At 55.1% G+C, this 55619-nt stretch carries 58 protein-coding genes; 22 read left to right on the top strand and 36 right to left on the bottom strand.

The window, feature by feature from the left end; all coding sequences use genetic code 11:
* Positions 1-299: 299 nt before the first annotated feature.
* The 17 genes from der to trmJ form a co-directional block, all read right to left on the bottom strand.
* Positions 300-1718, bottom strand: coding sequence for a ribosome biogenesis GTPase Der (gene der, locus ACKC9G_RS08935; protein WP_411404601.1), 1419 nt, complete (start codon positions 1716-1718; stop codon positions 300-302).
* A 77-nt stretch (positions 1719-1795) separates the two neighbouring features.
* Positions 1796-2938 (bottom strand): outer membrane protein assembly factor BamB, encoded by a 1143-nt coding sequence (gene bamB, locus ACKC9G_RS08940; protein ID WP_411404602.1) that lies wholly within the window; start codon positions 2936-2938, stop codon positions 1796-1798.
* Position 2939: 1 nt separating this feature from the next.
* The gene (locus ACKC9G_RS08945) at positions 2940-3602 is read right to left on the bottom strand and encodes a YfgM family protein (protein ID WP_411404603.1); all 663 of its coding nucleotides are present in this window, start codon (positions 3600-3602) and stop codon (positions 2940-2942) included.
* 16 nt (positions 3603-3618) lie between these two features.
* The gene (gene hisS, locus ACKC9G_RS08950; RefSeq protein WP_411405029.1) at positions 3619-4854 is read right to left on the bottom strand and encodes a histidine--tRNA ligase; all 1236 of its coding nucleotides are present in this window, start codon (positions 4852-4854) and stop codon (positions 3619-3621) included.
* A 52-nt stretch (positions 4855-4906) separates the two neighbouring features.
* Complete coding sequence (locus ACKC9G_RS08955) at positions 4907-5992, bottom strand: RodZ domain-containing protein (protein ID WP_411404604.1); 1086 nt, start codon at positions 5990-5992, stop codon at positions 4907-4909.
* Positions 5989-6744: a type IV pilus biogenesis/stability protein PilW gene (gene pilW, locus ACKC9G_RS08960; protein WP_411404605.1), complete on the bottom strand. Its 756-nt coding sequence runs from the start codon at positions 6742-6744 to the stop codon at positions 5989-5991. The genes ACKC9G_RS08955 and pilW overlap by 4 nt, the downstream gene beginning before the upstream one ends.
* Before the next feature lie 64 nt (positions 6745-6808).
* The gene (rlmN, locus tag ACKC9G_RS08965) at positions 6809-7945 is read right to left on the bottom strand and encodes a 23S rRNA (adenine(2503)-C(2))-methyltransferase RlmN (RefSeq protein ID WP_411404606.1); all 1137 of its coding nucleotides are present in this window, start codon (positions 7943-7945) and stop codon (positions 6809-6811) included.
* Between the two features lie 47 nt (positions 7946-7992).
* Complete coding sequence (gene ndk, locus ACKC9G_RS08970; RefSeq protein ID WP_411404607.1) at positions 7993-8400, bottom strand: nucleoside-diphosphate kinase; 408 nt, start codon at positions 8398-8400, stop codon at positions 7993-7995.
* 128 nt (positions 8401-8528) lie between these two features.
* On the bottom strand, positions 8529-8723 hold the full coding sequence (gene iscX / locus ACKC9G_RS08975) for a Fe-S cluster assembly protein IscX (RefSeq protein WP_411404608.1): 195 nt from the start codon (positions 8721-8723) through the stop codon (positions 8529-8531).
* Positions 8724-8733: 10 nt separating this feature from the next.
* Entirely contained in the window at positions 8734-9072 is a 339-nt protein-coding gene (gene fdx / locus ACKC9G_RS08980) for an ISC system 2Fe-2S type ferredoxin (protein ID WP_411404609.1), read from the bottom strand.
* Between the two features lie 8 nt (positions 9073-9080).
* A complete protein-coding gene (hscA, locus tag ACKC9G_RS08985) occupies positions 9081-10940 on the bottom strand; it encodes a Fe-S protein assembly chaperone HscA (RefSeq protein WP_411404610.1) in 1860 nt (619 codons plus the stop codon).
* A gap of 20 nt (positions 10941-10960) precedes the next feature.
* Positions 10961-11527 (bottom strand): Fe-S protein assembly co-chaperone HscB, encoded by a 567-nt coding sequence (gene hscB, locus ACKC9G_RS08990; RefSeq protein ID WP_411404611.1) that lies wholly within the window; start codon positions 11525-11527, stop codon positions 10961-10963.
* Positions 11503-11826, bottom strand: a complete 324-nt coding sequence (gene iscA / locus ACKC9G_RS08995; protein ID WP_411404612.1) for an iron-sulfur cluster assembly protein IscA — start codon at positions 11824-11826, stop codon at positions 11503-11505. The genes hscB and iscA overlap by 25 nt, the downstream gene beginning before the upstream one ends.
* A 54-nt stretch (positions 11827-11880) precedes the next feature.
* Complete coding sequence (iscU, locus tag ACKC9G_RS09000) at positions 11881-12261, bottom strand: Fe-S cluster assembly scaffold IscU (RefSeq protein WP_411404613.1); 381 nt, start codon at positions 12259-12261, stop codon at positions 11881-11883.
* Between the two features lie 43 nt (positions 12262-12304).
* Entirely contained in the window at positions 12305-13519 is a 1215-nt protein-coding gene (locus ACKC9G_RS09005; protein WP_411404614.1) for an IscS subfamily cysteine desulfurase, read from the bottom strand.
* 51 nt (positions 13520-13570) lie between these two features.
* Entirely contained in the window at positions 13571-14050 is a 480-nt protein-coding gene (gene iscR / locus ACKC9G_RS09010; protein WP_411404615.1) for a Fe-S cluster assembly transcriptional regulator IscR, read from the bottom strand.
* 155 nt (positions 14051-14205) lie between these two features.
* The gene (gene trmJ, locus ACKC9G_RS09015; protein ID WP_411404616.1) at positions 14206-14955 is read right to left on the bottom strand and encodes a tRNA (cytosine(32)/uridine(32)-2'-O)-methyltransferase TrmJ; all 750 of its coding nucleotides are present in this window, start codon (positions 14953-14955) and stop codon (positions 14206-14208) included.
* Positions 14956-15153: 198 nt separating this feature from the next.
* Between trmJ and ACKC9G_RS09020 the strand changes: the two genes are divergently transcribed.
* Positions 15154-15963 (top strand): inositol monophosphatase family protein, encoded by an 810-nt coding sequence (locus ACKC9G_RS09020; RefSeq protein WP_411404617.1) that lies wholly within the window; start codon positions 15154-15156, stop codon positions 15961-15963.
* A 122-nt stretch (positions 15964-16085) separates the two neighbouring features.
* Here ACKC9G_RS09020 and secB read toward each other — a convergent pair whose 3' ends face one another.
* The 3 genes from secB to ACKC9G_RS09035 are packed head-to-tail and all read right to left on the bottom strand — an operon-like array spanning position 16086 to position 17299.
* The gene (secB, locus tag ACKC9G_RS09025; protein ID WP_411404618.1) at positions 16086-16547 is read right to left on the bottom strand and encodes a protein-export chaperone SecB; all 462 of its coding nucleotides are present in this window, start codon (positions 16545-16547) and stop codon (positions 16086-16088) included.
* A 48-nt stretch (positions 16548-16595) separates the two neighbouring features.
* Positions 16596-16853: a glutaredoxin 3 gene (gene grxC, locus ACKC9G_RS09030; protein WP_411404619.1), complete on the bottom strand. Its 258-nt coding sequence runs from the start codon at positions 16851-16853 to the stop codon at positions 16596-16598.
* Positions 16854-16885: 32 nt separating this feature from the next.
* Positions 16886-17299, bottom strand: a complete 414-nt coding sequence (locus ACKC9G_RS09035) for a rhodanese-like domain-containing protein (RefSeq protein ID WP_411404620.1) — start codon at positions 17297-17299, stop codon at positions 16886-16888.
* Between the two features lie 304 nt (positions 17300-17603).
* On the opposite strand from ACKC9G_RS09035, the gene gpmI reads away from it, so the two are divergent.
* From gpmI to ACKC9G_RS09055, 4 genes are read left to right on the top strand one after another with little or no spacing between them, the layout of a single operon-like run.
* Positions 17604-19145, top strand: coding sequence for a 2,3-bisphosphoglycerate-independent phosphoglycerate mutase (gene gpmI / locus ACKC9G_RS09040; RefSeq protein WP_411404621.1), 1542 nt, complete (start codon positions 17604-17606; stop codon positions 19143-19145).
* 4 nt (positions 19146-19149) lie between these two features.
* The gene (locus ACKC9G_RS09045; protein ID WP_411404622.1) at positions 19150-20331 is read left to right on the top strand and encodes a murein hydrolase activator EnvC family protein; all 1182 of its coding nucleotides are present in this window, start codon (positions 19150-19152) and stop codon (positions 20329-20331) included.
* Positions 20324-21625 carry a S41 family peptidase gene (locus ACKC9G_RS09050; RefSeq protein WP_411404623.1) on the top strand — a complete coding sequence of 434 codons (1302 nt, stop codon included), beginning with the start codon at positions 20324-20326 and terminating at the stop codon, positions 21623-21625. Before ACKC9G_RS09045 ends, ACKC9G_RS09050 begins: the two co-directional genes overlap by 8 nt.
* Positions 21626-21642: 17 nt before the next feature.
* Complete coding sequence (locus ACKC9G_RS09055) at positions 21643-22620, top strand: divergent polysaccharide deacetylase family protein (RefSeq protein ID WP_411404624.1); 978 nt, start codon at positions 21643-21645, stop codon at positions 22618-22620.
* A gap of 78 nt (positions 22621-22698) precedes the next feature.
* On the opposite strand, the gene ACKC9G_RS09060 is transcribed toward ACKC9G_RS09055, so the two are convergent.
* Positions 22699-23736, bottom strand: coding sequence for a type IV pilus twitching motility protein PilT (locus ACKC9G_RS09060; RefSeq protein ID WP_411404625.1), 1038 nt, complete (start codon positions 23734-23736; stop codon positions 22699-22701).
* Positions 23737-23810: 74 nt separating this feature from the next.
* On the opposite strand from ACKC9G_RS09060, the gene ACKC9G_RS09065 reads away from it, so the two are divergent.
* The 7 genes from ACKC9G_RS09065 (at position 23811) to ACKC9G_RS09095 (ending at position 28696) form a co-directional block, all read left to right on the top strand.
* Complete coding sequence (locus ACKC9G_RS09065; RefSeq protein WP_411404626.1) at positions 23811-24491, top strand: YggS family pyridoxal phosphate-dependent enzyme; 681 nt, start codon at positions 23811-23813, stop codon at positions 24489-24491.
* A 55-nt stretch (positions 24492-24546) separates the two neighbouring features.
* Complete coding sequence (gene proC / locus ACKC9G_RS09070; RefSeq protein ID WP_411404627.1) at positions 24547-25398, top strand: pyrroline-5-carboxylate reductase; 852 nt, start codon at positions 24547-24549, stop codon at positions 25396-25398.
* On the top strand, positions 25391-25957 hold the full coding sequence (locus ACKC9G_RS09075; RefSeq protein WP_411404628.1) for a YggT family protein: 567 nt from the start codon (positions 25391-25393) through the stop codon (positions 25955-25957). Before proC ends, ACKC9G_RS09075 begins: the two co-directional genes overlap by 8 nt.
* A gap of 2 nt (positions 25958-25959) precedes the next feature.
* Positions 25960-26253, top strand: a complete 294-nt coding sequence (locus ACKC9G_RS09080) for a DUF167 family protein (RefSeq protein ID WP_411404629.1) — start codon at positions 25960-25962, stop codon at positions 26251-26253.
* 66 nt (positions 26254-26319) lie between these two features.
* Entirely contained in the window at positions 26320-27507 is a 1188-nt protein-coding gene (gene metX / locus ACKC9G_RS09085; RefSeq protein WP_411404630.1) for a homoserine O-succinyltransferase MetX, read from the top strand.
* A gap of 1 nt (position 27508) precedes the next feature.
* Positions 27509-28102, top strand: coding sequence for a methionine biosynthesis protein MetW (gene metW, locus ACKC9G_RS09090; protein ID WP_411404631.1), 594 nt, complete (start codon positions 27509-27511; stop codon positions 28100-28102).
* Between the two features lie 48 nt (positions 28103-28150).
* Positions 28151-28696, top strand: a complete 546-nt coding sequence (locus tag ACKC9G_RS09095) for a GNAT family N-acetyltransferase (RefSeq protein WP_411404632.1) — start codon at positions 28151-28153, stop codon at positions 28694-28696.
* Positions 28697-28721: 25 nt separating this feature from the next.
* Here ACKC9G_RS09095 and ACKC9G_RS09100 read toward each other — a convergent pair whose 3' ends face one another.
* The 3 genes from ACKC9G_RS09100 to ACKC9G_RS09110 all read right to left on the bottom strand — a co-directional run bounded on the left by ACKC9G_RS09100 (position 28722) and on the right by ACKC9G_RS09110 (position 31040).
* Positions 28722-29615 carry a response regulator gene (locus ACKC9G_RS09100; protein WP_411404633.1) on the bottom strand — a complete coding sequence of 298 codons (894 nt, stop codon included), beginning with the start codon at positions 29613-29615 and terminating at the stop codon, positions 28722-28724.
* 66 nt (positions 29616-29681) lie between these two features.
* Positions 29682-29909, bottom strand: coding sequence for a hypothetical protein (locus tag ACKC9G_RS09105; RefSeq protein WP_411404634.1), 228 nt, complete (start codon positions 29907-29909; stop codon positions 29682-29684).
* A gap of 117 nt (positions 29910-30026) precedes the next feature.
* Positions 30027-31040: a 2-hydroxyacid dehydrogenase gene (locus ACKC9G_RS09110; protein ID WP_411404635.1), complete on the bottom strand. Its 1014-nt coding sequence runs from the start codon at positions 31038-31040 to the stop codon at positions 30027-30029.
* Positions 31041-31166: 126 nt separating this feature from the next.
* Between ACKC9G_RS09110 and ACKC9G_RS09115 the strand changes: the two genes are divergently transcribed.
* On the top strand, positions 31167-32111 hold the full coding sequence (locus ACKC9G_RS09115) for an NADP-dependent oxidoreductase (RefSeq protein ID WP_411404636.1): 945 nt from the start codon (positions 31167-31169) through the stop codon (positions 32109-32111).
* Positions 32112-32146: 35 nt separating this feature from the next.
* On the opposite strand, the gene ACKC9G_RS09120 is transcribed toward ACKC9G_RS09115, so the two are convergent.
* Positions 32147-34405 (bottom strand): EAL domain-containing protein, encoded by a 2259-nt coding sequence (locus ACKC9G_RS09120; RefSeq protein ID WP_411404637.1) that lies wholly within the window; start codon positions 34403-34405, stop codon positions 32147-32149.
* Positions 34406-34685: 280 nt separating this feature from the next.
* Here ACKC9G_RS09120 and ACKC9G_RS09125 point away from each other — a divergent pair, with 280 nt between their 5' ends.
* Positions 34686-35594 carry an acyltransferase gene (locus tag ACKC9G_RS09125; protein WP_411404638.1) on the top strand — a complete coding sequence of 303 codons (909 nt, stop codon included), beginning with the start codon at positions 34686-34688 and terminating at the stop codon, positions 35592-35594.
* Here ACKC9G_RS09125 and ACKC9G_RS09130 read toward each other — a convergent pair.
* From ACKC9G_RS09130 to ACKC9G_RS09150, 5 genes are all read right to left on the bottom strand, one after another.
* On the bottom strand, positions 35559-35813 hold the full coding sequence (locus ACKC9G_RS09130) for a hypothetical protein (protein ID WP_411404639.1): 255 nt from the start codon (positions 35811-35813) through the stop codon (positions 35559-35561). The genes ACKC9G_RS09125 and ACKC9G_RS09130 overlap by 36 nt on opposite strands.
* Before the next feature lie 141 nt (positions 35814-35954).
* Positions 35955-36818 (bottom strand): CopD family protein, encoded by an 864-nt coding sequence (locus ACKC9G_RS09135; protein WP_411404640.1) that lies wholly within the window; start codon positions 36816-36818, stop codon positions 35955-35957.
* Positions 36819-36833: 15 nt separating this feature from the next.
* On the bottom strand, positions 36834-37199 hold the full coding sequence (locus tag ACKC9G_RS09140) for a copper resistance protein CopC (RefSeq protein WP_411404641.1): 366 nt from the start codon (positions 37197-37199) through the stop codon (positions 36834-36836).
* Positions 37200-37246: 47 nt separating this feature from the next.
* Positions 37247-37999: a copper resistance protein B gene (locus ACKC9G_RS09145; protein WP_411404642.1), complete on the bottom strand. Its 753-nt coding sequence runs from the start codon at positions 37997-37999 to the stop codon at positions 37247-37249.
* Positions 37989-39776 (bottom strand): copper resistance system multicopper oxidase, encoded by a 1788-nt coding sequence (locus ACKC9G_RS09150; RefSeq protein WP_411404643.1) that lies wholly within the window; start codon positions 39774-39776, stop codon positions 37989-37991. The genes ACKC9G_RS09145 and ACKC9G_RS09150 overlap by 11 nt, the downstream gene beginning before the upstream one ends.
* 142 nt (positions 39777-39918) lie before the next feature.
* Here ACKC9G_RS09150 and ACKC9G_RS09155 point away from each other — a divergent pair, with 142 nt between their 5' ends.
* The 3 genes from ACKC9G_RS09155 to ACKC9G_RS09165 all read left to right on the top strand — a co-directional run bounded on the left by ACKC9G_RS09155 (position 39919) and on the right by ACKC9G_RS09165 (position 43948).
* Complete coding sequence (locus ACKC9G_RS09155; RefSeq protein WP_411404644.1) at positions 39919-40596, top strand: heavy metal response regulator transcription factor; 678 nt, start codon at positions 39919-39921, stop codon at positions 40594-40596.
* On the top strand, positions 40593-41972 hold the full coding sequence (locus tag ACKC9G_RS09160) for a heavy metal sensor histidine kinase (protein ID WP_411404645.1): 1380 nt from the start codon (positions 40593-40595) through the stop codon (positions 41970-41972). Before ACKC9G_RS09155 ends, ACKC9G_RS09160 begins: the two co-directional genes overlap by 4 nt.
* A 347-nt stretch (positions 41973-42319) precedes the next feature.
* Complete coding sequence (locus ACKC9G_RS09165; protein ID WP_411404646.1) at positions 42320-43948, top strand: methyl-accepting chemotaxis protein; 1629 nt, start codon at positions 42320-42322, stop codon at positions 43946-43948.
* A 77-nt stretch (positions 43949-44025) separates the two neighbouring features.
* Here the strand turns inward: ACKC9G_RS09165 and ACKC9G_RS09170 are convergent, their stop codons facing one another.
* The 5 genes from ACKC9G_RS09170 to ACKC9G_RS09190 all read right to left on the bottom strand — a co-directional run bounded on the left by ACKC9G_RS09170 (position 44026) and on the right by ACKC9G_RS09190 (position 49583).
* A complete protein-coding gene (locus ACKC9G_RS09170) occupies positions 44026-45639 on the bottom strand; it encodes a sulfite reductase flavoprotein subunit alpha (protein WP_411404647.1) in 1614 nt (537 codons plus the stop codon).
* Positions 45639-46247: a DUF416 family protein gene (locus ACKC9G_RS09175; RefSeq protein ID WP_411404648.1), complete on the bottom strand. Its 609-nt coding sequence runs from the start codon at positions 46245-46247 to the stop codon at positions 45639-45641. The genes ACKC9G_RS09170 and ACKC9G_RS09175 overlap by 1 nt, the downstream gene beginning before the upstream one ends.
* 180 nt (positions 46248-46427) lie before the next feature.
* Positions 46428-48167, bottom strand: coding sequence for a flotillin family protein (locus ACKC9G_RS09180; RefSeq protein WP_411404649.1), 1740 nt, complete (start codon positions 48165-48167; stop codon positions 46428-46430).
* A 54-nt stretch (positions 48168-48221) separates the two neighbouring features.
* Entirely contained in the window at positions 48222-48887 is a 666-nt protein-coding gene (locus ACKC9G_RS09185; protein ID WP_411404650.1) for a YqiJ family protein, read from the bottom strand.
* Between the two features lie 81 nt (positions 48888-48968).
* Positions 48969-49583 carry a hypothetical protein gene (locus tag ACKC9G_RS09190; RefSeq protein WP_411404651.1) on the bottom strand — a complete coding sequence of 205 codons (615 nt, stop codon included), beginning with the start codon at positions 49581-49583 and terminating at the stop codon, positions 48969-48971.
* A gap of 273 nt (positions 49584-49856) precedes the next feature.
* On the opposite strand from ACKC9G_RS09190, the gene ACKC9G_RS09195 reads away from it, so the two are divergent.
* From ACKC9G_RS09195 to zapE, 5 genes are all read left to right on the top strand, one after another.
* Positions 49857-51344: an AMP nucleosidase gene (locus ACKC9G_RS09195; RefSeq protein WP_411404652.1), complete on the top strand. Its 1488-nt coding sequence runs from the start codon at positions 49857-49859 to the stop codon at positions 51342-51344.
* Positions 51345-51465: 121 nt separating this feature from the next.
* Complete coding sequence (locus ACKC9G_RS09200; RefSeq protein WP_411404653.1) at positions 51466-52086, top strand: DNA-3-methyladenine glycosylase I; 621 nt, start codon at positions 51466-51468, stop codon at positions 52084-52086.
* Positions 52087-52207: 121 nt separating this feature from the next.
* A complete protein-coding gene (locus ACKC9G_RS09205) occupies positions 52208-52579 on the top strand; it encodes a hypothetical protein (protein WP_411404654.1) in 372 nt (123 codons plus the stop codon).
* A gap of 17 nt (positions 52580-52596) precedes the next feature.
* Entirely contained in the window at positions 52597-53604 is a 1008-nt protein-coding gene (locus tag ACKC9G_RS09210; protein ID WP_411404655.1) for a hypothetical protein, read from the top strand.
* A 96-nt stretch (positions 53605-53700) separates the two neighbouring features.
* On the top strand, positions 53701-54864 hold the full coding sequence (zapE, locus tag ACKC9G_RS09215; protein ID WP_411404656.1) for a cell division protein ZapE: 1164 nt from the start codon (positions 53701-53703) through the stop codon (positions 54862-54864).
* 113 nt (positions 54865-54977) lie between these two features.
* Here zapE and ACKC9G_RS09220 read toward each other — a convergent pair whose 3' ends face one another.
* Positions 54978-55367 carry a hypothetical protein gene (locus tag ACKC9G_RS09220; protein ID WP_411404657.1) on the bottom strand — a complete coding sequence of 130 codons (390 nt, stop codon included), beginning with the start codon at positions 55365-55367 and terminating at the stop codon, positions 54978-54980.
* Positions 55368-55619: the final 252 nt, after the last annotated feature.

The raw sequence follows: 55619 nt of genomic DNA on the forward strand, positions 1-55619 counted from the left end.
TCGGTGATCACTCACTTCACTTCCAAGCAGCTACTTGCTTGATTTTACTCTTGTTTTTCCCGACTTGGCGGTGCGCCGCGTCGTTCAGTGGGGGCGCATTATAGACCTTTGAATGAGTCCGTCAAGGGGTAAAACCAAGAAAAGCCAAATTCAGGCTCATGACGCCCGAAAACGCTCAAACCGACACTGAGAGCCTTCACAGGAAAAGCTGAACCTCACTGCGCGAAGCCAATAACCGAAAGCACAAGCAGCAGATATAAAAAAGCAGCGGCCTTGGCCGCTGCTTTTTTATCAAGGACTTAGCCTTTCTTTTCGTTACGCTTAATGTTTCTTACCAAGCGACGCTTTTTCACTTCCTCACGCATTTCACGAGCGGACTTTGGTTTCTGCTTTTCAGCGAAGGGATTATCTCCACCTTTGAAGCTAAAGCGCACTGGAGTTCCTTTGATATCAAGCACCTGAGCAAAACGATTTTCCAGATAGCGCTGATATGAACCAGGAAGATCCTGTGTGGAGTTACCATGCACAATAAATAGAGGCGGATTAGAGCCCCCTTGGTGAGCATAACGCAGTTTAATACGTCGCCCTTTGACGATCGGCGGCTGGTGATCCTGCACACAGTCCTGTAATAGCTTGGTCAAACGGTTCGTTGACCATTTCGCCATAGCAGAGTCATAGGCATCATTAACCGACTTATAAAGATCACCCACCGCCGTACCATGCAGCGCCGAAATAAAATGCAGATCGGCAAAGTGTGCAAAACTGAGTCGGCGATCGAGCTGCCGACGAATCTCATCCTTCTGGTCTTGAGTCATGCCATCCCACTTATTTACGGCAATCACCATCGCGCGGCCTGACTCAATAACAAAGCCAATCAGATGCAGATCCTGTTCTGAAAGCCCATCACGAGCATCCAGCACACAAATAACTACGTGGGAGTCTTTGATCGCCTGAAGCGTTTTAACGATCGAGAACTTCTCGATGGCCTCATGCACGCTGCGGCGTCGGCGGATACCTGCAGTATCGATCAAGGTATAGTCCTGATCATTACGAGTATATGGAATATAGATGCTGTCACGCGTAGTGCCTGCGTAGTCATAGACTACAACACGGTCTTCACCCAACATACGGTTAACCAGCGTGGACTTGCCCACATTAGGACGCCCTACCACACCGATACGAATACCTTTAGAAGCCAGCTCAAGCTCGCGTTCCTGCTCTTCAATTACAGGATATTCTGCCAGTGCTTCCTCAATCAGAGACCGAACACCACGCCCATGAGCCGCCGCTATCGGAAAAGGACCATGCAAGCCCAGGCTGAAAAAGTCACCCATTGCAATATCGGGATCCAGGCCATCGGTCTTATTCACCACCAGCCAGGCTTTTTTCTCACTGCGACGAAGATGTTGAGCGATCATCTCATCTGCCGGGGTTAGCCCGGCACGACCATCAACCAGGAAAAGAACAATATCAGCTTCTTCAATAGCCAGCAGAGATTGCTCTGCCATTTCCATATCCAGGCCGACTTCTTCGCCGCTGATACCACCGGTATCAACAACAATATAGGCGTGGTCGCCGACGCGCCCTTCGCCGTATTTACGGTCACGAGTTACGCCTGGCATATCTGCTACGAGCGCATCGTTGGTACGTGTCAGGCGATTAAAGAGGGTAGACTTCCCAACATTTGGGCGCCCTACCAGCGCGACGACAGGATTCATTGATTAGTAACCATTCATTGATTCAAATACGCAAACGGCCGTCTGATGACGGCCGCTCGATAGGTAAGAAGCGAGACTCAATAACCGAGGGCTTCTAACCGTCCACTATTACTCAGTATATATAAACTCTGCCCAGCCGACTGCATATCTCCCGCAATTCCGTCACTATCGACATGAATACGGTTAACAAAACGACCATCAAAGCGTGAAAGCACATGTACGTAGCCTTCAAAATCAGACACAGCCAGCACATCACCCCACACCACAGGCGTACCTAAACTACGGTACTTGAGTGCATTCTGCTGCCAGAGCACAGCACCACTACGACGATCAAAGGCCACAACATCTCCTTCATCAGAGACGCCATATACTGCTGTATCATCAACAGCTACACCATGAGCTGACGAGAAGGGTTTCGACCACAGCACTCGACCATTCGAGGACTCCATTGCCGTGATAGTACCTTGGTAGGTAGCCGTATAAAGCACGTTATCTGCAAAGGCAGGACGCCCCATGGCATCAACCATCCGGTCCAGCTCTGAGCGCCCATCAGGCATACTCAACCTTTTTTCCCAGATAACTGATCCTGTGTCATTCGACAGCAGTGCAATTTTACCTGAGGAAAAGTTAGCGATAGTCGCGTTATTAAATACCAATGGAGACGCTGTACCACGTAATGTCAAAGCAGGTGCAGAGCTGTCATAGCTCCACACTTCAGAGCCGTCAGTGGCTGAATAAGCAACCAAGCTGCCATCGATAAACTGCACTACAATCAGCGATGGACTACCCTGCGGAGGAGCCAGCACTTCGGTCGGCACCTCGCGCTTCCAGCGGACTTCTCCGGTCGCAGCATCAAGCGCAAACAGCTGACCATCCAAGGTCGCCACAGCGATAAGATCACCGTTATAGCCGACTCCACCACTAATACGTGCCTCGAGATCTTTCTCCCAAAGCTGCTTGCCTGATTCACGGTTGTAAGCAACTACACTACCTTCATTGGTAGCAGCAAACACTTCTTTCTCACTAACCGCTGGCATCAAGGGCGTGGGATCATCCGCGTCACTGGAGCCCACATCATGATCCCATAAGGTTTTAACCTTAAGAGTCGCATCAATATCCTGCAATTCTGCAGGCTGGTTTTCAGGAGTGGAACCCCAGAGGCCGCAACCACTCAGCAGCGCAGAAGTAAGCAGGGCACCAGCCAAAAAGTGGAGTTTCATATCAGCTTCCTTTCGCTACAGCCAGATCGTCCAGCTTCATTGCCAACGCTGGGCTTGGCCGACCTGCTTCCTGATAAAGTGCAACGGCCGTGGTATAGGCATCACGAGCTTCCGCTTTTTTGCCAAGGCTGACCAAGATATCGCCGCGGAGCTCCGCACGATCAGCTTCATACGCACCTGGCTGCTCTTGCAGCAGACCCAATGCCTCTTCACCTTTACCATCCGCAGCGAGCACGCGGGCAAGACGCAGTTGAGCCAGCTCGCCCATATCGGTATTCCGCTCTTGCTCATGCACCCAACGCAACTGTTCTTCTGCTTTGCCAAGCTCGCCCGTCTCAACATAGAGCTTAGCCAGCAGCAGACCACCAAAATGCGCATAGCTGGTATCGCCATACTCATCACGTAATTGCTGAGCGGTATGAACCAATGTCGCTTTCTGATCGTCGCCTATTTTGCCGGACTTCAGTACATTCATGCCTTGCAGCATCGTCTGGTACAACGCCGATGCTGCACCATTGTATGAAGACTGATAACGCTTCCAACCTTCCCAACCAAATACAGCGATCAAAGCAATCAACACGCCGACAAGCAGTGATTTGCCATTTTCCTTGAACCAGTTACGGATAAGTTCCAGTTGTTCTTCTTCTGATCTCAGCTCGCTCACTACGCGCTCCTGTCCATTAACCTTTCAATGCTGTCGCGACAGCATCTACGACCTGATTGATCGCCAATTCCTGAGGGGTATCACCTTGCCACAGAGTCGCGGTCAATTCATCGTCGCGAGACTTGATCAAGAGTGTCAATTTGGAACCCGCCATGCGGGCTTTGCTACCGATGTTCTTAAGGCCAGCAAAATGGCTACGAATACGGATCTCGGGAAGTGCATCCCGAAGCTGCTCAGACATAGCCAACACTTGGGGCTGTAACCCTTTATGCTCTGCAGCCACATACACATCCAGCGTCTCGCGCTCAGAAACAGGCACCAGTTCCAGGGTTTCCAGCAACAGAATCAGACGCTCAACACCCATAGCAAAACCGGCACCGGGTGTCGCCTTGCCACCCAACTGAGCAACCAGACCGTCGTAACGGCCTCCTGCACATACGGTACCCTGCGCACCCAAAGCATTTGTGGTCCACTCAAAAACAGTACGATTGTAGTAATCCAGACCACGCACCAGACGAGGGTTAATCACATAACGAATACCCTGAGCCTCCAACATGGCGGTCAGTTCAGCAAAATGCTGCTTGGACTCATCATCAAGGTGATCTTGCAGCATTGGAGCATTCTTCAGGACTTCCTGAGTGGACGGGTCTTTAGAATCCAGCACACGCAGGGGATTGGAATGAAGACGTCTTTTACTATCTTCATCCAGCTGATCCAAATGGGCAGAAAGATAATCGATCAATAGCTGACGGTAAGCCGCGCGCGCCTCCTGGCTCCCCAAGGAGTTCAGCTCCAACGTTACGTGATCAATTAGCCCTAGGGATTTCCACAGGCGCGCAGACAGAGCAATGACTTCGGCATCCAGATCTGCGCCCGCCATACCAAAGGCTTCTACGCCAATCTGGTGAAACTGACGATACCGCCCTTTCTGGGGTTTTTCGTAACGGAACATAGGTCCCTGATACCAGAGGCGCTGAGTCTGGTTGAAAAGCATGCCATGCTCTTCTGCAGCACGAACACAACTGGCAGTCCCTTCCGGACGCAGAGTCAGGCTTTCGCCGTTACGATCCTCGAAGGTATACATTTCTTTTTCGACGATATCTGTTACTTCGCCGATAGAGCGCTTAAAGAGCTGAGTCTGCTCGACAATAGGCATACGGATCTCGCCATAGCCGTAGGCATCAAGCACTTGCTTAACTGTCTTCTCGAAGTACTGCCAAACTGCGGTTTCCTGAGGCAGCACATCGTTCATGCCGCGTATGGCTTGAATCTTTGCCACAGCGTTTGTCCTTCACTTAAATGGATTAATTAGCTTTAAGAGTCAGGCGGACGACTTCTTTACCATCATACTGGCTAAGATCGACAGCCTTATTATTCAGAGAAATTGAGGAGACGCCCGGTGCGTAGCCCATCACGACACGTACAGGTGGTTTGACGTGCATGGCAACCTGGTCGCCAGCGGTCTTGATACCCGCAACCACTTTTTTCCCATCACCATCCTGAACCTGAAACCAGCAGTCTGCCGTAAAGCTGACCTGGAGATACTCCGTACCAGCCGGCCCTGTGGGAATGGGATTATCAATGACAGCCCTTTCGTTACCAGCTTCCGGAGCAACGTCGGCGACGCCTTCGCCCTCAGCCGCAGGAGCAACCTCATCACCCGCCACATTTTCGGCTGACGGTGCTTCTGATGAAGCGCTGTCATTCGCGCCAGAAATATCAGCAGAGGCAGTTCCCTGATTGCTGGTGTCGGTACTTGCAGCAGGAACATCATCTTCAACCGCCGCCGCTGGAGAAGAGTGCTCCATCGCATCCGGAGCAGAGCTGGATTCGGTATTGGTGGGAAGAGGCAAAGAGGTCGTGCCATCCGTTTGCGGATCGGTTAATACAATCTGCTTATCGCCTTCCATAGTGGAAACAGTGATCTTACTGATCAGATTATGAAAGACGTCAGAAGGATTCGTGAACTGACGCTGCTCTTTAAACCACAACAGGGTGATAACAACTATCGTGAGAACAAAGGCAAAGGTCATAAGTTTCATCAACCAGCGACCCGTGACATTGGAATGAGCCTTGCCAACCGTCGGCAAAGGCGCCAGCTTGCTCTCTTTTGGCTGTCCTACAATTTTCTCGTAATAGCCAAGCCATTTTTCTTCAGGCTCACCAATAATGCGGGCGTATGCCTTGAGGTAGCCACGAACAAAGGTCGGATTGGGCAGGCGCCCAAAATCGCCATTCTCAAGCGCCTGCACGTAAAAGCGCGTCAGATGCAGCTGCTTGGCAACGTCCTCTAATGTCAGGCCAAGATTTTCACGCCCTTGGCGCAGTTGGTCTCCGGGAAATCTGCCGTCAGAACTCAGACCATTACGGTTGTCGTCTGTTTCGTTCACTCCGAGGCTCCTGGGGTTGCGGGCTGTGTCCAGTTATTCAATTCATTTAACAGGGACTGATCACCACTGGCTTGCGCAATTTTTTTGCCTAAATCCAGTGATGCATCGGTTTGGCGGGCGTAGCCGCGTTTTACTAACCGGAGGAAAAAGGCGTAATCCGTAGCCGCCTCTTTGTTATCAGACAGCTTGTAATTCACTTGAGCCAGGGTGTACCACGCCTCTGCAGACAGTGGTGACAACTGCACGGCGCGCTTGTAGTGGTCGCGCGCTGTCGTTAAGTCGTTTTGCATTAAAGCACAGCGCCCCAAGTTTTCAAAAGCTTGAGACCGCTGGGCGTACATGGGATCAGCCGCGGCCTTCTGCACCTCGGTACAACCTTGTTCGGTTTTACCAATAGAGAACAGGAATGCACCGAAGTTATTATGAAGGCGGGCATCATCCGGATGTTTACGGATGGCATTATTGAAGGCATCTTCGGCCAGCGCTTTTTCACCCTGAGCGGCATACATCATGGCCCAGGCATTCAGCACTTCTGTGTCATCCGGTGCCAACTCCATGGCACGCTGCAGGGGCTTTACCGCCTCTTCAGAGCGGCCGGTCTTGAGGTAGCCCAGACCGAGGCGAACATAAGCCTCGGCGGTACGCTGATCTTTCTCTTTTTTTTCTGCTGAAGAGAGTGTCGGCTTCGGAGAAATTGCACAGGCTTGCAGTAACATGACCACCAAAATAACGATCCATGCTCTGCCGCGCATGCTAGTCTCCTTTGTCTAGATAGATGCGATATTAGATCAAATACTCGTGATGCCTCCCGCGGCATCAGAGCCCAAGGTTATCACGAACCGTCAATGACTGATCAAGCAATTTAATATAGCGCTCGCTACGACGTGTCCGGTCCGTTACCTGACCCACCAGCTGCCCACAGGCTGCATCTATATCTTCACCGCGTGTTGTTCGCACAGTCGTCACGATTCCCGAACGGTGCACCAGATTCTGGAATGCACGAATCGTCTCGTCACCGGGACGTTCATAACCCGAATTCGGGTAGGGATTGAAAGGAATCAGGTTTAGCTTGCAATCAATGCGCTTGAGCAGCTTGATCAACTCATGGGCATGCTCAGGCTGGTCATTCACATCTTTAAGCAGGGTGTACTCGAAGGTAATACCACGCTTGTCGTCACACTTATCCAGATAGCGCTGACAAGCAGACATCAAATCTTCAATAGGATACTTGCGATTAATAGGGACAATTTTGTCACGCAAGGCATCATTAGGTGCGTGCAGCGATACAGCCAGCGTAACGTCCGTCACATCGCCGAGCTTATCAATCATCGGCACAACACCTGCCGTACTCAGGGTCACACGACGCTTGGAAAGACCGTAAGCGTTGTCATCCATCATCAGAGACATCGCATCAACGACAGGCTCAAAGTTCATGAGCGGCTCGCCCATACCCATCATTACCACGTTGGTCACACGACGAGGACCATTTGAATCAAAGGGTCCGAAGGAGCCAATTGCAACACGCAACTGACCAATAATCTCTTCAGGGCTCAGGTTGCGGTTAAAGCCCTGCTTTCCTGTAGAACAGAAGCTGCAATCGAGCGAGCAGCCTACCTGCGATGAAACACACAACGTGGCGCGATCACCATCAGGAATCAGCACTGTCTCAACGGAGTTATTACCCGCCACTTTGACGACCCATTTACGGGTACCGTCTTTGGAAAAGTGCTGAAAGAGTATTTCCGGATCACGAACCTCAGCAATCTCTTCCAGCTTCTGACGAAGCTTCTTGCTGATATCGGTCATTTCTTCAAAGGAAGAGGCCCCACGCTGGTGTATCCACTTCGCTACCTGAACCGCGCGAAATTTCTTTTCACCAAAACTTTCAAAGAAAGCGATCAGCTTTGGCAATGAAAGTCCGAGCAAATTAACTTTGTTGACTTGATCGTTCATGGGGCACTTCTTTTTTTACAAAATCATGGACCTAAAAGGCCCGGGCATCACTTACCGAAGAAGTATTCAACTTCACGGGCAGCGGATGTTTCGGAGTCAGAACCGTGAACGGCGTTAGCATCGATTGACTCAGCGAAGTCATGACGCAGAGTACCTGCAGCGGCTTCTTTCGGGTTAGTAGCGCCCATGATTTCACGGTTTTTAGCGATAGCGTTTTCACCTTCCAGAACCTGAACAAAAACAGGGCCAGAAGTCATGAACGCAACCAGATCCTTGAAGAAAGGACGCTCTTTGTGTTCAGCGTAGAAACCTTCAGCCTGTTCCTGGCTCAGGGTAACCAGTTTACCTTCAACTACTTTCAGGCCGGCACGCTCAAAACGCGCGATGATTTCACCGATAACGTTTTTCTTAACGGCATCAGGCTTGATGATGGAAAGGGTACGTTGAGTTGCCATTTTATTCTCCAGCTGAAACGCAAAGATTAGGGGGTAAATTTTAAGAACCGGAGATTATACGTGGTTCATTGCTCGCTGAGTAGCCACCCCCCGAAATAACCAAAAACCCGCCTGGGCGGGTTTCGTGATCAGCGAGCTTCTTCAATCCAGGCCATCTGTATGGCCTCAAGAATCTTCTCATTGGAGCGCTGCGGATCATCCTCGAAGCCCTCCAGCTCACAGACCCAGCGGTGCAGGTCGGTAAAACGCACATACTGGGGATCAACATCCTCATGAGCATCAGCCAGCTCGATAGCGATATCCTGAACATCAGTCCACAGCATGGCGAAATCCTCAGTGGCGCTCGGAGGCGTGATTCAATGTGTAACGCGGTAGCTCAACCACCAGATCTTCGTTACCCACCACCGCCTGACAACTCAGACGGGATTCAGGCTCAAGACCCCACGCCTTGTCCAGCATGTCATCTTCCAGTTCATCAGAGTCATTGAGGGAGCTAAAACCCTCACGAACAATGACGTGGCAGGTCGTGCAGGCACAGGATTTCTCGCAGGCATGCTCGATTTCAATCCCGTTGGCCAGCGCCGCATCACAAATAGTGACACCGGGCTCAACGTCGATCACTTTACCTTCCGGACACACTTCGGCGTGAGGAAGAAAAATCACTTGGGTCATGGGTCACCTCAGAATTCATCAACACGATGACCAGCCAGCGCATCATGAATGCTTCTGTCCATACGTCGCGTCGCAAAATAATCACTTTCCTGGCTCAGCTTTTCGATCGCGGCTGAAAGCACACTATGATCCGTCACGCTATCACGAAGCTGACGAACGGCCTCCATACCAACTTCAAGCTGCAGCAACTCTTCTTCTGACAGCAGATGCTTATCCGCAATCAAGGCGCTACGCAGCGCTTCGAGCAGACGATCCGCCTCGACTTGCTGCTCAGCCAATGCTCGCGCAGCCATATCTTCAGCTGCGAAGTTCTGGGATGCGCTCAGCATGGTAGAAATTTCTTCCTCGGAAAGTCCGTAGGAAGGCTTCACCACTACACTACTCTTCACCCCGGAGGTTGTTTCCTCAGCGCTCACAGAGAGCAGGCCGTCAGCATCCACCTGAAAGGCCACACGGATACGAGCAGCACCAGCGGCCAGAGGTGGAATACCATGCAGCTCAAAACGCGCCAAAGACCGGCAATCAGATACCAGCTCACGCTCGCCTTGAACCACATGAATCATCATCGCCGTTTGACCATCCTTGAAGGTCGTAAACTCTTGGGCACGGGCAACAGGAATAACGGTATTACGATCAATAACCCGCTCTGCTAGCCCTCCCATGGTTTCCAGACCCAAAGAGAGGGGGATCACATCCAGCAGCAACATGTCGGCATCGCGCTTGTTGCCGATAAGAACATCAGCCTGCGCCGCAGCGCCCAGCGCTACAACTTTATCCGGATCGATAGAGGTTAGCGGCTCACAGCCAAAGAATTCGGCCACCTGACCACGCACGCTAAGCGTACGGGTGGAGCCGCCGACCATCACCACTTCGGCAATTTCATCGGCCGCGATTTGCGCATCACGCAGTGCTTTACGGCAGGCACGAAGCGTCTTTTGCACCAATGGAGCCAATAAGGCATCCATTTGCACACGGGTCAGCATGGCTTGACGCAGCTGATCCTGAATTTCCACTTTAATATCGACCTGATCATCAGAAGCCAGCTGCTCTTTAGCCTTTTTAGAGGCTTCCTGCAGGTGTCGCCAGGCACGACCATCCAGATCAGAGGCGTTTAATCCCCATTGCTCAACACACCAGCGAGCAATAGCCAGGTCGAAATCATCACCGCCCAGGGCACTATCACCGCCGGTCGACAAGACTTCAAAGACGCCGCGTTTGAGCCGCAGAATAGAAATATCAAAGGTACCGCCACCAAGGTCATAAACCGCGATAACGCCTTCTGCCTTTTCATCAAGACCGTAAGCAACTGCCGCAGCCGTCGGCTCATTCAGCAGGCGCATCACATTCATGCCAGCTAGACGAGCAGCATCTTTGGTCGCCTGGCGCTGGGCATCATCGAAGTAGGCCGGCACGGTAATAACAACACCATCCAGCGGGCCACCAAGAGCCTCCCGAGCACGCGCGGACAGTGCACGCAAAATTTCTGCGGATACCTGAACTGGGGTGACTTCACCACGACGCGTGGTAATGAAAGGCGTACCGTTCTCTCCTTCGCGAACCCGATAAGGCAGGAGAGAAACATCCACATCATTGACGCTTCTGCCCATCAGACGCTTAACCGACATCAGCGTATTTTCTGCATCTTCAAGCAGCGAGGCTTTGGCTTCGACGCCCACCTCAACACCCTCATCGGTATAGCGCACAATGGAGGGAAGAATGTCGCGACCATCCTCATCCGTCAGCGTCACACGCTCACTACTGCGGACAGTAGCAACCAGAGAGTTGGTGGTTCCGAGGTCAATACCTGCGGCACGCTTAAGCTGATGAGGGCGTGGACTTAAGCCCGGTTCAGAAATCTGCAGTAACACCGCAATACCTTCGTGTAGAGTTAGTCGTCGAGGCGCGCTTCGATAGCATCAATTTCAGCCAGCAATTTATGCATAAACTGCATCTGGCGCACGTACTCTTTCGCCTGAGAGAGAGCAACTTCGCCACCTTCTTCGTAGGCGGCCACAAAGCGATCCACCAGCAATTTTTGCGCAGCTTCCACATCATGGCGAACCGCATCCAATGCAGGAAAAGGATCAATGGCGCCTTCAGCGTCAGACAAAGCCTCACGCCATTCCATTTGCTGCATCAGAAATCCTGTATCGCGCGTGGTTTCTGATTCGCTGTTAAGCGGCATTCCCGCCAATTCAAGCAAATACATCGCACGCTTCAAAGGAGACTTGAGCGTAGCCAGGCCTTCGTTGACGCGAGTGGCATACTGCAGTGCAAGACGCTGTTGCTGAGCACCTGACGCCGCGTGCCGATCAGGATGCAGCGTTTTCTGCAGTTCCTGATAGCGCAACTGAATTAGTGGCAGGTCAACCGTAAAGCTGACCGGCACTTGGAAAAGCTCGAAGTAATTTTGCCTGAAGTCCATAGAGATCAGATGTTGAAGCTTTCCCCACATCCGCACTCATTACGGACGTTGGGATTGTTGAATTTAAAGCCTTCGTTGAGACCTTCCTTGACGAAATCCAGCTCAGTACCGTCCAGATAGCTCAGGCTTTTTGGATCGATAAAAACTTTCACGCCGAAAGACTCAAACACTTCGTCTGAAGTATCACCTTTATCAACAAACTCCAGCACATAGGCCAGGCCCGAACAACCGGAAGTTCTCACCCCGAGACGTACGCCTTCACCATGTCCACGGCTCTCGATGTAACGCCCTACGTGGCGAGCTGCCGCTTCGGTCAAGCTAATGCTCATGTGCGTCTTACTCCATCATCTGGCGGCGCCCACGCAGGGCGCTCTGACAGGAAATTACTTGGCTTTGCTGCGGTAATCTTCGATCGCCGCTTTAATGGCATCTTCTGCCAGTACCGAGCAGTGAATTTTCACTGGAGGCAAAGCCAGTTCTTCAGCAATAGCGGTGTTCTTGATCTGGGCCGCCTCATCCAGAGTCATGCCTTTCATCCACTCAGTTACCAGAGAGCTGGAGGCAATCGCAGAACCACAACCATAGGTCTTGAACTTGGCATCTTCGATGACGCCCGTATCACTAACCTTGATCTGCAGGCGCATCACATCACCACAGGCAGGTGCACCCACCATACCGGTACCGATGCTGTTATCAGCGGCATCAAATTTACCCACGTTGCGTGGATTCTCGTAATGGTCGATTACTTTTTCGCTGTAAGCCATCGTTTTCTCCTCAAAGGGTTAGGGTCATCGCCGCACGGTCGGCTTAGTGATGCGCCCATTCAACGGTATTCAAGTCCACGCCATCTTTATACATATCCCACAGAGGCGACAATTCACGCAGTTTGTCGACAGCTTTGCGGATAAGACCAACAGCATGATCAATTTCTTCTTCAGTGGTGAAACGGCCAATACCAAAACGAATAGAGCTGTGGGCCATTTCATCATTCAATCCAAGCGCACGCAGCACATAGGAAGGCTCAAGGCTGGCAGAAGTGCAGGCAGAACCAGAAGATACTGCCAGGTCTTTAAGACTCATCAGCAAAGACTCACCCTCAACGAAAGCGAAGCTGATGTTCAGGTTACCGTGAACGCGCTTGACCTCATCACCATTGATGTACACCGCCTCCATATCCTTCACGCCATCCCACAGACGCTGACGCAACTTGGCAACGCGCTCGTTATCCGCATCCATTTCTTCGCCAGCAATGCGATAGGCCTCGCCCATGCCAACGATCTGGTGAGTAGGCAATGTACCGGAACGCATGCCGCGCTCATGACCACCACCATGCATCTGCGCTTCGATACGAACACGCGGCTTACGACGCACATAAAGCGCACCAACACCTTTGGGTCCGTAAATTTTGTGTGCAGTCAGGGACATCAAATCCACATTCATGGCTTCAACATCAACAGGAATCTTGCCGACGCTTTGAGCAGCATCGACATGGAGCAGAACACCACGCTCACGCGTGATTTTACCGATCGCGGCGATATCAGTGATGGTGCCAATCTCGTTATTCACATGCATTAGGGACACAAGAACAGTGTCATCGCGCAGCGCTTCCGCCAGCGCCTCAGGCTCAATCAGACCTTTATCGTTAGGCGTCAGATAAGTAATTTCGAAACCTTCACGCTCCAGCTGACGGCAGGAATCCAGCGTCGCTTTGTGCTCAATACGGGAAGTGATGATGTGCTTGCCTTTTTTCTGATAAAAATGCGCAGCACCTTTGATCGCCAGATTGCTGGCCTCCGTGGCACCGGAAGTCCATACAATCTCACGGGGGTCAGCACCAATAAGACCGGCCACCTGCTCGCGAGCCTGCTCAACCAACTCTTCTGCTTTCCAGCCAAACATGTGGGAGCGAGATGCAGGGTTACCAAACACGCCATCCATCGTCAGGCACTGCATCATCTTCTCCGCCACACGAGGATCAACCGGCGTAGTGGACTGGTAGTCAAGGAATACAGGCATCTTCATCGTAAACTCTCCAGGGCCTAACCCTTCTTTCACTAATTCACAGTGAGCAGATCAGCCAATCGCGATGCGATCTGCACTCAAGGCTCCGTTAATACGACGTTCCTGTCGCTCTGCGGCGGCTTGCACGTCACGACGAGCGACAAGATCAGCCAGGCTGATGCCGCTAAGAAAATGGTGGATTTGATCACTCAGATCACTCCACAAGTGGTGAGTCAGACAGGTTTCACCCATTTGCTGGCATCCGCCCTGACCTTTACACCCGGTAGCGTCGACAGTTTCATTGACCGCATCAACAACCTGCGCGACATAAATTTGACCGATATCACGGCTTAATTGGTAACCGCCACCTGGACCGCGAACACTGCGCACCAAATCATGGCGGCGCAACTTGGCAAAGAGCTGCTCAAGATATGACAGGGAAATCCCCTGACGTTCGGAGATGTCCGCCAGACATGTCGGACCTTTGCCACGGTGCAATGCAAGATCCAGCATGGCTGTCACAGCGTATCGCCCTTTGGTTGTCAGTCGCATGGTGCAGACTCCCTCGCGCGCTCCTTAGGTGCGGCTTGATGTGTAAATTCCCAAGGCGACACTATCAAAAACATCGTCATCGCCTTTTACGTGCGGGATATTATGCAATTCCCGAGTAATTTGATCAAGTATTCACCCTAGTGAAACACTTGGGTTTAGCGCACCGACTTTTCAATAGCGGAGAGAAAACCACGCAGCACATTCACTTCGATATCATCGGGACGCGCCCGCAGGATCAAACGACGAAGCCGCGACATCAAATGGCGTGGTTTTTCAGGATCCAGAAACTCGACATCGATTAACACTTTCTCCAGATGCTCAAAGAGTCGTTCTGTGTCATCAGCAGTAGCACCCTTCACATCCCAGCAGACACCCCAGTGCGGCGCTTCTTCGTCAACCGTTTCTCGGGATGACAGTGAGGCAAAACGCATTTCATACGCCAGCACCTGAACCGCAGCAGCCAGGTTCAGAGAACTAAAATCAGGATTGGTGGGAATGTGCACGTGATAATGACATTTGTGCAGCTCGTCATTCGTCAGGCCGCGATCTTCACGCCCAAACACCAGCGCCACTTCATCCTGCCCTTCCCCGCTCAGTTCTTTAACAGCTTGAGCAGCTGCTTCGCGAGGGTTAAGCAAAGGCCAGGGCAAGTGACGCTGACGGGCACTGGTCCCTACTACGAGACGACATCCTGCAATCGCCTCGTCCAGCGTAGAAACCACTTCGGCATTATCGAGAACATCTGTCGCCCCGGAGCTCAGCACCACTGCATCCTCGCTGGGAAACTCTTTTGGCGCGACCAGCACCAGCCGTGACAACCCCATGGTCTTCATCGCACGCGCCGCCGAGCCGATATTGGCTGACAGGGTGGTGTGCACCAGAACAATCCGCACTCGATCAAGCATGAGAGAATACTCACAATAAAATGGCGCGCCATATTAGCAGAAAAGGAATATCAAATCTCGACCAAATCCCTGCACTTAAGCCTCAACTGGCGCGAAACAGTGTCGCAAAGCGATAACATTAGGGGATACGCGGGGAGAGTTTTCTGCTATGATTCCCGTCCTTTTGTCCTGACACTCTAGAATTGGTAAATAGTTACCATGCAGCCAATGCTGAATATTGCGATTCGCGCTGCTCGAATCGCCTCCGAAAATCTCGTGCGCGCCATTGAGCGCCTAGACGTCATCCGCGCCGAAGGCCAGGACGTCAATAAATTCATCCGCGAAACCTGCCAGCGCGCAGAGCAAAGTATTGCTCGCAGCCTGCAGAAAGCCTATCCCAACCACAGCGTCACAGGCTCTGTTGGTGGTCAGGCAGGTGAAGCTGTTGCTGAGCCCGAAGCCAGCTGGACGGTCAACGCCCTGAATGGCGAGCTCAACTACAGCCGCGGCCTGCCTTCATTTACCCTGTCCATGGTGGCTCATATTCGCGGCAAGGCTGAGCACATGCTGATCATCCACCCGATGTCGAGTGATGAGTACACAGCCAGCCGTGGCCGTGGTGCTCAACTGAATGGACGTCGCATTCGCCTTAGCAACAAGGCGCAGCTGGATGGCGCAATGGTTTCTCTGTCCTTTGACAACACCATCAGCAACCGTCATCTGTTAAGCACCTATATGAATGCTCAGCGCCAACTGATGATGTGCAACACTCATCTACACCAGACCGGTAGCGCCCTGCTGGACATGGCTAGCGTTGCGGCAGGTCAGGTCGATGCGGGAATCTTCTTCGCCCAGACAGATCTTGAGCTTGATGCAGGCACTCTGTTGCTCCAGGAAGCAGGCGCACTGCTTGGTGATATCAGCGGCAACCCCAGCTATCGCCAAAACGGCCATGTGCTGGCTGGCAATGCCAAGCTCTTCAAAGCACTGATACAGCAACTGCAATCTGTGAGCGGCGATCTGAGCTAATCACGCAGGACAGCCTGACGACAGGCAATAAAAAACGGAGCTATATGCTCCGTTTTTTTTCCTGGCACAGCCCAGGAAAGGATGCTTAAGCATCAACCTTGGTCAGGTTAGCCAACATCCTCTTAGTTGGCAGGTGTACCTTCCTGTTGCGCACGTGCTTTTTGCTCAGCATAAAGTGCATCAAAGTTAACGGGCGCAAGCATAAGTGGAGGGAAGCCACCTTTAACCACCAGACTGTCAACGGCTTCGCGAGCGTAAGGAAACAGGACGTTCGGGCAGAAGGCGTTCAGGGTATGATCCAGAGCATCACCTTCGATACCACGAGCAACGAACAGACCTGCCTGCTCGACTTCCACCAGGAAAGCAGTTTCTTCAGCTGTAGTTACGGTGACAGTCACAGAAACCACCACCTCATAAAGACCTTCGGCCAGCAGGTTTGCACCAGCGTTCAGATCCATTTTCACCTTGGGCTCCCAGTCTTTGGTGAAGATAACCGGGCTGCTTGGCGCTTCAAAAGAAACGTCTTTCAGATACAGGCGCTGCAGAGCAAACTGAGGTTGTTGGGCTTGTGCTTCGTCAGCCATGAGCTTTCCTTAAAACGGGTTAGGGACAAATAAAGACGCCCAAGAGTATCAGCCCGCCAGAAGCGTATCCAGTTTTCCGGCACGCTCCATCGCGAACAGATCATCACAACCTCCCACATGAGTCTCACCCACAAAGATCTGAGGAACAGTACGACTCCCGTTGGCACGCTCTGTCATGTGCTGACGCAACTCTGCATTGCCATCCACAGGAATCTCGTTGAACTCGACACCTTTATGCTGCAGCAGCTGCTTGGCGCGGATGCAGAAAGGGCAAAATTTCGTGGTGTAGATTTCTACTTGGGTCATGATGGATCTCCTGTCTCTTGCTTTCGCCAGAATTAACGAACGACGGGCAGATTCGACGCCTTCCACTCACTGATACCGCCACCCAGACGCACTACGTTGTTAAAGCCCTGCTCTTTGAGAGTTTTAGCTGCAGCACCTGCCGTCTGACCTAAAGCACAGACGACAATTACAGGTTTGTCCTGATGCTTTTTAAGCTCACCAGCACGCTTGGCGATATCCGCCGAAGGGATATTGACACTGTTCACAATATGGCCGGTATCGAACTCTTTTCGGGGACGCACATCAACCACTACAGCATCGTCTTTATTGATCAGAGTAGTGGCCTGCTGAGGCGTTACAGAAGCCCCGCCTTTACGTCGTTCAGTCACAAAAAGGGCAATCAGCACGACAAAAAAAGCCAGCACCCATTCCCAGTTGCGAATTGCGAATTCGATATAACGTTCCATAAATTGTTCGTGTTCCGTCGGATCTGCCAACACAGCTTCGCAGATGGGAAGCTGCACTCATCTAGATGGGCGCCAGTATACACTGCCCACACTTTCAGACCAGCCAAGCACAACTATCACCTTCCAAGAAAACAACTATTGCCACCCTGCTATTGAGCCATATTTGCTGCGCAGAAAGTCGCATAGTGCCTCGGGACTTGCCGGTATCCCGGATTGCCATTAGAGAGTAGAATGAAACAATCAGACTGACCGGACCCAGCCCGAAAGCCGCGCCGGATGAGACAAGTACAAGGGTGAATTACCAATGAGTACCACACGCAAACCTGTAGCCTTGATCATTCTAGATGGTTGGGGTGTTGAGAAAACTGACTCAAGCGCCTTCAACTCAGCCAAAGCGCCTGTATGGAATGGCCTGTGGGAAAACGCACCAAGGTCATTGATTGCCACCTCAGGCCTGGACGTTGGTCTTCCTGAAGGCCAGATGGGTAACTCCGAAGTCGGTCACATGAATATTGGTGCAGGGCGTGTGGTGTATCAGAACCTGACCCGCATCACCCGTGAAATTGAGAATGGCGACTTCTTCAAGAACGAAGTACTGGTCAGCAATATTGATGCAGCGGTTAAAGCTGGCAAAGCAGTGCACATTCTCGGTCTGATGTCTGATGGCGGCGTCCACAGCCATCAGGAGCACATGGCAGCCGCCTGCCAGCTCGCGGCAGACCGTGGCGCAGACAAGATTTACGTTCACGCCTTTCTGGATGGTCGCGACACGCCGCCACGCAGCGCAGAAGGTTCCATCAGTTTCATGGAGGATGCGCTGAAGAAAGTCGGCAAGGGCCGTATTGCTTCCATCTGCGGCCGCTATTACGCAATGGATCGCGATAACCGTTGGGAACGCGTCGAAACTGCCTATAACGTCATTGCTCAGGGTGAAGCAGAATACTCTGCTAAATCTGCACAGGAAGGTTTGTCCGCCGCTTATGAGCGTGACGAAAATGATGAGTTTGTGAAGGCGACCGTTATCACCGATAGCGAAGGCAATGCAGCCGCGGTGGCCGATGGCGATACCCTGATCTGCATGAACTTCCGCCCGGACCGCGCCCGTGAAATCACCCGCCCTTTCATTGAAGGCGAGAGCTTTGACGGTTTCACCCGCAAGGCTACTCCAAATGTGCAGTACGTCATGCTGACGGAGTATTCCTCCTCATTTGATATTCCCTGCGCTTACCCACCAGAGACGCTGCATAACACTCTGGGTGAATATCTGGCAGACAACGGCAAAACCCAGCTACGCATTGCCGAAACCGAAAAGTACGCCCACGTCACCTTCTTTTTCAGTGGTGGTCAGGAAGATAAATGGACGGGTGAAGAGCGCATTCTGGTGCCCTCGCCTAAGGTAGCGACCTATGACCTGCAGCCCGAAATGAGCGCACCGGAAGTCACTGACAAACTCTGCGAAGCGATTCGCGCGGGCAAGTACGACTTCATTTGCTGCAACTATGCCAACGGCGATATGGTCGGCCACTCTGGTGACTATGATGCTGCGGTAAAAGCCGTCGAGGCAGTGGATAGCTGTCTTGGCAAAGTGCTGGAGGCCCTGCGCGAAGTCGGTGGCGAAGCCCTGATTACCGCCGACCATGGCAACGTGGAAATGATGCAGGACCCGAAAACAGGTCAGGCGCATACGTCTCATACTGTCTTCCCGGTAGGTCTGGTCTATGATGGCCCGCGTGATGTGACTCTGGACAAAGGTATTCTGGCCGATCTGGCGCCGACAGTACTGAACCTGATGGGAATGGAAGTTCCCAAGGAAATGTCCGGCAAATCCCTCGTGCATATTAAGTGATGCGATGCCACTGACGTTCTTGCGCTCTCTGCGCGTTTCTCGCGCTTCTGCTTTAATGCTGCTGTTCGCCCTCGCGAGCAGCAGTTTTGCTGTTGAGGCAGCCACCGACCAGGATAAAACCGCGACGCAGTCGCAAATTCGTCAGCTCAAGCAGGACATCAATAAGCTGGAAGGCTGGCTTAAGGATGCCAAGGGCGAGCGCTCGGACCTTAGCTCCGAGTTAAAAACCCATGAGAAAGCCATGGGGCAGCTTCAGCAGCAAATCCGTGAGCAAGAAGCCGAACTCAAGGAACTGGATCAGCAAATCCACTCCCTTGAGGAGAAAAAAAAAGCGCTGAATGAGGCCAGTGCCGAACAAAAAAAGTCCATTGAGCAGCAGGTCCGTGCCGCCTATATGAATGGTCAGGGTGCGGATCGTCTCAAAATGCTGCTGTCCCAATCCTCTCCTGATGCGCTGGCTCGTTTATGGGCTTATCAGAACCGTCTGCAACAGGCGCGTCATGACGAGCTATTCGCCTATCGCACCAGCCTCGACAAGCTTCGACTGGTTCAGCAGGACCTGAATGATAAACGCGCCAAGCAGGTTAAAGCACAGGAAGGCATGGAAAGCCGCCAGAAAGAACTGGCAAAAGTCTATGCGGATCGGCGTAAAACGCTGGCTGCACTGAATAAGCAAATGGCTAACCGCGAGAATCGCCTCTCCTCAATGCAAGGCGATGAAAAGCGCCTGCAAACCATGCTGGCACAAATTGAAGCATCTTTGCGCGCCGCCAAACTCAGTCAGACGCAAGGTAACTTTCCTTCTCTTAAAGGCAAGCTGGCCCTGCCCATTGATGGCCCGATTATTTCCCGTTTTGGTAGTGCGGAAGGCTATGTTCGTAGTGATGGCATTATCATCGGCGGCCCTACTGGCGCCACGGTCAAAGCAGTCAGTCAGGGGCGTGTCGTCTTTGCCGACTGGCTACGCGGCTTTGGCTTACTCTTGATTATTGATCATGGCCAAGGCTATATGAGCCTGTATGGACACAATGAAACCCTCCTGAAAGACACCGGTGACTGGGTTCAGGCGGGAGAAGCCATTGCCACTCTCGGCCGTAGCGGCGGCCAGCAACAGTCCAACCTGTATTTCGCCATTCGTCGCAACGGAAAAGCTACCGATCCACAACCCTGGTTCAAACATGGTTAAGACCTCACTTCGCCCCTTTGTCGCTTCTATGGCACTGGCATTGGCATTGCCGATGTCTGCCATGGCCGCTGATGACTCCTCTGCTGCAACCAGCGCTGATAGCCAGTTACCGATTCAGTCTCTGCGACTCTTCGCTGAAGCTTTCGAGCGCATCAAGCAAAATTACGTCTCCGAAGTCAGTGACCAGAAGCTGATTCAATATGCGATTCAGGGCATGGTGGCCAATCTGGATCCGCACTCGGCTTATCTCGACCCGGACTCCTTCCGCGACCTGCAGGAAAGCACCTCCGGTGAGTTTGGCGGGCTGGGCATCGAAGTGGATGAACAGGACGGCATGATCCGTGTCGTAGCACCGATTGATGACACACCCGCGCAGCGTGCAGACCTGCGTGCAGGCGATCTGATCATCAAGATCAACAATGAGGCAGTCTCCTCCTTGAGCGTGACTGACGCCATCAACCTGATGCGCGGCAAGCCTGGCAGCAGCATCACCCTGACCATCATGCGCGAAGGCGTAAACCAGCCAATCGTTAAAACGCTGAAGCGAGACATCATTCGCGTGAAGAGTGTGCGCAGCAAACTCTACGATAACGGTTATGGATACCTGCGCATTACCCAGTTCCAGGAAGATAGCGGTCAGGAAGTCATCCGCGCCCTGCAGCAAATGCAAGGCGAAGCCGCAAGTCATGGCGGGCTGAAAGGCATCGTGATGGACCTGCGTAACAACCCCGGCGGCGTCCTTCAGGCGGCGGTGGAAGTGGCCGGCGCCTTTTTGGATGGCGGACTGGTCGTTTACACCCAGGGCCGTGGCGACGATGAAGGTCGTACCGACTTCAAAGCCAAGGCAGGCGATATGACCCACGGCGTGCCATTAGTGGTATTGATTAACGGCGGCTCAGCTTCCGCCTCTGAGATTGTTTCCGGCGCACTGCAGGATCGCAAACGTGCGGTCGTGCTGGGTGAGCCAAGCTTTGGCAAGGGTTCAGTGCAAACCATCATGCCACTGGGCAAGGACAGCGCGATCAAGCTGACCACTGCTCTTTACTTCACGCCTAACGGCCGTTCTATTCAGGCTGAGGGCATTACGCCGGATATTCGCGTCAAGGATGTAAAAGTCACGCCAATGAATGTGGATGGTGTGAGCATCAAGGAAGCGGACCTCAAAGGCCATCTGGATAATGCCGGTGGCAACACCTCAAGCTCGGACCAGTCCATTGGTAACCTGATCGAGACGGATTACCCACTGTTTGAGTCCTTCAATCTACTCAAGGCGCTGTCACTGACAAAACGCTAGGTCTGACTGATATTCCCATGACATTTCGTCACTTTCTGGGTCGGGTAGCCGCTACAGCTGCCCTGATTCCCTGCCTTGCGCTGGCCGCAGGAAAAGCCCCGGCTGACGCCCCCGCCTGGCCCAGGCCCCTTCCCGCGGATGCCGATCCGTCCAAGCCGGTACTGGTGCTGATCATTGATGATATCGGTCAGAATCTTGACTACGGCAAACAGGCGCTAGCGCTTCCCGGCCCGATGACTTTTGCTTTTTTACCGCAGACACCCCACGCCGTTGAGCTGGCAAAAGCCGCACGTGCGCAGGGAAGTGGCTTGTTACTGCATGCGCCGATGGCCAACCAGCATCATTACCCGCTGGGCCCAGGTGGTCTAACACTCAAACAGAACCGTGAAGAGCTGCAGCAGACCCTTGAGCAGGACCTTGCCGACTTGCCGCCGGTGGATGGTGTCAACAACCATATGGGCAGCGCATTAACGGAAGACCGTGAGCGCATGAACTGGGTGATGGAAATCCTGAAGCCCCGCAAACTCTACTTCCTTGATAGCCGGACCACCGCAGCGACGGTAGCCACAGCCAGTGCTTTTCAGCACCAGGTACCCTGGCTGCAGCGTGATGTGTTCCTCGATGATGACAAGTCCCTGAAAGCCATCGCCGGTCAGCTTGAGCGTGCGGCGACACTGGCCAAGCGCCACGGCTATGCGATTGCCATTGGCCATCCGTATCCGGAAACCCTGAAAGTGCTGGGAGAACGATTGCCTGAGCTACGTAAAGAGGGTTTCCGTCAAATGTCGACAACTCAACTATTAAGCTGGCTGGATAGCGCCACAGGCAATACTGGCCAGCCGTCGGAGTCCGCCCCTGCGTTGCCTGAACCCGTCGAGCCACAAGCCCCCGGCTCACAGGTCAAACGCCGACCTCCTGCGGTATTACTCTGCATGTCACCACACCGCCAGCACTGGCAGCAGCGCTCCCGCGGCTATCGACCTCAGTGCCCCTAGAGCGTCAGCCACCAAATAAAAAAGCCCGCGAGGAGTAAGTCCATCGCGGGCTTTTTTGTACTGTTTGCAGCAAGAATCCTAGTTGAAGGAATCCGGGCTTTTGGCTTTCACGCGAGCGTCCTCTTTCGTGATCAGCCCTTTGGCCACCAGCTCACCGAGTGACTGGTCCATGGTTTTCATGCCCAGACTCGCGCCGGACTGGATCACCGAATACATCTGCGCAATCTTGTCTTCACGAATCAGGTTTCGGATCGCAGGCGTACCTACCATGATTTCATGAGCGGCAACTCGACCGCCGCCTTTACGCTTAATCAGGGTCTGGCTCACAACACCTTCCAGCGATTCGGAAAGCATGGAGCGCGCCATCGACTTCTCGGCAGCGGGGAATACGTCGATGATACGGTCGATGGTTTTGGAGGCAGAGTTGGTGTGCAAGCTGCCGAACACCAGGTGACCGGTTTCGGCTGCCGTCAACGCCAGTCGAATCGTCTCCAGATCTCGCATCTCACCCACCAGAATGATATCCGGGTCTTCACGAAGAGCGGCGCGCAAAGCGTTAGAGAAGCTGTGGGTATCACGTGCCATTTCACGCTGGTTAATCAGGCTCTTTTTCGGCTCGTAGACAAACTCCACCGGGTCCTCAATGGTGAGGATATGGTGATGGAAGTTCTCGTTTACGTAGTCGATCATCGCCGCCATCGTGGTACTTTTACCGGAGCCGGTCGGGCCGGTGATCAGCACCAGGCCGCGTGGGCGTTCGGATAACTTGCGAAAGATGGGACCCAGCCCCAACTGTTCCATCGACAGCACTTTACTGGGGATGGTACGAAAAACCGCCGCACAGCCGCGGTTCTGGTTAAAAACGTTGACCCTGAAGCGCGCCAGGTTGGGCAGCTCGAAAGAAAAGTCCGCCTCCAGCTCCTGTTCAAAGACATTACGCTGGGCGTCATTCATGATGGAGTAGACCAGATCCAGCACCAGCTTGTTGTCCAGCGGGTCCATCTTGATACGGCGAATCTCGCCATCCACACGAATGAGGGGTGGCTGACCGGCCGACAGATGCAGGTCGGAAGCGTTCTGGTTCACACTGAATGACAGCAGCTCGGTAATATCCATCTCAGTCACTTTTCTTTGCTGGGTGGCACGGGCAATAATACGGGCTTTGCGCCGGTAGAATTACAGGTAGATTCATGAGTATTGCTGAAAACATCGCGCAAGTGTACCGCCAGATCGAGGCGGCAGTGGCCAAAGCAGGTCGCAATCACGACAGTGTCAGACTCTTGGCCGTCAGCAAGACCAAACCCGCCGATGATGTGCGTGCCGCCTATGCCGCAGGTCAGCGCAGTTTTGGTGAAAACTATGTGCAGGAAGGGATTGAAAAAGTGCAGGCGCTGTCGGATCTCGACATCGACTGGCATTTCATCGGCCCGCTGCAGTCTAACAAGACCCGCGAAGTCGCCAGTCATTTTGATTGGGTCCACAGCGTCGATCGTCTGAAAATCGCTCAGCGCCTGAATGACCAGCGCCCTGATGACCTACCGCCACTGAACATCTGCATTCAGGTCAATGTCAGCGGTGAGGACAGTAAATCCGGTATTTCTCCTGCAGAACTGCCTTCACTGGTTGAAGCAATCAGCCAGTTGCCCCGCCTGCGTCTGCGCGGCCTGATGTGTATTCCCGCTCCCGCCGAAGACGAAGCGGCCCAGCGCGAACCTTTCCATCAGTTAGCTGGACTACTTTCTGTGCTGCCAGCTGGCGATACCCTGTCGATGGGAATGAGCGGCGATATGGAAGCCGCCATTGCGGAAGGCGCCACCTGGGTTCGGATAGGAACCGCCATCTTCGGACGTCGCGATTACAGCAATCACTAATTCATCCTACGATTCACCTGTTGCGGCCACCGCCGCCCTAGAGAAGGAAAGACACATGTCGCAAGCGACTCTGGCATTCATCGGCGCGGGCAATATGTCCGGCGCGATCATGGGTGGACTGGTTGCCAATGGCTATCCCAGTGATTTCATCCTCGCCAGCGGCCGAACTCCCGCCAAACTGCTGAACCTGAAAGATGCTCTCGGTATTCGTGTCGCCACCAGTAATGTGGAAGCAGTACGTGAAGCACAGGTTGTTGTGCTGGGCGTGAAACCTCAGGTGCTGGAAACCGTCTGTCGTGAGCTGGCCGGTCAACTGGACCATAAGCCGCTGATTATCTCTGTGGCCGCAGGTATTGGTGTCGATACTATCGGCGAGTGGCTTGATGAAGAACTGCCGATCGTTCGCTGCATGCCCAACACTCCTTCCTCTCTGGGTGTGGGTGCCAGCGGCCTGTTCGCCAACGAATACACCAGTGACCTGCATCGTGTTCTGGCAGAAAAGATCATGAATGCCATCGGTATCACTACCTGGGTGGCCGATGAAGATTTGATCAACGCTGTCACTGCTGTCTCCGGCAGTGGCCCGGCCTATTACTTCATGTTCATGGAGGCCATGGCCAAAGCCGGTGAAGCCCTTGGGCTTAGTGCTGAGCAGTCACTTACGCTGACCGTACAGACCGCACTGGGTGCCGCCCGCATGGCCAAAGAAAGCGGCCTTGCGCCGGATGAACTGAAACGCCGTGTCATGTCACCCAAGGGCACAACGGAAAGAGCTGTTCTGACCTTTGAACAGGGTGGCTTGCATGAGTTAACCTTATCCGCCATGACTGCCTGTGCTGACCGTGGCCGCGAACTGGCGGCTGAACTCAGTACTCCTGCTGTAGCTAACGAGGACTCCCATGAGTGATCCGGTCATTCTGATCGTCAAAACCCTGGGCAGCCTGTACGTCTTTATCGTGCTGCTGCGCTTTATTCTTCAGATGTCCCGTGCCGACTTCTATAACCCCCTGTCACAGGCGGTGGTAAAAGCCACACAGCCAGTGCTGGCGCCCATTCGCCGACTGGTGCCTGGCATGGGTGGACTGGATGTCGCCTCGCTGATTCTGGCCTTTATCGTCTACTTGCTGGTCGCGGTTATCGTGGTCTACCTCGCCGGTGGCGCACAGGCGCTCAACGATTTGCCGCTGCTGATTCTGGCCGCGGCGGCGGGTGTGCTTTATGCCCTGTTGGATATTTACTTCTGGGCCATGGTGATCTCGGTCATCCTGAGCTGGGTAGCGCCACAGGCAGATCATCCTGCGGCGCGTCTGGTCTTCCAGATTACTGAGCCTGTTTACGGCCTCTGCCGTCGGGTGATTCCACCGCTCGGTGGTCTTGATCTGTCACCCATTCTTGTGTTTCTAGTCATCCAGCTGGTGCAATCCTTCCTGGTGCACAGCGTGCCCTATATGGGCTTGGTACGATAAGCATGAGCTGGTGGCAACAGGACAAGGATGATCTGGTACTGACCTGTCATCTGCAGCCCAAGGCCAGCAAGGATGAATTTGCCGGCTTGCACGGCGATGCCCTGAAAGTCCGTATTACCGCACCGCCGGTGGAAGGGAAGGCGAACCAGCATCTGGTCGCCTTTCTTGCCAGCGCCTTTGGCGTACCCAAGCGGTCTGTTTCGATTGTGTCAGGCGAGCTGAATCGTCACAAGCGTGTGCGCATTGCTGCACCTGCGACCATTCCTGCCGCCCTGGAAATGATGATGCGCTCCTGACCTGTTACGTCTGACGGCTCAGGTGCCGGCAGGCGCCCGGAATGAAGCCAGAGGACGTGAAACACCATGAGCCATGATGCCCAACCGACTTTTCCTGCGGACAGCGTAGGACTGGTCACCCCTCAATGTCTGGTTTTCGATGAGCCGCTGACCCTTAGCTGCGGCCGCACGCTGGAAAACTACCAGCTGATGGTGGAAACCTACGGCACGCTCAATGACGACGCCTCCAACGCAATCCTGATCTGCCATGCTCTCTCAGGGCACCATCATGTGGCGGGTTATCACGATGCCAATGATCGCAAGCCCGGTTGGTGGGACAGCGCCGTTGGCCCTGGCAAGCCTATCGATACCAACAAGTTCTTTATCGTTGGCCTGAATAACCTTGGCGGCTGCCACGGCAGCACCGGCCCGACCAGCATCAATCCCGGTACCGGTCAGGCGTATGGCCCGGATTTCCCCGTCGTCACCGTTCAGGACTGGGTGGATACTCAGGCCCGTCTGGCTGATCGTCTTGGTATCAGACGCTGGGCAGTGGTCATTGGCGGCAGTCTTGGCGGTATGCAGGCGTTGCAGTGGAGTATTCGCTATCCGGAGCGTCTGGCTCACGCCATGATCATTGCTTCCGCTCCCAAGCTCTCGGCACAGAATATCGCCTTTAATGAAGTGGCCCGTCAGGCGATCAGTAAAGACCCGGAATTTCACCAGGGCCGCTATGCCCAGCTTGGTTCCTATCCCAAGGTCGGTTTAATGCTGGCACGTATGGTTGGCCACATTACCTATTTGTCGGATGAAGCCATGCGCGAGAAGTTTGGCCGCGAGCTGAAGACCGGCAAGCTGTCTTTTGAGTTCGACGTGGACTTTCAGGTGGAAAGCTATCTGCACTATCAGGGCGAGCAGTTCTCCACCGCCTTTGATGCCAACTCCTATCTGCTGATGACCAAAGCCCTCGACTATTTTGATCCGGCCTCCGAGCATAACGATGATCTGGCCCAGGCGCTGGATCAGGCACGCTGCAAGTTTATGCTCATGTCCTTCACCACCGACTGGCGCTTCTCCCCTGCCCGCTCCCGTGAAATTGTCGATGCCCTGGTGGTCGCTGACAAAGACGTGAGCTACGCAGAAATTGATGCTCCTCAGGGCCATGATGCCTTCCTGCTGCCGATCCCGCGTTACATGGAGCTGATGGATACCTATCTGAAACGTGTGGCTGACACCGGTTTTGCCCACAGCTCGTCCGCAGTCAAGGAGCACTGAGATGTTACGTCCTGATCTTGATCTGATCCAGCACTGGGTTCGCCCCAATACTCGTGTCCTTGACCTTGGCTGTGGCGATGGCCAGCTACTGGCCTGGCTGCAAACCCACAAGGGCGTGCGCGGCTACGGTCTGGAAATTGATGCCGATAACATCCGCCAGTGCCTTGAGCGCAATGTCTGCGTGCTGGAGCAAAACCTCGACAAAGGCCTGGGTAACTTCCGCGACCAGGCGTTCGATACCGTCCTCATGAGCCAGGCGCTACAGACACTGCATCGCCCGGACTCGGCACTGGAAGAGATGCTGCGCGTCGGTCGTGAATGCATCATCACCTTCCCCAACTTTGGACACTGGCGTAACCGTTTCCACCTCGCCCGCCGCGGCCGGATGCCGGTATCGAAGTTCCTGCCCTTTGAATGGTACGACACGCCTAACATCCACTTCTGTACCTTCCGTGACTTTGAACAGCTCTGCCGGGAACGCGGCATCAGCATTCTTGACCGCACCGTAGTGGACTCGGAGCATCGGGATAACTGGGCAGCACGTTACTTCCCGAACCTGCTTGGGGAAGTTGCGATTTACCGTGTGACTCGTTAGGAACAGGACAGCCCACTCAAGCGGAAAATCACTGCCAAGGAGAGCCCTATGCTGCGTCTGGAAGTCGATGAAGAAATCAGCCTGTGTCTTTGCAGTCCGGACATGGCCGAGCCGATCTTCTCCATTGTCGATGCCCAGCGGCCCTGGCTTGAACGCTGGCTGGCCTGGCCACCGGAAATCAAAAGCCCGGATGATGCCCTCAACATGATCCGCCAGCAGCTTCACCTGCTGGCAGAGCGTGAGCTGATGCCGCTGTGCATTATCTATCGGGGACAACTGGCCGGCGGTATTCACCTGCAGCAAATTGACTGGCGTATCGAGACCGGACGCGTGGGTTACTGGCTGAGTGAAGATTGCACGGGCAAAGGCATTATGCGGCGGGCGCTGGAAAAAATGATGCGACTGGCGTTCGAGGAATGGCAGCTGGTGCGTCTGGAGATCCGGGTGGCCTCAGACAACGCCGCCAGCCGTCGGGTGATTGAGCGAGCTGGTTTTCTGCACGAGGGCCGTATCCGCCACGCGGAGAAGCTGGGCAATATCATCGTGGATCATGACATCTACGGCCTGATGAAAGAGGAGTGGCGCGCACGCTAGCGCGCCGGTTCAGGGTAATACCGCTCTAGCGAATCTGCGCAACAAAACGGGAAAGGGCTTCAAACTTATCAGGGTCGTTATCCACAAAGACGATTTTGACGCTGAGGAAGGTGCTTTCGATGCTGCGCTCAGCGGCCTGCACCGAATAGACAAAGCCATTCACCCGCGCCACCTGCTGACCACCTTCCTGCTCAATATCCACCACGGCCTGTTCCAGCACGCCGGGATTACGCTCCTCGACCTTAATCACCAACAGCGCTTCCTGCAGATTGATGTCTTTGATCATGCAGCGCAGGGTCGAACCATCCGGCAGTCGAAGCTGTGCGAGTCCTTTAGGCGCCTGACTAGCCGCCACCTTTTTGCCCGTGCCCTTGGCCGCCGCAGTACCGCCTGTCAAAACGCTCACGGACTCTGCCGCGACGCCCTGGGGTTTGGCCGCCGGTGCCGCTTTCGCTCCCAATAACGCACTCTGGCTGCCACTCATCGCGGCAGGAGCAGCCGCTCCGCCACCCGGGCGTTGCGCCAGCGCCTTGAGGTCATATTTCTTGGAAAGGACTTTGGCCAGCTTGTTCAGCAATTGCTCATTGCTAAAGGGTTTGCCGATATAGTCAGACACCCCGCTTTGCACTGCCTCAACCACGTACTCCTTATCAATACGACTGGTGACCATGATAAAGGGCACCGCTTTATAGCTTTCCTGAGCGCGTACCCATTTGAGTACATCCAATCCGGTCATTTCCGGCATTTCCCAGTCACAGAGAATGATATCGAAGGCCGTTTTATTCAGCAGCTGCAATGCCTGTTTACCATGAGCCGCTTCGTGCACCTCAATACCTGGCAACTTGGTGCGTACCACGCGCTTGACCAAATCCCGGATAAAACTGGCATCATCCACTACCAGCAAACGTACTTCTGCCATTCGAACCTCATTGACTGCGGGAAATCCGCTCCCTGTACCTGATACGACGTAACGCCTCAGGTAATTTTAAAAACCGAGATGGTTATACAATCTGGCAAATAGCCCGATCACCATGACGGTGATCCCTAACCGATAGAGTACATATTCCCCGGCAGAAAAGGCGATGGTAGGCCGCCAGAAATAAACCAGTGAGCGCCAATCTCCGGTTCGGCGGCCATAAAGACTGAAGCCCATGAGTATCATCACCAGGCCACTGACCAGAAACACCGGTTCCAGAATCCCAATCATCGTCATCCCCACTCACCCATCAGGGCGAAGCTGTTGTTAGTGTTATTTTCAGCGATGCCTTTTACCCGACGCAGGGTGAACCAGCGCAGCCTGCGTCGGGGTATCAGAAAAGTTGTAGCAGGGTCAGGCCAAATAATCACTTCCCAAAAGGTTGGGGCAAGCTTCGCCCTGACCGAGCTGAACAAGATTTCGCAGAGTCACCTCGGCAATGCTGCCTAGCGCCTCCTCGGTGAAGAAGCCCTGATGTCCGGTAATCAGCACATTGGGGAAGGTCAGCAGGCGTTCGAAAGCATCATCAGCGATGACTTTGTCGGACAGATCCTCAAAGAAGAGATCCCCTTCCTGCTCATAGACATCCAGCCCCAGATAACCGAGCTGCTCGCTTTTTAGCGCGGCAATCACTGCGGCGGTATCAATCAACCCGCCGCGACTGGTGTTAATCAGCATCACGCCGCGACGCATCTGCGCCAAAGAGTACTCATTAATCAGATGGAAGGTGTCCCGGGTCAGGGGGCAATGCAGGGAAATCACATCGCTGTCGGCATACAGGGTTTCAAGACTGACCGGCTCGATGCCAATCGCTTTCGCCGCCTCGCTAAACACCTGATCAAAACCAATCACCCGCATCCCCAGCCCCTTGAGAATACGCGCAGTGGCAAGGCCAATCTTGCCAAGCCCGATCAGGCCTGCCGTGCGTCCGTGAAAGTTAAAACCAAGCAGCCCCTGCAGCGCGAAATTGCCATCACGCACCCGCTGAAAGGCGCGGTGATATTTTCGGCTCAGGGTCAGCATCAGCCCAACCGCATGTTCTGCCACTGACTCTGGCGAATACGCCGGAACACGGACTACGCTAATACCCAGCTGGTCCGCCATTTTCAGATCCACGTTATTGAAACCGGCGCAGCGCAAGGCGACAAAACGCAATCCATGACTGGCCAGAGAGGCCAGCACCGGCGCGGTGAGTTCATCGTTAACAAAGACACAGACCGCCTCAAAGCCTTTGGCCAGCTCCCAGGTTTCGCGGTTGAGACGGACATGAAAGTAGTGAAGATCGTGACCGGCTTCACCGAGGGCCTGATTGGCCGCGCTGAGAAAAGCCTGGTCATAGGGCTTACTGCCGAAAACCGCCACACGCATGCTGAACCTCCCGTTCAGTTCATGAGGAACGCCGGCGAAGACTTGAACTCCCCGTTCGCAAGCGGCAGATACCACGTTAGTGACGTGGAACCTGTCGGAACGACCTTAGAGATCCAGGGGGATACCATGAAAAGCATCCGCATACATGCCTTCGGGGGCACAGATGTCCTGCAGATTGATGAAGTACCGACGCCCTTGCTGGAAGCCGGTAATGTCATCGTCCATACCCGCGCAGCGGGGGTCAACCCCATTGACTGGAAGACTCGCCAGGGCGGCGGCGCTGCCATGGCCTCTGAAGGGCTGCCACTGGTATTAGGCTGGGAAATGTCCGGCGTCGTGGATTCCGCCTCTGCCGAGGTATCGATCTTTCAGCCCGGCGATGCCGTCATGGGCCTGCTGAACTTCCCCTCCCCCGGCCGCTGCTATGCCGAGGAGGTTTCCGCCTCTGCCGGGCACCTGATTCACAAGCCGGATAACCTGAGCTTTGCCGAAGCGGCCGCACTGCCGCTGGCCGGGCTGACCGCCTGGCAGGCACTTTATGATCAGGGACACCTGCGAGAAGGCATGCGCGTGGTGATTCTGGCGGCCGCCGGTGGTGTTGGTCATCTGGCCTGCCAGATTGCCCTGGCCGCGGGTGCCGAAGTGATCGCGGTGGCCTCCGCCTCTCATCATGATTACCTGCGAAGCCTGGGCATCAAACACTGCGTGGACTATCACACCACCGATGTGGCCGAGATGATTCAGGATGCCGATATCGTACTGGATGGCGTGGGTGGCAGCACGGGGGCCAAGGCCGCACGCTGCCTGAGCCATAACGGCATTCTGGTCACCCTGCCCTCACGCACAGCCGAGGAAGTGATTGAAGCGGTAGTGCAGCAAGGCCACCGGGCCACTGGCCTCAGAGTCGCACCTTCGCATGATCAGCTGGAATCCCTGCTGGAACTGACGCAGGACCGTAAGCTCAAAATCCAGCTGGAGCACAGGATTCCGTTTGAAGAGGTCGCCCGTGCACACACGCTGAGTGAGTCAGGCCGGACCCGCGGCAAGATTGTACTCACGTTCAAAGAGTAACTGACGAGGACGGAAGAGACCTGCTACCGCTGAACTCAGGCGTCGTGATGCGCCGCAGGTTCAGCGGCCAGCCAGCTTTCCGCAGGGCGCGGATGGCCGAAGTAGTAACCCTGGAAGAGATGACACTGATGCCGGCGCAGGAATTCAGCCTGAGCCTCCGTCTCCACGCCTTCAGCCACCACCTGCAGGTTCATGTGCTGAGACAGGGTCAGAATCAGCGCCACCAGTGAGGCATCGCTGGAGTCTTCCGGCAAATCACGAATAAAGCTTCGATCAATCTTGAGTTCATTAATCGGCAAACGTTTGAGATACGCCAGCGACGAATAACCGGTGCCGAAGTCATCAATGGAAAGACGCACACCCTGCATCTGCAGGCGCTGCATGATCAGGCGAACGGCATCAAAATCCTCGATAACCAGACTTTCCGTCACTTCCAGCGTCAACTGATCCTGAGCGATACCGTAGTCGCGCAGCAGGGTTTCCACCCGCTGGACAAAGTTGCCATGCAGGAACTGCAGGGCACTGACGTTCACCGCCAGCTTCAGGCCCGGATGAGCCGCCATCAGTCGGCAGCTTTCCTCCAGCACCCAATCGCCAAGGGGAATAATCAGCCCGGTTTCTTCGGCCACATCAATAAAGTCACCCGGCATCACCATGCCACGCATGGGGCTCATCCAGCGCAGCAGCACTTCATAACCGATGACGTCCTCTGCCAGCGATAATTGTGGCTGCAGATAGAGCTGTAACTCCTGCTGAACCAGGGCACGACGCAGCTCGGCCTCAATAGCAAAACGGTGCTCGACCTTGGCGCGCATCGCTGGCTCAAACCACACACACTGGTTTCGTCCGCGCTCTTTGGCCTGATACATGGCCATATCTGCCTGTTTCAACAACTCGCCGACATCTTCGTATTGCTGATCAAACAGCACGGAACCAATGGAGCAGCCGACTTTCAGCTCCCGATGATGCAACGACACGGGCATAGCAATATGGCGAATCAGCTCGGCGATGGCACTGTCAGCTTCCGCCATGGCCTTACCGGGATGATCACCCAAACCGTTGTAGACGATAACGAACTCATCGCCGCCGAGACGCGCCAGCATATCCTGCGGACGCAAATGGCGGCTCAGACGGTTGGCCATCACCTGCAGCAACTCATCGCCGGTGGCATGACCAAAGACGTCATTAATATTCTTGAAGTGATCCAGGTCGATAAACAGCAAAGCGCCGTATTCGCCGCGCGTGCGCAGCCCCGAGGCCAGCTCCTGCAGTTTCTTCAGCAACTGGGTACGGTTGGGCAGATGCGTCAGCACATCAAAGAATGCGAGGCTTTCGATCTGCTGTTCGGTATGGCGGCGGGCGGTCACATCCCGGCTGATGCCGATAATACCGACGATGCTGCCGTCCATATCGCGAAGCGGCGCTTTCAGGGTATCAAAGAGGTAATCCACCCCACTTTTGGAGCGCACTTCCTGCTCATGGGTGGAGACTTCGCCACTCTTGATGACTTCCAGATCACTGCGTCGATACATTTTGGCGGTTTGGGCATTGACCAGATCCGTATCAATCGCCCCGACAATGTCTTTGCGGTCCATGCTCATAAAACGGCAAAACGCTTCATTACAGCCGATGTATTTGCCTTCCAGATCCTTGAAGAAAATCAGATCCGGCATGGAGTCGAGCAGGTTCGCCATCAGCAGGCTTTGCTGATTCAGGCGGTTTTCTGTGCGCGATTGCAGGCTGGCGCGACGATAGAACACCACAATCGCGATCGTCAGGATCAATACAATGGCCATCAGCGCGCGGTTGATAATACGCGTCGTGGCGGAATTGTCCTGCGTAGGAATATCCAGTGCGGTACTGGGCGGCGGCTCACTGCGAAGCGAGGTTTCCAGCGGCCGTCCGGTAATGTCCTGCACGATGGCAAAGCGCAGTTCGCGCCCTTTCACATACAAGGGCCAGGAGTTGACCTGCATGGTGCGAATGCCGCCGTCGGCAAGACGATGCAGCGCAATGATGTAGTGGATATTGTCCTGTTCGGCCTTCTGCCGCTCGCGGGCAGAGGTTTTGAGATCGGTCATGTTGATCTGCTGGATATTCATCCCTTCGAGATCACGACCATAGCCATAAAAGGCGATAGCGCTGTCATTCGCGCGCAGAATCTGACCGCTCTTGGGGTCAAACACCAGCAGTGGCGAGGTTACCTGTTCGAACAGGTCAGCCGGAATCAGCACATCACCCGGTGTGTGCGCATAGCTCGATGCCATGCTCGCCAGCAGCAAGCATGCCGTCATCAGGAGCTTTGTTATCCAGCCCTTACAACCCATATCAACCCGTTAACGCTCTCGACTCGTTAAAAATTTTCTCAAAGCTCTGTCGGCTTCGTGCAGAAAATCAGGAAAATTTACGTTATGAGAAAGCCTCTCAAACTACCAGTCTCAAACCGTTTGGATGGACGCAATGACGCCAAGGCGCGCTTATTCGTCAGTAGAACGCGCATTACGATGCCAGCGGCAGTCTATGCTATACAGTGTGCAAGCCGATCACCCCGGGACAAGGATTGACGCCCTGAAGATGATGCCGTTATTCAGAGGATTGCTGACGAGCCTGCTGCTGCTCGCCTGTACGGTGGTGTGTATCCTGCCGCTGATTCTGCTGGGCCTGATCAAGGCACTGCTGCCTTTCCCGGGCGGACAACACCTATTGGGAGTGGGCGTCCGTTTCTTTGCCCGGAGCTGGGCGCGCATCAATCGTCGTATCCTGCTGGCTCTGCTGCCGACGCGCTGGGTCATCGACGGTCGTGAGCATCTGCACGCAGACCGTTCGGCGCTGGTGCTGTGCAATCACCAAAGCTGGGTGGATATTCCCTGTCTGGTGGAGCTGATGCTGGATCGCGCGCCTTTCTTTACCTTCTTCCTTAAGCGCCAGCTGATCTGGGTTCCCTTTGTGGGTCTGGCTTGCTGGGCGCTCGACTACCCTTTCATGCGCCGTCACAGCCGTGAGGCCATTGCACGCAACCCCGGCCTCGCCCATGAGGATCTCGCCACCACGCGCCGTGCTTGTGAGAAGCTGCGCGGGCGTGCTGTCTCGCTGGTGAATTATGTCGAAGGCACACGCTTTACACCGGCCAAGCAGGCGGCGCAGCAATCCCCCTATCGGCATCTGTTACGTCCCAAAGCCGGCGGCGTTGCTTTTACCCTCAATGCCATGGGCGATCAGATCAGTACCGTGCTGGATGTCACGCTGTTTTATCCACAGGGGATTCCGAACTTCTGGCAGTTTCTCTCAGGGCAGGTCCAGGAAGTGCGAATGCAGGTCGTAGCACATGAGGTACCTGCCGAGTTTCGTGCAGGCAATTATCAGCAGGATGCCAGCTACCGTCGGGCAGTACAGGACTGGCTTAATGGGTTATGGCAGGAAAAAGATCAACGGATCGCGCGCTGGCAATCAGGAACGGCGGAAGAGACCAAACGCGCAGAGTGACAGGCCGACCAGCGCCATCAGCGCACTGGCTTCCATCAGATAGGTGTGGCGTTCGGTAAAGGAGCGAAAGACCACCAGCCCCTGGACACACTGGCCCGTGCCGTAGTCATAGGCTTTGCCCTGTTGCAGACACTCACTGATATCGCGCCAGTCCAGGCAATACACCAGGATGACACTCAATAGCGGAACGCCCAGCAAACTGAGACCCCAACGCACCACTCCCATTCTCCTCAATCACTGCCGTTTGAATACCGCAATGCTAAGGCCTAAACCGAGAGGCGGAAATCCGGTGTCAGGCATTTCCCCATTAGATTCTACTTTGTCACCTGATCCGGCCGCTGATGTGCACATTGGTCGTCATTACTCGCTGACTTCCGGCCCCATCAGTGTCGAGATCACCAAGGTGACGACAATAATCGCCAGTACCAGAGCCTTCTCCGCACGAATTGAGCGAAGCAGTAAACCACGGGTACTCGGTAAACGCGGCACCAGCAGGTTACGGTTCAGCAGTGCCAGTAAGAGTAACCCTACGACCAGTACCAGCTTTAAGGCCAGACCTTCTCCATAGGCTGTACGCCAGAGTGCAGGCAGGTTGCCCGCCGCAAGACGCCAGCCCACCCAGGCTCCCGCCAGTAACAGGACAGGAACCAGCACCGTCGCCAGCTTTCCGAAGCGCGTCAGCAGCTGCTTGGCCAGCTCGTCCTGTTCCCGTCGCAGCTGCAGCCATAAAGGCAACAGCATACCAATCCACAGCAAGGCAATCAGGGCATGCGTTCCCAATGCCAGCTGCACCCACAACCCTTGTTCAGCACTGTGGCCGCTCTGGCTGAAAGATACTGCTACTGCCAGAAAGCTCACCAACATCAATAGCCGTTGGCCGACGACCGATAAGGTACGAATACACAGCAACAGCAGAGCCATGAGCGCCGCCAGTTCACGCCATGCGAAAGTGGAGCCGACACCGGATTCCCACAGCAAAGAGGCCAACATCGGGTCCACCATGCCACGGAGACCATTTTCTGCCAGCGCGCCCACCTGTACCAGAAAGTGCAGCGACACCAACAACGCTGTGCCGACCGCACCCACCAGAGTGTAGCCACGAATCCAGCGCTCAGTGGCGCGCGTCGCGAACCAGCCGGAGGCCAGTAGCCCTCCACAGAGAGCCGCGAGCGAAAGGTAGCTACCGCCTTTCATCAGCAACGTGCCTGTTTCCCACAGGGTCATTACGTCCATTTCCTGTTAAGGAGCAATGCTGAATGCAAAATTGCCGCTCATTTTATGGCCATCACCACCGAGGCAGGTCCATTTAACCTGATAGGCACCGGCAGTCAGCGTAGGAACTTTCACTTCATGATGGGTTTCCCGGGCCTTGCGATTGACCTTAAGCTCACGCTGTTCGCCGCTGGCATCGGTCAGGGTCACACTGATGAGATTCACCGCTTTGGAGAAATCCAGACTCAGTGCTGCAGGAGCAGAGGTCATCACTTGCTGATCAGCCGGCTGAGAGCCTGTCATGGCCATATGAGCCTGAGCCATCCCCGCCAGCAACATGCCGGCAGCGAGTACCAGAGGGCGAAAGCCCTGCGCAGCGCGCGTTTTTATCATCGTTGTTCTCCTGGTCAGAGGTGAAAGAAACCTGCAGGTGGCAGGTATCAGAATGCCAGACTAATACCTATCACACCGTAGGTCGTTGCGGTGCGTTCGCCATGATGTTCAGCCAGATTCGCCGTCTTGCCGTACTTCTGCTCCCAGTGCACGCCAATATAAGGGCTAATGTCTGGTGTGACACCATAGTGAAGACGAAGTCCCAATTCAGTGGAGGTCAGCCCCGCCCCCTGATCAATGGCCTCGTCATCCGCTGCGGCGAGATTAATCTCAAGGGCAGGCTGCAGCGTCCAGCGGCGTGTCAGCGCCAGATCATGTTCAAGCTCAATCCGGGCACTCAGACGACCTTCATCACTGAGATACAGATCCGCATTGGTTTCAATCCAGTAGGGCGCCAGACCATCCAGCCCCAGTACTGCGTAAGCACGTTGTGGCGCGGGTTCATGGTCATATCGGAGTCCGGCATGCACATTAAAGAACTCACTGGTCATGTGCTGCCAGAGCAGGTGGTTCTCGGCCTTTTCCGTATCACCGCCTTCCAGCTGCTCACCCTTGAAGCGCCACAGCAGCGCATTTTCATCGTTGCCGATACGTAGCTCACTTTCCCAGGCCAAGACATCACTGCCCTCACCTGCACGCCACTCAAGACGATCCAGAGTAAAGGATGGGAGAACCATACTCCCCATCATCTCATCAGCCATCGCCGGTGAAACGGAGGCCAGCAGAGCGGAGGCAGTCAGCCAGGGAGCCAAATGCCGACAAGAGCGGGCGAAGTGCGTAACTGCAGGCTTAGTGGACATGCTTCTCTCCTGACTGGCTCATGTTCATTGCCGGCGTGCCGGTGGGGGCAGTGCCGGGCCGGTCGACAATGATCTTACGGAACATGCCAGCGGCCATGTGGTACATCAGGTGGCAATGGAATGCCCATTCACCCACGGCATCCACCGGAACATCCACGGTCAGCGTCGTGCCGGGAGCAACGTTCACAATATGTTTCAGGGGATTAAAGGCGCCCTTGCCCTTGTCCAGCTGCATCCACATCCCATGCAAGTGCATGGGGTGCATCATCATGGTGTCATTAACAAAGCGGATGCGCACACGCTCGCCCAGGGTCAGGTGCAAAGGCTCTGCATCCGTGTATTTGATACCGTTAATCGACCAGATGTAGCGCTCCATATTGCCCGTCAGACGCAGTTCGATTTCACGATCCGGCTGGCGATATTCCTTAAAGGGTTTAACGGCTTTCAGGTCACCATAAACCAGAAATATGCCGCCATTCGCCGCCTTGGGCTCCAGCCCGCTACCGGGAGCATAGTCCGACTCACGAGAACGCGAAGCAGCCCCTTGGTTCATGTTGGAATGATCCATGGTGGAGTGGTCCATACTCGCCATGTTATCCATCGCCATATCACCGTGGTTCATCTTGGAATGATCCATGGTGGAGTGATCCATTCCGGCCATGTTATCCATCGCCATATCACCATGGTTCATCGCACCATGACCCATACCGTGTGACATCCCCATATCGGCCATCGTCAATACCGGCACCGGGCTCATGTCCGGCACTTTCGCTGTCATGCCCGCTCGGGGTGCCAACGTGGCACGGGCAAAGCCACCGCGACTTACGGTCTGAGCAAACAGGGTGTAGGCCTTATCTTCCGTGGGTTCGACAATCACATCGTAGGTTTCCGCCACCGCTATGCGCAGTTCATCAACGCTGACAGGCTCGACCTGATTACCATCTGCCTGAACCACTGTCATTTTCAGTCCGGGAATCCGCACATCGAAGTAGCTCATGGCAGAGGCGTTAATCAACCGCAGTCGTACCCGCTCACCGGGTTGGAAAAGCCCGGTCCAGTTATCCGCCGCAGATTTGCCATTAATCAGATAGGTATAACCGCTGGAGACATCAGAAATATCAGAATCCATCATTCGCATTTGGCCCCAGGCCAAACGGTTATCCAGCGCCTTGCCAAACCCCTGATCCTTGGCTTGAGCAAAGAAATCACCCAGAGTGACCGGACGGTTATTGTAGTAATCACTCTTGCGTTTAAGGTTACGGAAAATGGTAGCGCCGCTGTCCTCCGCCCAGTCTGACAGCATCACCACATAGTCACGATCGGCCTCAATCGGGTCTTTCCCGGCAGGATCAATAATCAGGGCACCGTAGATACCATCCTGCTCCTGAAAACCGGAGTGGCTGTGATACCAGTAGGTTCCGGACTGGCGCAAAGGGAAGCGGTAGGTAAAGGTCTGGCCTGGCTGAATAGGCTTGAAGCCACTAAAGCCTGGGACACCGTCCTGATCAGCAGGCAGAATCAGGCCATGCCAATGCAGGGAGGTATCTTCTTTGAGATGGTTTGTCACATTGATCGTGACCTCTTCACCCTCACGAAATCTCAGGGTAGGCCCCGGCACACTGCCATTGATGGTCAGCGCTTTCTGGGCTTTACCGTCAATAGTGAGAGTCTGCTGGTCAATCGTCAGATCATAGGTACCACTCAGGGCCAGAGTCGGCACTACAGCCAGAAGGCCAGGTACACGACGCAGCCAGCGCTGCCAGGTCAAGGTCGCCATATCCACTCCTGCGAATTAGTCTGACTCAAGCTTACTGACCCGACCTTGCCCCAGGCTGACGTCAACATTACATTTTTGTCAGATTGACACTTTTGCAGCCTGCCAAGGGCATAATGGCCCAGCCACGCCACAGGATATGCCCATGCGTTTACTGATTATTGAAGATGATCCCCGGATCGCGTCCTACCTCCAGCAAGGTCTGATGGAGGAAGGCTTCAGTGTCAGTATGGCAGCGTCCGCTGCAACCGGCCTGCAGCTGGCTCTTAATGACCCGCCAGAGCTGATTATCCTGGATGTCATGCTGCCGGATCTGAGTGGCTGGGAGGTGCTGCGTACCTTGCGAAGTGCGGGAAAAACTCTGCCCGTGCTGTTCCTCACCGCCAGAGACAGTGTGGATGACCGTGTTAAAGGTCTGGAGCTTGGCGCGGATGACTATCTCATCAAACCCTTTGCGTTCAGTGAGCTGCTGGCGCGTATTCGAACGTTACTGCGCCGGGGCCAGCCTCAGGCGGTGACCACTCATCTGCAGGTTGCGGATCTGGAGATGGATCTGCTGAAACGCCGGGTGCAGCGGGCTGGGCAGCGCATTAGTCTCACCGCACGGGAGTTTGCGCTACTGGAGCTACTGCTCCGACGCCAAGGTGAGGTGTTTTCCAAGTCCCTGATTGCATCCCAGATCTGGGATATGAATTTTGACAGCGATACCAATGTGGTCGAAGTCGCTATCCGGCGGCTGCGCGCCAAGATCGATGATCCGTTTACGGTGAAACTGATTCATACCGCCCGCGGAATGGGTTACTGCCTGGAGCACAGAGAGTGAAGCCCCACTCACTCACGGCCCGCCTCAGTCTGATGTTCATGCTGGTCGTCGGTAGCGTTCTGTTGCTGGCAGGCCTGGCCTTCAATCTGGGCACCCATCAGCACTTCGTACAGCTTGATCAGAAAGATCTTCGCCAGAAAAATACCGCTGTGACTCACCTGCTCACCAGTCTGAAAGCAACAACCTCTGTCTCCACACTGAAGGATGAACTGAATCTGCTACTCGGTGATCACGGCGATATTCAGGCCAGACTCTGGCATGCCGACCAACTTGTCTGGAGCTCAGCCTCGCTTGGCACCAGCGCGATTCCCCGACACACCAACACCTCAGACACCGCTGTCCGGCTGTGGCAATGGCAGGACTCACAGCAGCAATACCGCGGGCTTTCCAGCGACATTATGACGCCGGGCTTTGCGGAATCCTGGCATCTGGAGCTGATCAAGAATGTCACTGTGCATGAGCACTTCTTTCACCAGTTCAGGACTGGTCTCTGGCTGGGACTGGGCATATGCCTGCTCCTGAGTGGCCTGCTGGGCTGGTGGATGGTTCGTCTTGGCCTTCGCCCCCTGCGCCAACTGACAGAGCTGGCGGAGGATGTCTCAGCCAGTCGGTTGCAGCACAGCCTGCGGGAAAACGACATGCCCACGGAACTGCGACCTCTGGCTGGCGCCTTTAATGCCATGCTGCATCGCCTGAACGACGACTTCGACCGCCTCAGCAGTTACAGCGCAGAGATTGCCCATGAGCTTCGCACCCCGGTGACCGCGCTACAAACCCGCACGGAAGTGACTCTCTCCAGACCACGTGACGTTACTCAGTACAGCGATGCGCTCTATGAAAACCTTGAAGGTCTGGAACAGATGCGCCGCCTGATTGACGATATGCTGTTCCTGGCCAAGGCCGATAACCATCTGCAACTGTTTCAGTCCAAACAGATAAACCTGCGTCAGCTCGCTGAACAGGTCATGGATTACTACGACATGCTCGCCGAGGAGCAGCAGATTCAGCTAGCCGTGACAGGTGAAGCCACCTTGTCGGGCGAAGCAAAGCTCCTGCAAAGGGCGTTTAATAATCTGATCTCCAACGCTATCCGCTACACTCCGCTCGGCGGTCGAATCGAGATTCACCTGCGCACTCAGGCAGAGGGCGTGATCGTCGAAGTGGAGAATCAGCACCAGAGGCCTCTTGAAGCAGAGCAGCTTAACCGTCTCTTTGAGCGCTTTTATCGAGGCGCTCCGGGAACCCAGCAGCGCGATCATAGCCATGTGGGCTTAGGTCTGGCCATCACTCGCGCCATTGTCGAGAACCATCAGGGCCGGATTAGGGCTGAGTCAGATGCTCGCAGCACTCGCTTTATCATGATGTTTCCCCACTGAATCCTGCCAGCCGCCCACTTCATCTATATGAATAGCTTTATCTGTTATCCCCTTTGGGTTTAGCTAACGTCGCTCACAGATGCGCCGCAATGCCTTACCGTTGCTCATTTCTGGGGCAGACAGGAAAAATAGTAAACGCCGAAACACCCGCCATTTATGACTCTACAGGCATTCGTCAAGCCAATGTAAAAGTCATTCAGGCGTGGAACTTGCTTCGTTAGAATCCACTGAACATAGGATTGGACAGTATCTAGGGGCTTGTCCGCAGTAGGCCGCGCTAAACCGATTCAGGTTGAACTCATCGCGGACGTTCGTTGCCTGCACACCTAACAATCAGGAGTAAAATTGTGACCGGGGTGTTAAAGAATCTCACTGTACGCATGAAACTCATGCTGCTTCTCGTGCTGATGGCGGCTCTCGTTATCGGCGCTACCACTGTTTCACTGCTGAAACTGCGTGAACAGCTACTGGCCGAGCGCCAGACTCAAACCCATAACGTGGTGCAAACAGCACTGGCGAGCGTCGCGTCCTATCAGACGCTCAGCAGCTCCATGGGTGAGGATGCGGCCAAACAGGCAGCACTGGATGCCATCGACAAGCTTCGCTATGGCAACGGCAACTACGTCTATATTCTTTCCATCAGCGATAACACCATGCTGCTGGACCCTCCCGCTCCCAAGCTGAATGGTAAAGCTGCTTCCAGCATCAAGGATTCTGAGGGCAAGCCCTTCCTGACTGACCTGATTAATCAGAACAAGGCCGATGGCCATGGTGAAAGTGTGTACACCTGGCCTCTACCGAGTGGCAAAGGGGTCTCTACCAAACTGGTGTACGGCGAGCTCTTTAAACCCTGGGGCTGGGTGCTGGCCACCGGCGTCTATCTGGATGATGTTGATGCCCTGTTCTGGAAAGAAGCGCGTCTGAACCTCATCGTGCTGGGGATCAGCCTGCTGATTCTGGTGTATCTCGGCGTACTGATTTCCCGCTCCATCACCCGTCCACTGCAACAGGTGAGCGAAGTGCTGGCGTACATGGCCAAGGGTGACCTGACCCATCGTCTGGATTACCAGAGCAAAGATGAAATCGGCGTGGTGTGTAACAACATCAATACTTCCGTGCATGGCCTGCAGGAGCTGATGACCGCACTCGGGGCTCAGGCGCACCAGCTGGAACAGACCAGTAAAGAGCTGGGACAAGCGGTGGAAGCGGGCTCACGCGGGATCGAACAGCAGAACGGCGAAACCACACAGCTGGTGACCGCTATGCAGGAAATGGCCGCAACCTCCGTGGATGTCGCGGACAATGCCCAGTCCACATCAATCACAACCGAGGAAGCGAATAAGCGCACCCAGACCGGTTATGGGCTGGTGAACACCACCATCAAACACATTAGCGATCTGGCAGAAACCATCAGCCAGTCCGCTGAAATGGTGCGTGCGCTGGAAGAACACGGCGAACAGGTCGGCTCCATTTTGCAGCAAATCACCGCCATTTCTGAACAAACCAACCTGCTGGCATTGAATGCGGCCATCGAAGCGGCTCGCGCCGGTGAACAGGGACGTGGCTTTGCCGTGGTGGCCGATGAGGTTCGTACTCTGGCGATGCGTACCCGTACCTCCACCGACGAAATCAACGAGCTGAACAACCGCCTGCGCCAGGCCTGTCAGGATGCGGTGGTATCCATGCAGAGCGGCCTTGAGATTGCCGAAACCAGCGTCACTCAGGCCAACGAAACCGGCAGCCAGTTCAGTGCCATTACCGGTAGCATCACCACCATAAAAGACATGAACAATCTGGTGGCGACCGCAGCGCAGCAACAGAGCGCCGTGGCGGATGAGATGAGCCGAAATCTCACCAACATTGCCAGCATCAGCCATGAATCTGACCGCTCCATCCGCCAGATCGCTGACCGTACCCGTGAGCTGGAAATGAGTGCAGCAGAACTCAAGCAATGGGTCGGACGCTTTAAAGTCTGACCCCGCGAGTAGCGGCTATAAAAAAAGGGCGCTCAATGCGCCCTTTTTATTTCTGAAACACTCTCGCTTTCAGTGCCTTAGTAGACATCGCGCAGGTAGCGCTTTTGCATTCTCATCTGCAGCAGATACTTGCCTGCTTCCGCCTGATCCAGACCGCCACCTTCAATCAGTACCTGTCGCAGCGCCCGGTCGACGTCCACCGCCATACGCGACTTATCGCCACAGAGGTAAATCACCGCGCCGTTTTCCAGCCACTCATAGAAGGTCCGGGCCTGCTCCAACATGCGATGCTGCACATAGATCGGCGAGTCCTGATCCCGCGAGAACGCCAGATCCAGTCGATCCAGCACGCCCATCACCTGCCAGCGCAGAAGATCCGCTTCATAGAGGAAATGAGTCTGGCGATGACGCTCACCAAAAAACAGCCAGTTACGCCCTTTCCCCCGGCGCAGCTGTCGCTCCTGCAGGAAGGCGCGAAACGGTGCAATACCGGTACCGGGGCCAATCATGATGATGTCAGTGTCCGGGTTTTCCGGCAGCGAGAAGAGCGGACTGGGCTGCAGAAATATGCCGAAGCGGTCGCCGGGTCGACTCTGGGCCAGCATGCCGGACGCCGTACCGGTCACCCGCCGCTCATGCTTTTCGTATTCCAGCGTGGCAACCGTCAGGTGCAGCTCATTGGGATGCGCCGCAGGGCTGGCACTCAGGGAATAGTAACGGGGTAACAGCTCGCTCTGGCGGGCAAGAATCTCCAGCGGCGGCACTTTATCGGCAAAGCGTCGCAGCACATCGGCCAGATCCTCCTTGAACTGAAACTGACAAAATGCCTGAAACTGCGTGGGTTGCAGCAAGCCCAGAAGCCAGGGCTCCTGAGTTTCATTCGCCAGCCATTCCAGCAAGCCCTGTCCGGGAGTGGTCAGCTCAATATGACGCTGCAACATCAGCCGTACCGGGCCAGCCGCTTCACCGCGATCCAGCCACTCATTGCCGGACAGCCCGGCCAGCTCCAGAATATCCTGCACCCGGCGCGAGTCATTCTCAGGCATCAGGCCCATGCTGTCGCCGCTACGGTAGGCGATACCGGAACCTTCGATATCCAGCACATAATGGCGAACGTCTTTATCAGCGCCGGGTCGGGTCAGGCGGTGCTGATGCTTGAGACGAGCCTGATACGGCGCCTTGGCCGAATAGGTTTGCTGGAATGCCAGCAGATGCTCAGGCACATCGAGCCCAAGATTGGGCAGTAGCTCACTGACCCACTGGTTGTAAATAGGCTGGTACTGGGTATCGGCTTCTTTTAGCGGCTGAATAGCCTGCGCGCCCTGCTCTGTCAGCAATCGTTCCAGCTTGTGCCCGGCCTCACAGAAGGTTTCGTAGGCTCGATCTCCCAGCGCCAGAATCGCATAGGGACGGCCATTAACCTGCAGGCGAGCTGCCCGCAACTCAGCGAAAAAGGCCGCACCATTAAAGGGAATATCGCCAGCGCCATAGGTACTGGTCACGATGATCAGCGGCGCATTAGCAGGAAGGGTATTGGTCGCGAGGGTTTGCGTCAGCTCATCCAGGGCAAGGCAGATCAGCTCAGACTCTGGCCAGCCCTGCTCAAGCAACAGGCTGGCGAGGTGCTTCGCCAGCGTCTCGGCATTGCCGGACTCACTGGCGAAACCTAACAGCAATGGCCGGGCGGCCATTACTCTTCTTCGTCGCAAATCCCGATGGCGCTGTAGCCATCGTTTTCTGCGGCCTCACGAATCTCATCAATCCAGGAAGCATTAGGGGTAGGATGCTGACGCAGTTCTTCCAGCAGCCAGGCAACATAGTCATCCTGCTGCTGCATCATTTCGTGGGTGTTGATCAGACGTACCAGCTCTTCATCGGACATTTCGTCGTTAGGAGCGGTGAACTCAACATACCCGGCGATACATTCCTGCACGACCTGGGCGCCAGAAGCAGCATCAAAGGCTTCACCGCTGTCGAGGGTCGTCAGTGCGATATTGACTGCCACGCAGGCATCCAGCGCCGCATGGGCACCGTACATATCGAACTCATTCAGGTCAGGCGTGACTTCATCCAGTGCATCCAGTAATTCTTCCACGTGCACAACCTTGCGGCGTGCAGCGAGGCGATCCCAGAGTTTGTCCAGGGCTTCACGCAGCACCTCGACATCACCGAACTCGGCAACACGAGAGAACAATGCATAGTTGGGGAACAAGCGCTCCGCCATAGAGACGGCAAACAGGGTACGCTGCCACTCCGTGCATGCTTCCAGTTGTTGTTCGATATCGTCGAGCAGATACATGAAGTACTCCGGCACAGGATCATTGAGGCGGCATTTTACCCCAGCGCCGACAGTCAGGTACAGGCTAACTGGCTAAAAAGCGCGCAATCCCGCCATTTTCTGCCCGCGTGCGAAAAAAACCGTCGCCCATAAAAAACGGCCTGCAAAGGCAGACCGTTTTCTTCACACAGCGTCAGAAAATCAGGCGCGATTTTCAGGCGCAGTCAACGCACTCAGGCTGTTGATATCGGCACCCTTAAGGCCGATTTCCGACAGCAGAGAGTCCATCAGTGGTGCCTGGGCACGATAACGCAGGGCACTGTTGACCATCTGGTCGGCCAGTGAACCGCCTTTGCCGTCTTCGGCACTCGCGCCCTGACCATCGCTGCCGCCCATACCCTGAACCTGCAGAATCTTGATATCGCTGATCTGCTCCATGGGTTTGACCGACTCGCGGATAATCGCGGGCAGCTGCTCCAGCAGGGCCAGACGCACCTGCATGGCGATCTGATCCGCCGACAGCAGGTTGTTGGCCTCGTTCACCGCACGCTTACCTTCAGCCTCAACCGCGTATTCACGGGACTTGGCATCGGCACGCAGCTTGGCAGCTTCGGCCTCACCTTCTGCCTTGATACGCGCCTGCTGAGCTTCAGCATCCGCCGCGATACGCACGGCTTCGGCTTCATCGTTGGCCGCTTGCTTGAGGGCTTCTGCCGCCACAATTTTGGAGATCGCTTCGGTTTCTGCCAGCTGACGGGCATTCACCAGCTCGATGGCCTTGGCACGTTCTGCGCGCTCGGTATCACGCACTGTGACCACGTTTTCCTCTTCTTTCACCGCCGCCGCACGGGCACGGTCAGCCTCGGCCTTGGCTTCCGATTCCGCACGGGATTTTTCAGACACCGCGATGGAGCGCTCCTGCTCCGCCAGCTCGATCGCCTTGCGACGTTCGATTTCAGACTGCTCAAGGTTCCGTGCCTTGGTGATTTCCTGTTGTTTTACCGCCAGCTCTTTCTGGATGTTTTCATTCTGGATATCACGCTCAGCACCAATGCGACGCAGGTCGATTTCACGCTGCGAAGCGATTTCCGCTTCTTCGGCTTCACGCTTTTTCTCGGCCTGTTCACGGGCAATCTCGGCAGACTGCGCGGCACGGCGGACAGAAATCTCACGTTCCTGCTCAAGGCGGGCATATTCTTCATCACGGGAAATCTGCAGCTTGGTACGCTCGGTTTCGAGGTTCTTCTGCTTGATCGCCAGATCCGTTTCCTGCTCGATGTCGTTACGCTTTTTACGGCGTGACTCGATGGCCTCGGTCAGCTTGGTCAGACCTTCGGCATCAAAGGCGTTCTGTGGGTTGAAGTGCTCAAAGCCCGTCTGGTCAAGACCCGTCAGGGACACGGTTTCCAGCTCCAGACCGTTTTTCAGCAGATCCTCAGAAACCACCTGCTGTACTTTCTGGACGAAGTCGACACGTTTCTCGTGCAGCTCTTCCATGGCCATTTCGGCAGCAACCGCACGCAGGGCATCAACGAACTTACCCTCGACCAGCTCTTTGAGCTCGTTTGGGTGCATGGTTTTCATACCCAGTGTCTGCGCCGCGTTCGCGATGGACTCTCCCAGAGGTTTAACACGCACGTAGAACTCGGCGGTCACATCCACACGCATCCGATCACGGGTGATCAGCGCCTGCTCCGCCGCACGGCGAACCTCCAGGCGCAGGGTGTTCATGTTGACGGGAATCACTTCGTGCAGGATGGGCAGCACGATGGCACCGCCGTTAACGATGACCTTTTCACCGCCAAAACCGGTGCGGACAAAGGACACTTCCTTGGTGGCGCGACGATAGAGACGGACCAGAATCAGGCCGATTGCCAAAAGAGCGACGATAATCACTCCGGCAATAATCGCGATGCTGACAAGATTGTTCATGTTACCCATGAGGGCTCAACTCCTTTTGAGGTTGATCAACGAGGTTTAGTGAGTACGCCCAGCTCAGGCGTGAGTCGAAGAAAGATGGGAATGGGGATTGGGAATCACCTGATAGCGGCTGCCCAGGCGCTGCACCAGCAGCACTTCCTGCCCTTGCGCAATGCTGATGGGCTCCAGTGGTTCCACCATGACGTAATGGGTCTGACCGTACTGATCACGGGTACGCGCCTCACTCGGGCTGCCGACGCGCGCCTCGCCCAGAGTAATCACCGCAATCTGGCCGACCAGTTCATCCCCATTAACCGCAGTGGATTCATCCCGCGGCATGATGCGACCCAAACCTCCGGACAGCCAGCGGGTGAAGGGCAGGCTGACAATCAGCACCGGCCAGACAATGATCCAGCCCGGCAGCAGCGCTCCGGTGATACCGGCGATGACCGACTGGGCGCCAAGGCCCATCAGGCCAAACACCGTCAGAAACACCACCAGCACGATCAGCATCGGCAGCTCGCCGATACGCAACCAACCCAGCAGCCGTGACAGCGCACTCGGCGCCTCTGGCATATCGGCGTCGATATCCATGTGCAGGCTCGGCATCATCTGGTCGAACAGGTGGGATAACCCATGCCCCAGCAATACGCCCACCCCTTCGAGTACGGCCAGCAGCAGCATGACGGCCAGTGCAATGGCGAAAATCAGGTTCTGATCAGCAAGCAACAAATCAAACATGGGCAGGTATCCGGCGGAAAGTTGGCATCAGCAGCGGTGCCTGCCGAAGGAAAGTCAGAACGGCCATTGAAGGAGCGCGCATCAGCGTGGCTCCCCAGTGGCGTCAGAAGGATCAGAAAGGTCAGAGCCATCCACACTACCGCTCATTCGAGCGGTCAGCTGTTGCTCGCGCAGTGCTTTGAGGTAGTCAATCTTGCGTTGCCATTCAAGGCCATCATCGAGGGTACTCAGGGCCAGAGCACGCGCTTCATCGAGCGTCATACCGGCTTGTTGCGGAGCAGTCAGCTGTTCGCGGGCCTTTTCCAGCGCGCGGATAAGAATGCCGTAGTCCTGCTCTTGCCGGAGGGTCTCATCACGTTTAAGACGCTGATTGCGCAGGCGTTCCTCCAGCACCAGCTGAGCGCGCATGTCATCCTGCGCATCGCCCTGCTCGTCGGCCCTGAGATGCTGCTGAATAGCGTCCAGGCCCGTATCGTGCTGTTGCTCCAGCCGGGCAACCTCAGCATCAAGCAGGTAGCGCGCCGCCGTGGCACGGCCATTTTCCAGACGCAGCAGCGACAGCGCCTGCTCAAGAGCCGAGGTCAGGCCGCCTGCATCGGTGGCTTCCAGTTGCTGGAGCCAGAGATTTGCATCCTGACGAAGTTGAGAAAGCCATCCTGCTGCCATCGACATCCCTTCTGAGGTGTTTGCCATCATTCATTCGGCAAACCTGCAGTCTGTGTGAGCAGGGCCACCCGTCGTCAATGACGGTGTTTCTTCGACGCCCCTGCCTGAATGCGGGCTATTTTTGTTTAAAAGAGTAACAACTGCAACTGTTTGTAAATCCTAAAACGGCGTCGCTTTCTTTGCCCAATCCCTATAAAAAGGCCTAAGGTGTTGATAACACTAGCCTGTTTGAATTCCCCGTAGCCAAAACCGGCAGGACTGGGGCACACTGGCACCAAGCCATATCAACAACAAGGAACGACCATGGCAGAAGCACTCCTTACTCTGGTCACCCCGCCCGTTCTGGAAACTCGTGCCTATTCGGATGCAGAAGCTGCCGTTGAAAGGCTGATCGAAATCTACGAACGCAATACCTCCTGGCTGCGCCAGCGCTTTGATGAAGTCATTGAGGGACAGCACCCCGATACCCGTCATCGCGCCTGCTATCCGATGATTCATTTCGAAACCTCGACCCACTCCAGTGTCGACTCCCGGCTGGCGTACGGCCATGTGCCAGGCCCCGGCAGCTACAGCACCACGGTGTCGCGTCCGGGCCTTTATCGGAATTACCTGCGCGAGCAAATTGAGCTGCTGATTCGCAATCACGAAGTCGACGTGGAAATCGGTGAAAGCGAGGTGCCGATCGCGTTGCATTTCGCCTTTGATGAAACCGCCTATGTGGATGGCGATGCCGTCGAGACCCTGAAGCGCCCGCTGCGTGATCTCTTTGATGTGCCGGATCTGGCGGTGATGGACGATGCCATCGTCAACGGCACCCTGATGGTACCACCCGGTGAGGAAATGCCACTGGCACCTTTCACCGCACCGCGTGTGGACTACTCCCTGTACCGCTTGCAGCATTACACAGCGACCCGTCCTCAGTACGTGCAGAACTTCGTGCTCTTCACCAACTATGCATTCTACGTCGATGAATTTGCCGCCATGGCGCGCAAGATGATGGCCGACGGTGGCAGTGAATACGTCGCCTTTGTGGAGCCGGGCAACCTGATTACCTATTCCGGCGACAGCGCGCCACGGGAAGGTCAGGCTCCGGCACGACTGCCGCAAATGCCGGCTTATCACCTGCTGCGCGAGGATAATACCGGTATCACGCTGGTGAATATCGGTGTCGGCCCCTCAAACGCCAAAACCATTACCGACCACATTGCGGTACTGCGTCCTCATGCCTGGCTGATGCTGGGCCACTGCGCCGGTCTACGTAATACCCAGAAACTGGGCGACTATGTCCTGGCCCACGGTTATGTCCGTGAAGACCACGTGCTGGATGCCGACCTGCCCGCCTGGGTGCCAATCCCGCCGCTGGCCGAAGTGCAGGTGGCACTGGAAGAAGCGGTTGAAGACATTACCGGCCTTAACGACTGGGAGCTGAAAAAGATCATGCGTACCGGTACGGTGGCGACCATCGACAACCGTAACTGGGAATTGCGCGATCACCGCGAACCGGTCGAGCGCTTCTCCCAGTCCCGTGCAGTGGCGCTGGATATGGAATCCGCCACCATCGCCGCCAACGGTTTCCGCTTCCGTGTGCCGTACGGCACGCTGCTGTGTGTCTCCGATAAACCCCTGCACGGAGAGCTGAAATTGCCCGGCATGGCCAGCGAGTTCTATCGCCGTCAGGTCGCTCAGCACCTGAAGATCGGTATTCGCGCCATGGAAAAACTCCGTGCCATGCCGCCGGAGCGCCTGCACTCGCGCAAACTGCGAAGTTTTGTGGAAACCGCTTTCCAATAAGAAGGCCTGCGCAATTCACAGCGGGTGCACTCAGGCGTCTTCGGACGCCTGAGTTTTATCCACAGCGGCCATTCACGACAAACACACCACACCGACAACCACCGCAGGAGAATAGCGCCCCATGACCAAGCTCGCCGATACCACACTGGTTCAGGGTGATGACCAACGCTATCGCTGTGACTGGAGTGGCGAGACGGATGAGCTTCGGCGCTATCACGATGAAGAGTGGGGCTTTCCGGTCCTCAATGATCGCCATCTGTTTGAGAAGCTGTGTCTGGAAACCTTTCAGTGCGGCCTGAGCTGGCGCACGGTGCTGAACAAGCGCCCGGCCCTGCGTGAAGCATTCGCTGATTTTGACTGGCAGCGCATGGCCGCTTTCACCGAGACGGATAGTAAGCGTCTGCTGGCCAACCCGGCCATCATCCGTCATCCCGGCAAAATCAATGCAGTGCTCAACAATGCCCGCCAGATGCCGTCAATACTGGCCGAATTCGGCTCCCTTGCGCGGTTTCTCTGGCGCTTCGAGCCGGATGAAAACACTTTGCCGCCACCACGAAGCCAAACCGTCAGCGCGGAATCCAAAGCATTGGCCAAGGCGCTTAAGCAACGCGGCTGGCGTTTTGTCGGCCCAACCACAGCCTATGCCTTTCTGCAGTCCATGGGCATGATCAATGATCATGTCGAGGGCTGCTGCATTCGCTCTCAGGTCGCTCAGGCACGTGCGGCCCTGATACGGCCTTAACCCCACCCTCTCAGCCTGACCTGCCAGCGGTGGATTAATTGTCATTCGCCCATGAAAACTGATGATTTTTTGTGCAAAATAGCGCACCTTCAAGGAAGTGGTGCTGCATGAGGGTGAGAGCATGTCCAAGGATATCGTGACCGAACTGGTCAACAAGTTTTCTGAACAGGTGCGAACCAGCGCCCAACTGGCTGACTTGCCGACCCTGCGACAGGACTTCGACACCTTCTGTCTGCAGCAATCGCCGAACCTGCGCACCAATATGCTGGAGCGGCTCTGGCAACACTATCTGGAGCAACGCCTGCGCATGACGCCGGTGCCGAGCCCCCAAAAAGCGCCCTGGTATCTGCGCCGTCACATGAAACGCCACGGTAATCAGGTTGAGCTGGATCTGCCCGTGGGGACGCATCTGGGCAATATGGTGCTCACCAATGTGATCGGCATCATCACGCTGGGTCTGGCCGTCTATTTCTGTTTCTTCTTTAAATTCTGATCAGGAGCTCAGCGGATATGGATATCCTCAATCCCCCTGCCTTACCCGAATTGAGCGCCCTGCGCGTCTCTCTTGCGCATTACATCGAACTGACTGACAGCTATCGTCGCCTCTGTGCGCTGGTGGATGAGCAGCTCGATACGCCCGGAATGCCGATGCTGAATAAGGCATTTCTGCGTAAACGCACCACCTTCAAGAAGGCAGTGGAGAAGATCCTGCCGGAAACCAACGAGATCGTTGAGATCAATAACCGGCGCCAGCAGATTCAACAGGCGCGCGCCGAACTGGAGGCCATGCCTGAGCCGCCGTTTTCCTTTCAGGAACAGTCGCTGGCCGATGCCAGTGTCGAGGCCCATAAGGCCGTCGAGGCTGACCAGTCGCTCTATCAGCAAATTCACCGTGAAACGACCCACAAACTCGAAGAGTTCGCTAACAACCCCTACTACCGCTTCCTGCTCAGCCGCCACTTCAATACGCCTGAGTACAAAGCCAACTGGCTGGAGAAGATCTACCACCATCGCATCGCCACTCTGGCGAACTTCTGGCAGAACCAGGTCAAGGAAGAGCAACTGCGCCAGATTCAGGCCCACAATAATCAGCGTCATCAGGCCTTGCGCGAAGCCTATGAGCAACAGCTGCACGCCTATGAAACACACTATCGGCAGCGTCGTGATGAAGCCGGTCTTACCGATGCCGAAGCACTGCTGGAAGAATTAAACGCCCATGCTGCCAGTGACAACATCCAGCGCCGCAACCTGACCCGCCGCACCGCGCGCCGCTACAAGGCAGTGGCGGAGCGTTATCATGAACTGCAACACCACATTCTGGGATTACTGCGAAACCAGACCATGAAGCCACTCTGGGCTGACTCCGAAACACGGACCGCAGAAATAGCGGCAGCGGTACATCACCTCTATGCGTTGCTGGATGTTCTTCAGCCCAAACCGGAAGCCCCGGCAGAGGACATCTCAGAACAACAGTCTCTTGCACCCGCAGCCGAGGGCACTGCAGCCCTTGCCAGCTGAGGCAAAAGCCGGATCATTAGCCGTCATCACGGCCATCGGTTATCTCTTATAGAGGCAACGGATAGCCAACGGCTCTATTCAGTTCAGGTTGTTGCTGTGACTCCACGCCCTTTCTCCGACCCGCTTGCCGCCTACGACTATGCTCTTAAACATCTGGAGTTTGTCGAAGACTCCGCCCAGCGTGAGGCGGCGACGGCATTAAGTGATTGTTTGCAGGCACTGCATCACTGGCAGAGCCACCGGCAAGGCCCCGCACCCCAGGGCGTCTATCTCTGGGGGCCCGTTGGCCGTGGCAAAACCTGGCTAATGGACCGCTTCTGCGAAAGCCTGCAGGTGCCGGCCTGGCGCCAGCATTTTCATCACTTTATGCGTCATCTGCACAAGCGTCTGTTCGCCTTTACCGGTCTGCCTGATCCTCTGGCAATTGTCGCCCGTGAACTGGCTGCAGAGTACCGCGTCATTTGTCTGGATGAGTTTTTTGTCGCGGATATTGGCGATGCCATGTTACTCGGCCGTCTGATGCACGTTCTCTTCGCCGAAAAGGTGGTGCTGGTCAGCACCTCCAATTTACCGCCGGATCGCCTCTATGCTCACGGCCAGCATCAGGATCGTTTTGACCCCGCGATTGCGGCCATCAAGGCCAGAATGCGTATTCAACCGGTGGATGGCGGTGAGGATCATCGCCTGCATCCCGGTCAGCCGGTGCAACGTTTCTGGGTGAATGATCAGCCCGCCATGACAGCCGCCTTTGATGAGCTTGCGGCCCGCCAGCCGGATGCCCGTCAGGAAGAGACTGAGCTGGCACTGGGTGCCCGTCGTCTGGCGGTGAAGCGGCGGCAAGGCAACCTGCTCTGGTGTGAATTCTCCGTCCTCTGCCAGAAAGCCTGGTCGGCCGCCGACTATATTCAGCTTTGCCAGCAACACCGCGCGCTCTTTATCAGCGGCGTGCCTTGCCTGAGTGCAGAAGGTGAAGAGGTGCGCATCGCGAGAGGAACGGAAGACGGCGCTAAGCTGGTCGAGGCCGGGGAGCGCAGTTTCCCGATGCTTTCCAAGGAAGATGACGGCGCCCGACGTTTTATCGCCCTGGTGGATGAATGCTATGAACAGGGCGTGCCGCTCTATGTTGAAGCGGCGGTACCGCTGCGTGAGTTGTACCCGCAGGGTTTTCTGGCCTTTCCTTTTCAACGGACATTAAGCCGTCTGCAGGAAATGCAGTTCGAACGCTTTGGCCGCGGGATTGAGGCGCCCGAGCCACGTTAAGCGCCAGCTGACCTTTCGACGAACAGGATTACAGCGTTCCCCGCCATAAAAAAACCGCGCTCATTGGCGCGGTTTCTATCAGCATCCTGTTCTCAGCCTGGTCGCTCCGCGGATCAGATCACCACGTAGCCTGGCTCGATTTTCAGCTCCAGCGGGTAGCCGCCAAGCTGCTTCGGACTGTAATGCTTGCGCAGCATTTCGCTGACTTTCTGCGTGTCATCGACGCTGACGAAACGTTCAACGTGCTGCAGCTTTTTCAGATCCTCATCCCAATGGCTGAGGTAGACCCGGTTGACCAGCGGGCCTTCCGGTACATTGTTGCCGCCCGGCATCAGGGGCAACCAGCGGCATGACTGGGGATGAACCACCTGAAAGCCGTGTTTGTGATACATCATGAACTGCCAGAGCTGGTAAACGTCTTCCTGTACGTAACGCTGAGACTTCTCTCCAAACAGATTCATCACCGTACACTCGACGAGTGCAACTCCCGTTTGAGACGACATCCGGATCTCTCCACTGGGCATCGATGGCAATTCCCACCATGCCTAAAGATTCTGACAGAGGGTGCAAGGGCTGCCATTCTCCTCTGGTAATGGGTTCACAGCATAATCCTTTAATGCGCAAACACAATGCATTCGGTCAAGAATCTTGACGTACAACCCCACGAATCATGCCGATTAGCGCCGTTTTCGAGGCGTTTCGTCAATTCCTTGTAAAAAGAGCTTACACGAACACATATCAGGTTTTCTTATAGG

This window comes from Pokkaliibacter sp. CJK22405, assembly GCF_046614695.1.
GTDB lineage: Bacteria > Pseudomonadota > Gammaproteobacteria > Pseudomonadales > Balneatricaceae > Pokkaliibacter.

Excerpts from the sequence above, each read along its gene's own strand:
- der (WP_411404601.1), bottom strand. The coding sequence starts at position 1,718 with ATGAATCCTGTCGTCGCGCTGGTAGGGCGCCCAAATGTTGGGAAGTCT.
- bamB (WP_411404602.1), bottom strand. The coding sequence starts at position 2,938 with ATGAAACTCCACTTTTTGGCTGGTGCCCTGCTTACTTCTGCGCTGCTG.
- hisS (WP_411405029.1), bottom strand. The coding sequence starts at position 4,854 with ATGAACGATGTGCTGCCTCAGGAAACCGCAGTTTGGCAGTACTTCGAG.
- pilW (WP_411404605.1), bottom strand. The coding sequence starts at position 6,744 with ATGCGCGGCAGAGCATGGATCGTTATTTTGGTGGTCATGTTACTGCAA.
- rlmN (WP_411404606.1), bottom strand. The coding sequence starts at position 7,945 with ATGAACGATCAAGTCAACAAAGTTAATTTGCTCGGACTTTCATTGCCA.
- ndk (WP_411404607.1), bottom strand. The coding sequence starts at position 8,400 with ATGGCAACTCAACGTACCCTTTCCATCATCAAGCCTGATGCCGTTAAG.
- iscX (WP_411404608.1), bottom strand. The coding sequence starts at position 8,723 with ATGCTGTGGACTGATGTTCAGGATATCGCTATCGAGCTGGCTGATGCT.
- fdx (WP_411404609.1), bottom strand. The coding sequence starts at position 9,072 with ATGACCCAAGTGATTTTTCTTCCTCACGCCGAAGTGTGTCCGGAAGGT.
- hscB (WP_411404611.1), bottom strand. The coding sequence starts at position 11,527 with ATGTGGGGAAAGCTTCAACATCTGATCTCTATGGACTTCAGGCAAAAT.
- iscA (WP_411404612.1), bottom strand. The coding sequence starts at position 11,826 with ATGAGCATTAGCTTGACCGAAGCGGCAGCTCGCCACGTAGGGCGTTAC.
- iscU (WP_411404613.1), bottom strand. The coding sequence starts at position 12,261 with ATGGCTTACAGCGAAAAAGTAATCGACCATTACGAGAATCCACGCAAC.
- ACKC9G_RS09005 (WP_411404614.1), bottom strand. The coding sequence starts at position 13,519 with ATGAAGATGCCTGTATTCCTTGACTACCAGTCCACTACGCCGGTTGAT.
- iscR (WP_411404615.1), bottom strand. The coding sequence starts at position 14,050 with ATGCGACTGACAACCAAAGGGCGATACGCTGTGACAGCCATGCTGGAT.
- trmJ (WP_411404616.1), bottom strand. The coding sequence starts at position 14,955 with ATGCTTGATCGAGTGCGGATTGTTCTGGTGCACACCACCCTGTCAGCC.
- ACKC9G_RS09020 (WP_411404617.1), top strand. The coding sequence starts at position 15,154 with ATGCAGCCAATGCTGAATATTGCGATTCGCGCTGCTCGAATCGCCTCC.
- secB (WP_411404618.1), bottom strand. The coding sequence starts at position 16,547 with ATGGCTGACGAAGCACAAGCCCAACAACCTCAGTTTGCTCTGCAGCGC.
- grxC (WP_411404619.1), bottom strand. The coding sequence starts at position 16,853 with ATGACCCAAGTAGAAATCTACACCACGAAATTTTGCCCTTTCTGCATC.
- ACKC9G_RS09035 (WP_411404620.1), bottom strand. The coding sequence starts at position 17,299 with ATGGAACGTTATATCGAATTCGCAATTCGCAACTGGGAATGGGTGCTG.
- gpmI (WP_411404621.1), top strand. The coding sequence starts at position 17,604 with ATGAGTACCACACGCAAACCTGTAGCCTTGATCATTCTAGATGGTTGG.
- ACKC9G_RS09045 (WP_411404622.1), top strand. The coding sequence starts at position 19,150 with ATGCCACTGACGTTCTTGCGCTCTCTGCGCGTTTCTCGCGCTTCTGCT.
- ACKC9G_RS09050 (WP_411404623.1), top strand. The coding sequence starts at position 20,324 with ATGGTTAAGACCTCACTTCGCCCCTTTGTCGCTTCTATGGCACTGGCA.
- ACKC9G_RS09055 (WP_411404624.1), top strand. The coding sequence starts at position 21,643 with ATGACATTTCGTCACTTTCTGGGTCGGGTAGCCGCTACAGCTGCCCTG.
- ACKC9G_RS09060 (WP_411404625.1), bottom strand. The coding sequence starts at position 23,736 with ATGGATATTACCGAGCTGCTGTCATTCAGTGTGAACCAGAACGCTTCC.
- ACKC9G_RS09065 (WP_411404626.1), top strand. The coding sequence starts at position 23,811 with ATGAGTATTGCTGAAAACATCGCGCAAGTGTACCGCCAGATCGAGGCG.
- proC (WP_411404627.1), top strand. The coding sequence starts at position 24,547 with ATGTCGCAAGCGACTCTGGCATTCATCGGCGCGGGCAATATGTCCGGC.
- ACKC9G_RS09075 (WP_411404628.1), top strand. The coding sequence starts at position 25,391 with ATGAGTGATCCGGTCATTCTGATCGTCAAAACCCTGGGCAGCCTGTAC.
- ACKC9G_RS09080 (WP_411404629.1), top strand. The coding sequence starts at position 25,960 with ATGAGCTGGTGGCAACAGGACAAGGATGATCTGGTACTGACCTGTCAT.
- metX (WP_411404630.1), top strand. The coding sequence starts at position 26,320 with ATGAGCCATGATGCCCAACCGACTTTTCCTGCGGACAGCGTAGGACTG.
- metW (WP_411404631.1), top strand. The coding sequence starts at position 27,509 with ATGTTACGTCCTGATCTTGATCTGATCCAGCACTGGGTTCGCCCCAAT.
- ACKC9G_RS09095 (WP_411404632.1), top strand. The coding sequence starts at position 28,151 with ATGCTGCGTCTGGAAGTCGATGAAGAAATCAGCCTGTGTCTTTGCAGT.
- ACKC9G_RS09100 (WP_411404633.1), bottom strand. The coding sequence starts at position 29,615 with ATGGCAGAAGTACGTTTGCTGGTAGTGGATGATGCCAGTTTTATCCGG.
- ACKC9G_RS09105 (WP_411404634.1), bottom strand. The coding sequence starts at position 29,909 with ATGACGATGATTGGGATTCTGGAACCGGTGTTTCTGGTCAGTGGCCTG.
- ACKC9G_RS09110 (WP_411404635.1), bottom strand. The coding sequence starts at position 31,040 with ATGCGTGTGGCGGTTTTCGGCAGTAAGCCCTATGACCAGGCTTTTCTC.
- ACKC9G_RS09115 (WP_411404636.1), top strand. The coding sequence starts at position 31,167 with ATGAAAAGCATCCGCATACATGCCTTCGGGGGCACAGATGTCCTGCAG.
- ACKC9G_RS09120 (WP_411404637.1), bottom strand. The coding sequence starts at position 34,405 with ATGACGGCATGCTTGCTGCTGGCGAGCATGGCATCGAGCTATGCGCAC.
- ACKC9G_RS09125 (WP_411404638.1), top strand. The coding sequence starts at position 34,686 with ATGATGCCGTTATTCAGAGGATTGCTGACGAGCCTGCTGCTGCTCGCC.
- ACKC9G_RS09135 (WP_411404640.1), bottom strand. The coding sequence starts at position 36,818 with ATGACCCTGTGGGAAACAGGCACGTTGCTGATGAAAGGCGGTAGCTAC.
- ACKC9G_RS09140 (WP_411404641.1), bottom strand. The coding sequence starts at position 37,199 with ATGATAAAAACGCGCGCTGCGCAGGGCTTTCGCCCTCTGGTACTCGCT.
- ACKC9G_RS09145 (WP_411404642.1), bottom strand. The coding sequence starts at position 37,999 with ATGTCCACTAAGCCTGCAGTTACGCACTTCGCCCGCTCTTGTCGGCAT.
- ACKC9G_RS09150 (WP_411404643.1), bottom strand. The coding sequence starts at position 39,776 with ATGGCGACCTTGACCTGGCAGCGCTGGCTGCGTCGTGTACCTGGCCTT.
- ACKC9G_RS09155 (WP_411404644.1), top strand. The coding sequence starts at position 39,919 with ATGCGTTTACTGATTATTGAAGATGATCCCCGGATCGCGTCCTACCTC.
- ACKC9G_RS09170 (WP_411404647.1), bottom strand. The coding sequence starts at position 45,639 with ATGGCCGCCCGGCCATTGCTGTTAGGTTTCGCCAGTGAGTCCGGCAAT.
- ACKC9G_RS09175 (WP_411404648.1), bottom strand. The coding sequence starts at position 46,247 with ATGTATCTGCTCGACGATATCGAACAACAACTGGAAGCATGCACGGAG.
- ACKC9G_RS09180 (WP_411404649.1), bottom strand. The coding sequence starts at position 48,167 with ATGGGTAACATGAACAATCTTGTCAGCATCGCGATTATTGCCGGAGTG.
- ACKC9G_RS09185 (WP_411404650.1), bottom strand. The coding sequence starts at position 48,887 with ATGTTTGATTTGTTGCTTGCTGATCAGAACCTGATTTTCGCCATTGCA.
- ACKC9G_RS09190 (WP_411404651.1), bottom strand. The coding sequence starts at position 49,583 with ATGATGGCAAACACCTCAGAAGGGATGTCGATGGCAGCAGGATGGCTT.
- ACKC9G_RS09195 (WP_411404652.1), top strand. The coding sequence starts at position 49,857 with ATGGCAGAAGCACTCCTTACTCTGGTCACCCCGCCCGTTCTGGAAACT.
- ACKC9G_RS09200 (WP_411404653.1), top strand. The coding sequence starts at position 51,466 with ATGACCAAGCTCGCCGATACCACACTGGTTCAGGGTGATGACCAACGC.
- ACKC9G_RS09205 (WP_411404654.1), top strand. The coding sequence starts at position 52,208 with ATGTCCAAGGATATCGTGACCGAACTGGTCAACAAGTTTTCTGAACAG.
- ACKC9G_RS09210 (WP_411404655.1), top strand. The coding sequence starts at position 52,597 with ATGGATATCCTCAATCCCCCTGCCTTACCCGAATTGAGCGCCCTGCGC.
- ACKC9G_RS09220 (WP_411404657.1), bottom strand. The coding sequence starts at position 55,367 with ATGTCGTCTCAAACGGGAGTTGCACTCGTCGAGTGTACGGTGATGAAT.